General features: G+C 37.6%; 48 protein-coding genes and 1 tRNA gene (1 of these 49 only partly in view). 29 read left to right on the forward strand and 20 right to left on the reverse strand.

Annotated elements, in window-relative coordinates:
- The 3 genes from NSS70_RS05035 to NSS70_RS05045 form a co-directional block, all read left to right on the forward strand.
- Positions 1–63, forward strand: partial view of a YuzB family protein gene (locus tag NSS70_RS05035; RefSeq protein ID WP_094245256.1) — the 3' end only. 174 nt of this gene lie to the left of the window's left edge; 63 of the gene's 237 nt are visible here — the last part of the coding sequence; its start codon lies beyond the left edge, outside the window; it ends in the stop codon at positions 61–63.
- A 351-nt stretch (positions 64–414) separates the two neighbouring features.
- Positions 415–1,287 carry a diaminopimelate epimerase gene (gene dapF, locus NSS70_RS05040; protein WP_094245257.1) on the forward strand — a complete coding sequence of 291 codons (873 nt, stop codon included), beginning with the start codon at positions 415–417 and terminating at the stop codon, positions 1,285–1,287.
- Positions 1,288–1,350: 63 nt separating this feature from the next.
- Entirely contained in the window at positions 1,351–1,713 is a 363-nt protein-coding gene (locus NSS70_RS05045) for a HesB/IscA family protein (protein ID WP_063387075.1), read from the forward strand.
- Positions 1,714–2,478: 765 nt separating this feature from the next.
- Here NSS70_RS05045 and NSS70_RS05050 read toward each other — a convergent pair.
- Positions 2,479–3,471, reverse strand: coding sequence for an NAD(P)/FAD-dependent oxidoreductase (locus tag NSS70_RS05050; protein WP_063387074.1), 993 nt, complete (start codon positions 3,469–3,471; stop codon positions 2,479–2,481).
- 284 nt (positions 3,472–3,755) lie between these two features.
- Here NSS70_RS05050 and NSS70_RS05055 point away from each other — a divergent pair, with 284 nt between their 5' ends.
- Together NSS70_RS05055 and NSS70_RS05060 are read left to right on the forward strand one after the other, a co-directional pair.
- A complete protein-coding gene (locus tag NSS70_RS05055; RefSeq protein WP_186439306.1) occupies positions 3,756–4,979 on the forward strand; it encodes an NAD(P)/FAD-dependent oxidoreductase in 1,224 nt (407 codons plus the stop codon).
- Positions 4,980–5,808: 829 nt separating this feature from the next.
- Positions 5,809–6,126, forward strand: a complete 318-nt coding sequence (locus NSS70_RS05060) for a YuiB family protein (protein WP_063387105.1) — start codon at positions 5,809–5,811, stop codon at positions 6,124–6,126.
- A 178-nt stretch (positions 6,127–6,304) separates the two neighbouring features.
- On the opposite strand, the gene NSS70_RS05065 is transcribed toward NSS70_RS05060, so the two are convergent.
- Positions 6,305–7,507, reverse strand: a complete 1,203-nt coding sequence (locus NSS70_RS05065; RefSeq protein WP_340732215.1) for a transposase — start codon at positions 7,505–7,507, stop codon at positions 6,305–6,307.
- 317 nt (positions 7,508–7,824) lie between these two features.
- Here NSS70_RS05065 and NSS70_RS05070 point away from each other — a divergent pair, with 317 nt between their 5' ends.
- Together NSS70_RS05070 and NSS70_RS05075 are read left to right on the forward strand one after the other, a co-directional pair.
- Positions 7,825–8,442, forward strand: a complete 618-nt coding sequence (locus NSS70_RS05070; protein ID WP_063387072.1) for a 3D domain-containing protein — start codon at positions 7,825–7,827, stop codon at positions 8,440–8,442.
- Positions 8,443–8,532: 90 nt separating this feature from the next.
- Positions 8,533–10,026 carry a leucyl aminopeptidase gene (locus NSS70_RS05075; RefSeq protein ID WP_339194504.1) on the forward strand — a complete coding sequence of 498 codons (1,494 nt, stop codon included), beginning with the start codon at positions 8,533–8,535 and terminating at the stop codon, positions 10,024–10,026.
- Positions 10,027–10,453: 427 nt separating this feature from the next.
- Here the strand turns inward: NSS70_RS05075 and ald are convergent, their stop codons facing one another.
- Positions 10,454–11,596 (reverse strand): alanine dehydrogenase, encoded by a 1,143-nt coding sequence (gene ald, locus NSS70_RS05080; RefSeq protein WP_063387070.1) that lies wholly within the window; start codon positions 11,594–11,596, stop codon positions 10,454–10,456.
- Positions 11,597–11,875: 279 nt separating this feature from the next.
- Here ald and NSS70_RS05085 point away from each other — a divergent pair, with 279 nt between their 5' ends.
- The 3 genes from NSS70_RS05085 (at position 11,876) to NSS70_RS05095 (ending at position 13,016) form a co-directional block, all read left to right on the forward strand.
- Positions 11,876–12,406 carry an HD domain-containing protein gene (locus NSS70_RS05085; protein ID WP_063387069.1) on the forward strand — a complete coding sequence of 177 codons (531 nt, stop codon included), beginning with the start codon at positions 11,876–11,878 and terminating at the stop codon, positions 12,404–12,406.
- Positions 12,407–12,469: 63 nt separating this feature from the next.
- Positions 12,470–12,688, forward strand: a complete 219-nt coding sequence (locus tag NSS70_RS05090) for a spore germination protein (protein ID WP_063387068.1) — start codon at positions 12,470–12,472, stop codon at positions 12,686–12,688.
- Between the two features lie 79 nt (positions 12,689–12,767).
- Positions 12,768–13,016, forward strand: coding sequence for a YueH family protein (locus NSS70_RS05095; protein ID WP_327873263.1), 249 nt, complete (start codon positions 12,768–12,770; stop codon positions 13,014–13,016).
- A 49-nt stretch (positions 13,017–13,065) separates the two neighbouring features.
- On the opposite strand, the gene NSS70_RS05100 is transcribed toward NSS70_RS05095, so the two are convergent.
- A complete protein-coding gene (locus NSS70_RS05100; RefSeq protein ID WP_232515690.1) occupies positions 13,066–13,305 on the reverse strand; it encodes a helix-turn-helix domain-containing protein in 240 nt (79 codons plus the stop codon).
- A gap of 339 nt (positions 13,306–13,644) precedes the next feature.
- Between NSS70_RS05100 and NSS70_RS05105 the strand changes: the two genes are divergently transcribed.
- The 4 genes from NSS70_RS05105 (at position 13,645) to NSS70_RS05120 (ending at position 16,216) form a co-directional block, all read left to right on the forward strand.
- On the forward strand, positions 13,645–13,785 hold the full coding sequence (locus tag NSS70_RS05105; RefSeq protein WP_063387066.1) for a DegQ family regulator: 141 nt from the start codon (positions 13,645–13,647) through the stop codon (positions 13,783–13,785).
- Positions 13,786–13,902: 117 nt separating this feature from the next.
- Positions 13,903–14,835 (forward strand): polyprenyl synthetase family protein, encoded by a 933-nt coding sequence (locus NSS70_RS05110; protein ID WP_339194508.1) that lies wholly within the window; start codon positions 13,903–13,905, stop codon positions 14,833–14,835.
- 16 nt (positions 14,836–14,851) lie between these two features.
- The gene (gene comX / locus NSS70_RS05115; RefSeq protein WP_082830253.1) at positions 14,852–15,013 is read left to right on the forward strand and encodes a competence pheromone ComX; all 162 of its coding nucleotides are present in this window, start codon (positions 14,852–14,854) and stop codon (positions 15,011–15,013) included.
- A gap of 27 nt (positions 15,014–15,040) precedes the next feature.
- Positions 15,041–16,216: a hypothetical protein gene (locus NSS70_RS05120; RefSeq protein WP_340881038.1), complete on the forward strand. Its 1,176-nt coding sequence runs from the start codon at positions 15,041–15,043 to the stop codon at positions 16,214–16,216.
- On the opposite strand, the gene NSS70_RS05125 is transcribed toward NSS70_RS05120, so the two are convergent.
- Positions 16,174–17,535: an IS4 family transposase gene (locus NSS70_RS05125; protein WP_340789351.1), complete on the reverse strand. Its 1,362-nt coding sequence runs from the start codon at positions 17,533–17,535 to the stop codon at positions 16,174–16,176. The two genes, NSS70_RS05120 and NSS70_RS05125, sit on opposite strands and share 43 nt — an antisense overlap.
- Before the next feature lie 255 nt (positions 17,536–17,790).
- Here NSS70_RS05125 and NSS70_RS05130 point away from each other — a divergent pair, with 255 nt between their 5' ends.
- Together NSS70_RS05130 and NSS70_RS05135 are read left to right on the forward strand one after the other, a co-directional pair.
- Positions 17,791–18,870, forward strand: coding sequence for a sensor histidine kinase (locus NSS70_RS05130; protein WP_340881039.1), 1,080 nt, complete (start codon positions 17,791–17,793; stop codon positions 18,868–18,870).
- Between the two features lie 66 nt (positions 18,871–18,936).
- Positions 18,937–19,575 (forward strand): response regulator transcription factor, encoded by a 639-nt coding sequence (locus NSS70_RS05135; protein ID WP_066249242.1) that lies wholly within the window; start codon positions 18,937–18,939, stop codon positions 19,573–19,575.
- Between the two features lie 42 nt (positions 19,576–19,617).
- Here NSS70_RS05135 and mnhG read toward each other — a convergent pair whose 3' ends face one another.
- The 7 genes from mnhG to NSS70_RS05170 are packed head-to-tail and all read right to left on the reverse strand — an operon-like array spanning position 19,618 to position 25,381.
- A complete protein-coding gene (gene mnhG, locus NSS70_RS05140; protein WP_063387064.1) occupies positions 19,618–19,983 on the reverse strand; it encodes a monovalent cation/H(+) antiporter subunit G in 366 nt (121 codons plus the stop codon).
- Positions 19,964–20,251: a Na(+)/H(+) antiporter subunit F1 gene (locus NSS70_RS05145; RefSeq protein WP_066249245.1), complete on the reverse strand. Its 288-nt coding sequence runs from the start codon at positions 20,249–20,251 to the stop codon at positions 19,964–19,966. Before NSS70_RS05145 ends, mnhG begins: the two co-directional genes overlap by 20 nt.
- Complete coding sequence (locus NSS70_RS05150) at positions 20,251–20,727, reverse strand: Na+/H+ antiporter subunit E (RefSeq protein WP_339194515.1); 477 nt, start codon at positions 20,725–20,727, stop codon at positions 20,251–20,253. The genes NSS70_RS05145 and NSS70_RS05150 overlap by 1 nt, the downstream gene beginning before the upstream one ends.
- Positions 20,728–20,732: 5 nt before the next feature.
- A complete protein-coding gene (locus tag NSS70_RS05155) occupies positions 20,733–22,217 on the reverse strand; it encodes a Na+/H+ antiporter subunit D (RefSeq protein WP_339194516.1) in 1,485 nt (494 codons plus the stop codon).
- Positions 22,214–22,552, reverse strand: a complete 339-nt coding sequence (locus NSS70_RS05160; RefSeq protein WP_066249252.1) for a Na(+)/H(+) antiporter subunit C — start codon at positions 22,550–22,552, stop codon at positions 22,214–22,216. The genes NSS70_RS05155 and NSS70_RS05160 overlap by 4 nt, the downstream gene beginning before the upstream one ends.
- A complete protein-coding gene (locus NSS70_RS05165) occupies positions 22,552–22,989 on the reverse strand; it encodes a Na(+)/H(+) antiporter subunit B (RefSeq protein ID WP_130157063.1) in 438 nt (145 codons plus the stop codon). The genes NSS70_RS05160 and NSS70_RS05165 overlap by 1 nt, the downstream gene beginning before the upstream one ends.
- Positions 22,961–25,381, reverse strand: coding sequence for a Na+/H+ antiporter subunit A (locus NSS70_RS05170; protein ID WP_339194520.1), 2,421 nt, complete (start codon positions 25,379–25,381; stop codon positions 22,961–22,963). The genes NSS70_RS05165 and NSS70_RS05170 overlap by 29 nt, the downstream gene beginning before the upstream one ends.
- A gap of 170 nt (positions 25,382–25,551) precedes the next feature.
- Here NSS70_RS05170 and NSS70_RS05175 point away from each other — a divergent pair, with 170 nt between their 5' ends.
- Positions 25,552–25,752 (forward strand): hypothetical protein, encoded by a 201-nt coding sequence (locus tag NSS70_RS05175; protein WP_157727911.1) that lies wholly within the window; start codon positions 25,552–25,554, stop codon positions 25,750–25,752.
- A 134-nt stretch (positions 25,753–25,886) separates the two neighbouring features.
- On the opposite strand, the gene NSS70_RS05180 is transcribed toward NSS70_RS05175, so the two are convergent.
- Positions 25,887–26,288: a thiol-disulfide oxidoreductase DCC family protein gene (locus tag NSS70_RS05180; protein ID WP_094245272.1), complete on the reverse strand. Its 402-nt coding sequence runs from the start codon at positions 26,286–26,288 to the stop codon at positions 25,887–25,889.
- Positions 26,289–26,434: 146 nt separating this feature from the next.
- Here NSS70_RS05180 and kapD point away from each other — a divergent pair, with 146 nt between their 5' ends.
- A complete protein-coding gene (gene kapD / locus NSS70_RS05185) occupies positions 26,435–27,055 on the forward strand; it encodes a 3'-5' exonuclease KapD (protein WP_063387101.1) in 621 nt (206 codons plus the stop codon).
- 95 nt (positions 27,056–27,150) lie between these two features.
- On the opposite strand, the gene NSS70_RS05190 is transcribed toward kapD, so the two are convergent.
- Positions 27,151–27,534 carry a kinase-associated lipoprotein B gene (locus NSS70_RS05190; RefSeq protein ID WP_063387055.1) on the reverse strand — a complete coding sequence of 128 codons (384 nt, stop codon included), beginning with the start codon at positions 27,532–27,534 and terminating at the stop codon, positions 27,151–27,153.
- Positions 27,535–27,661: 127 nt separating this feature from the next.
- Between NSS70_RS05190 and NSS70_RS05195 the strand changes: the two genes are divergently transcribed.
- Positions 27,662–27,859 (forward strand): hypothetical protein, encoded by a 198-nt coding sequence (locus tag NSS70_RS05195; protein ID WP_063387054.1) that lies wholly within the window; start codon positions 27,662–27,664, stop codon positions 27,857–27,859.
- Between the two features lie 29 nt (positions 27,860–27,888).
- Here NSS70_RS05195 and NSS70_RS05200 read toward each other — a convergent pair whose 3' ends face one another.
- Positions 27,889–29,055 (reverse strand): MalY/PatB family protein, encoded by a 1,167-nt coding sequence (locus NSS70_RS05200; RefSeq protein WP_339194524.1) that lies wholly within the window; start codon positions 29,053–29,055, stop codon positions 27,889–27,891.
- A 75-nt stretch (positions 29,056–29,130) separates the two neighbouring features.
- Between NSS70_RS05200 and NSS70_RS05205 the strand changes: the two genes are divergently transcribed.
- Positions 29,131–29,394 (forward strand): DUF1871 family protein, encoded by a 264-nt coding sequence (locus tag NSS70_RS05205; RefSeq protein WP_339194527.1) that lies wholly within the window; start codon positions 29,131–29,133, stop codon positions 29,392–29,394.
- A gap of 14 nt (positions 29,395–29,408) precedes the next feature.
- Here the strand turns inward: NSS70_RS05205 and NSS70_RS05210 are convergent, their stop codons facing one another.
- Entirely contained in the window at positions 29,409–30,209 is an 801-nt protein-coding gene (locus NSS70_RS05210; RefSeq protein WP_063387100.1) for an alpha/beta fold hydrolase, read from the reverse strand.
- 159 nt (positions 30,210–30,368) lie between these two features.
- On the opposite strand from NSS70_RS05210, the gene NSS70_RS05215 reads away from it, so the two are divergent.
- The 3 genes from NSS70_RS05215 (at position 30,369) to yugI (ending at position 32,529) form a co-directional block, all read left to right on the forward strand.
- Entirely contained in the window at positions 30,369–30,869 is a 501-nt protein-coding gene (locus tag NSS70_RS05215) for an Lrp/AsnC family transcriptional regulator (protein ID WP_063387051.1), read from the forward strand.
- On the forward strand, positions 30,866–32,035 hold the full coding sequence (locus NSS70_RS05220; RefSeq protein ID WP_186439307.1) for an aminotransferase: 1,170 nt from the start codon (positions 30,866–30,868) through the stop codon (positions 32,033–32,035). The genes NSS70_RS05215 and NSS70_RS05220 overlap by 4 nt, the downstream gene beginning before the upstream one ends.
- 128 nt (positions 32,036–32,163) lie before the next feature.
- Positions 32,164–32,529 (forward strand): S1 domain-containing post-transcriptional regulator GSP13, encoded by a 366-nt coding sequence (gene yugI / locus NSS70_RS05225; RefSeq protein ID WP_063387050.1) that lies wholly within the window; start codon positions 32,164–32,166, stop codon positions 32,527–32,529.
- Between the two features lie 338 nt (positions 32,530–32,867).
- Here yugI and NSS70_RS05230 read toward each other — a convergent pair whose 3' ends face one another.
- Positions 32,868–33,101 carry a DUF378 domain-containing protein gene (locus tag NSS70_RS05230; RefSeq protein ID WP_063387049.1) on the reverse strand — a complete coding sequence of 78 codons (234 nt, stop codon included), beginning with the start codon at positions 33,099–33,101 and terminating at the stop codon, positions 32,868–32,870.
- Positions 33,102–33,280: 179 nt separating this feature from the next.
- On the opposite strand from NSS70_RS05230, the gene NSS70_RS05235 reads away from it, so the two are divergent.
- The 3 genes from NSS70_RS05235 to NSS70_RS05245 all read left to right on the forward strand — a co-directional run bounded on the left by NSS70_RS05235 (position 33,281) and on the right by NSS70_RS05245 (position 37,437).
- Complete coding sequence (locus NSS70_RS05235; protein ID WP_063387048.1) at positions 33,281–34,630, forward strand: glucose-6-phosphate isomerase; 1,350 nt, start codon at positions 33,281–33,283, stop codon at positions 34,628–34,630.
- 253 nt (positions 34,631–34,883) lie between these two features.
- Positions 34,884–36,782, forward strand: a complete 1,899-nt coding sequence (locus NSS70_RS05240; protein ID WP_445290596.1) for an IS1182 family transposase — start codon at positions 34,884–34,886, stop codon at positions 36,780–36,782.
- A gap of 253 nt (positions 36,783–37,035) precedes the next feature.
- Positions 37,036–37,437: a YugN-like family protein gene (locus tag NSS70_RS05245; RefSeq protein ID WP_063387047.1), complete on the forward strand. Its 402-nt coding sequence runs from the start codon at positions 37,036–37,038 to the stop codon at positions 37,435–37,437.
- Here the strand turns inward: NSS70_RS05245 and NSS70_RS05250 are convergent.
- Together NSS70_RS05250 and NSS70_RS05255 are read right to left on the reverse strand one after the other, a co-directional pair.
- Complete coding sequence (locus NSS70_RS05250) at positions 37,434–38,429, reverse strand: potassium channel family protein (protein WP_339194534.1); 996 nt, start codon at positions 38,427–38,429, stop codon at positions 37,434–37,436. The two genes, NSS70_RS05245 and NSS70_RS05250, sit on opposite strands and share 4 nt — an antisense overlap.
- On the reverse strand, positions 38,426–38,680 hold the full coding sequence (locus NSS70_RS05255; RefSeq protein ID WP_063387045.1) for a hypothetical protein: 255 nt from the start codon (positions 38,678–38,680) through the stop codon (positions 38,426–38,428). The genes NSS70_RS05250 and NSS70_RS05255 overlap by 4 nt, the downstream gene beginning before the upstream one ends.
- A 263-nt stretch (positions 38,681–38,943) precedes the next feature.
- On the opposite strand from NSS70_RS05255, the gene NSS70_RS05260 reads away from it, so the two are divergent.
- Positions 38,944–39,627 carry a zinc metallopeptidase gene (locus NSS70_RS05260; protein WP_063387044.1) on the forward strand — a complete coding sequence of 228 codons (684 nt, stop codon included), beginning with the start codon at positions 38,944–38,946 and terminating at the stop codon, positions 39,625–39,627.
- An 80-nt stretch (positions 39,628–39,707) separates the two neighbouring features.
- Positions 39,708–40,109, forward strand: coding sequence for a secondary thiamine-phosphate synthase enzyme YjbQ (locus NSS70_RS05265; protein WP_063387043.1), 402 nt, complete (start codon positions 39,708–39,710; stop codon positions 40,107–40,109).
- A gap of 7 nt (positions 40,110–40,116) precedes the next feature.
- Here NSS70_RS05265 and NSS70_RS05270 read toward each other — a convergent pair whose 3' ends face one another.
- On the reverse strand, positions 40,117–40,920 hold the full coding sequence (locus NSS70_RS05270; protein ID WP_063387042.1) for a protein-glutamine gamma-glutamyltransferase: 804 nt from the start codon (positions 40,918–40,920) through the stop codon (positions 40,117–40,119).
- A gap of 204 nt (positions 40,921–41,124) precedes the next feature.
- On the opposite strand from NSS70_RS05270, the gene NSS70_RS05275 reads away from it, so the two are divergent.
- Positions 41,125–41,197: transfer RNA gene (locus NSS70_RS05275), tRNA-Ala, on the forward strand.
- Positions 41,198–41,294 lie beyond the last annotated feature (97 nt).

Genomic DNA, 41,294 nt, shown 5'->3' on the forward strand with positions numbered 1-41,294 from the left:
GAAACGGCAGAAGAGCTAGTGAAAAATATTTATCAATTTTTAGAAGAAAATCCAATGTTTTAATAGAAAATAAAAGTGAATGATAAAATTAAAAGGGAGACAAGCTTTTGATTCTCCTTATTTTGATCCTGTCTCTAAATATTTCATTCGAGGTATGACAGCATATTATAAAATGTAAGTATGAATCTCAATATTGTTTCTCAGTACGACGCTTGCCTTTGCGGATGAGTCTTTTTTTTACGTATGAGCAAGGTGTTTGAAGCGGCAGGCTGATGATATAAAAAATAAAAGCCCCTCTTATATTTCCCGAGGAGCTTTTATTTATATATGAAAACGGGGGATATTTTTATTGTCAACAAATTTTGAACGTTTTATACTTATAAAAACAAATTTTTTGTTGTTTTGGAGGAAAAGATGGAAACTTTTCAATTTACAAAAATGCATGGATTAGGAAACAGTTATATTTATGTAAATGGATTCGAAGAAACGCTTCCGGAGCATCTCCTGCCAGATATTGCGCGAAAAGTTGCGAACGTTCATACCGGCATCGGTTCAGATGGGCTAATATTAATTCTTCCATCTGAACGTGCGAATGTGAAAATGAGAATTTTCAACAGTGACGGTTCAGAAGGAAAAAACTGCGGAAACGGTTTGCGCTGTGTCGCAAAATATGTTTATGAGCATAACATAGTAAAAGAGAAAAAGTTTTTGATCGAAACACTTTCTGGCTTGGTTGAAGCCGAAGTCCATGAAGAAAATGGACGAGTATCATGCGTCACAATTGATATGGGTCACCCTAAGCTGTTAAAAAAGGAAATACCGATGGCCGGAAACGGAGATGAAACAGCTATTGGTGAAATCATGGAATTTAACGGCTCGAAATATGAAGTCACAGCGGTTTCGATGGGAAATCCACACATCATCTTTTTTGTGGACGATATTGAGAAAGCTCCATTAACAACATTGGGGCCGGTTGTCGAAAAAGATGCAAGATTTCCAGAAGGGGTAAATGTAGAATTTGTCGAAATCGTCAATGACCATGAGCTTCATTTTCGAGTATGGGAAAGAGGTTCAGGTGTCACACAAGCTTGCGGCACCGGAGCATGTGCGGCAGTGGTCGCATCCGTATTAAACGAGCAAACAACAAGAGGCAAAGAAACAGTTGTCCATCTTGCCGGCGGCGATTTATTTATTAAATGGACTGACGAGGGGAAAATTTTGATGAAAGGACCTGCTGAAACGGTTTGCACGGGGACCTATTATTATGAAGCCGGTTCAGAAATTTGAGAGTTTTTTTCTGAAAAGGTATACTAAAAGTGACTCAAAAATTAATGAAAAGGAGGATGGGTCATGTCTGAAATTGTTATGCTTACCGAAGCGGCAGCTTTTCAAATAAAAGATATGATGAGAGAAAATGAGGAAGAAGGCGCCTATTTGCGTATTGGTGTGAAAGGCGGCGGCTGCACTGGACTTTCATATGGCATCGGGTTTGAACAAGAAAAACAAGAAGATGATCACGAATTTGAACAATTCGGCATTCGAATTTTAGTGGATAAAGACAGCGCCCCTATATTAAAGGGAACAAAGATTGATTATAAACAATCGATGCTTGGTGGAGGATTCACAATAGACAACCCTAATGCGATTGCGTCTTGCGGTTGCGGCGCCTCCTTTAGAACTGCAACACACGCTGGAACACCGGAAGAGTGCTAAAAAAGATTCTTTCCTGAAGCCAAGCATAATGATCGCTTTATTCCTTAACTTTTTCTATACTCACAATAAAATATATCCTAATAAAGTGGAATCAAAAAAAAAGTCTGCTTTATTAGGATATTTTTATGGGAAAAACGGCTAAATGCAACTTATTAAAAGTGATAGAGAATTAAATGAGGATATTTACAGATCACAGATTTTCATCATGGAAGACTGTGCGAAAGACTATATGAATTACCGATGAAAGTTGAAAAAAGATAGGGCTGTCCGATGAGTTTCTAAAATGAAGGATTTTGGAGCTACTGTAAAGGACAAAAATAAAGGAATCAAGTTTGTAAATGTCCTTCATAGAGGCAATGAAGTCCAACAAGAAGCAATTGTATGTGCTGAATGTCCGTCATAAAACTTTTGAAGACTAATTCAGAAAGAGAGCATAAGAAAAGTCCTTCATAAAACTTCTGAAGGATGTAAACAAAGGAAAAATAGTCTGTCCGATTGATGCAGTCTGGTTTCTTTAGAAAAGTACTTGACAAAAAGGCTGTCTCAAAAGGTCATAAAAAATGACCTTTTACGAGACAGCCTTTATTCTTTCCAATAAAATTTACTTTTGCTTATTATTCCTGCTGTAAGGGGGCTGTTCAGAAAGGCAGATCCCCATTGAAAAACAAAAAATCATAAGTCCTGATATATCAACGTTTCTAAAACATTAAAGAGGGTGTCAAAAAGCCGAAAAAACGACTTATTAGACACCCACATCTTTTTTCATCAATTAAACATACTTGTGCTGTGCATTGGCTGAACTTTTGCGCTTGGGTCAATATAAGCTTTGGCATTGTTTACAGCTGTTGGACCTTCGCCAAACCCAGTCGCAATTAATTTTATTTTTCCTTCATAAGTACAGATGTCTCCGGCAGCATAAATTCCCGGAATATTTGTTTCCATTTTTGAGTTAACAACAATCGAATTTTTCTCAATTTCCAGCCCCCAGTTTTTGATAGGGCCTAAAGAGGAAACGAAGCCAAAATTGACAATTACTTCATCTACATCAATAATCTCTTTCCGATCTCCTTTTGCTTCTTCGACTACGACTTGTTCAATTCGATCCTTGCCGATAAGCTCAACAGGAACAAAAGGTGTTAATATATTTGCTTTAGAATTTTTTAATTGATTTACGCTATGCTCGTGCGCGCGAAATTTATCTCTTCGATGGACAACCGTTACTTTTTCTGCAATAGGCTCAAGCATTAACGCCCAGTCAACAGCTGAGTCGCCGCCTCCAAACAGGACGACCTTTTTGCCTGCAAAATAGTTTAAATCTTCTACAAAATAGTGCAGGTTTTTCCCTTCAAATTGCTCAGCATTTTCCAGCTGAAGTTTACGTGGTTGAAATGCGCCGTTTCCGGCAGTGATGATAATCGTTTTTGAATAATGAATTTCTGAATTTGTCGTTAACTTAAATGTCCCGTCACTTTGTTTTTCAACTTCCTGAACTTCCTGTTCAAGGCAGACGGTTGGATTGAATAAGGCAATTTGTTCTTTTAAATTATTGACTAATTCTTGAGCTCTAATTTTTGGAAACCCCGCTACATCATATATGTATTTTTCAGGATAAAGCGCTGTCAATTGCCCTCCTAATTGTGGAAGGCTTTCAATAATTTTAACGGAAGCCTGCCTCATTCCTCCGTAAAAAGCTGTGAACATCCCGACAGGTCCCCCGCCAATAATCGTTATATCGTAGACTTTGCTGTCCTCTTTCACAGACGATTCCCCCTCTTGTTAATCTTTATTAATCATATCATAAAAAAAAGATTGTAAAAATACAAAAATTCTGTCATTTAAAGATTTATAAAGTTGATCATTTAGCTTAAAAATAAACTTGAAAAGTTGGACACAAACGGATATCATGACTATAGGTAAAAAGATGTTAAATTTTATTGACAATTTTGCCCTTATAATTTTTTGTCCAATAACGTGAATATTTTCACAAATTATGTGAAAAGTGAGTCTAGAATTGACCGCTTTAAAAATTACGGAAAAGGTTGGTGTGTCTTGTGAGAAATCCTAAAGTTGTTATTTTAGGTGCCGGTTATGGAGGATTAATGACCGTAACACGTCTACAAAAAATGGTGAGTGTGAACGAGGCTGATATTACACTTGTCAATAAGCATGATTATCATTATGAAACAACATGGCTGCATGAAGCATCTGCAGGCACCCTTCATCATGACCGATGCCGCTATCCAATTAAAGATGTAATTGATACAAACAAAGTAAACTTTGTGCAAGATTCTGTAAAATTAATTAAAACAGATGAGAAAAAAGTCATTCTTGAAAATGGCGAGCTTAACTATGATTACTTAGTAGTCGCTCTTGGGGCTCATCCGGAAACGTTTGGAATCCAAGGGTTAAAAGAATACGCTTTCACAATTTCCAACATTAATTCTGCTAGACAAATTAGAGAGCATATTGAATATCAATTTGCTACATACAATACAGAAGAAGAAAAAGATGATACACGTCTAACCATTGTAGTCGGAGGTGCAGGATTCACTGGAATTGAGTTTTTAGGCGAACTTGCCAACCGTGTTCCTGAGCTTTGCCGAGAGTATGATATTGACCCTAAAAAAGTCCGTATTATTTGTGTGGAAGCAGCACCGACAGCACTTCCAGGTTTCGATCCTGAACTTGTGGAGTACGCAGTCAATCAACTGCAGCGCAAAGGTGTTGAGTTTAGAATCGGCACAGCGATAAAAGAATGTACTGAACAAGGAATTATTGTTGGGAAAGACGATCAAACGGAAGAAATAAAAGCAGGCACTGTTATTTGGGCGGCTGGTGTGCGCGGAAACAGTGTAATTGAAGAATCTGGTTTTGAGGCAATGCGGGGCCGCGTAAAAGTAGAGAAAGACTTGCGCGCACCAGGACATGATGATGTGTTTATTATTGGAGACTGTTCATTAATTATTAATGAGGAAATCAATCGTCCATATCCGCCGACAGCGCAAATTGCAATGCAGCAGGGAGAAGTTTGTGCGAGAAATTTAGCTGCATTAATTCGCGGTAAAAAAGAACTCGAACCATTTAAGCCAGATATTAAAGGAACTGTTGCTTCTCTAGGAGAAGATGATGCAGTAGGTATTGCGTTAGGCAAAAAAATGGTCGGTACAAAAGCATCCTTCATGAAGAAAATGATTGATAACCGCGCGCTATATATGGTTGGCGGAGCAGGTCTCGTGTTGAAAAAAGGAAAATTCAAATTTTTTTAAGCTGAAGAAAAGAGCAAAGGCTTAAGGGCTTTTGCTCTTTTAAAATAATGTTTTATAAACATGAACAGCTTTTGTAATTTCTTTTAAAGCAGGAAAGTAAAATGTTTTGGAGAAGGAGCCGCTCTGTATTTATTGAATTTTCGTAGTAATAAGCTTTTAAACAAATTAAATTAAAGAGCTCGCTATGCTGATTGCGATTAGAGGGTTCGATTCAGCATAAAATCGCCATGCTGATCTGCAATTATATAGTAGCCTGATGTATTTGGTCTGTCGGACAGCTATACCCGATATTTCCTTCAAAGTTCTTCGTTTTATTCTCAAGTTCTTGTGCTTCTTTTGTTTGTTTACACCGTCTTTTTTGTGCTTGAAGGAATGAAAGTTCTCTCTTAAATGTTGAAGCCAAATCCCTCCTTTTATGGTACAAGCACAAAAGCATCTCACATGAGTAAAAAACAGACAAAGCACTGTACATTAGGACAATCTTTCTTATAGGTAATTTTTGTCACTTTAAAACATTTGGGGAAACTTCCAGTTTTTTTGTATAAATTTTGAACTGCTCAAAGGTTGGAGAGCCTACTGAGAAGCTTTTTGTGTGCATGTCAAACTTGCTTTGCTGATTTATGCCATTAAATGAAATCTTGTACTTGATATATTGGAATAAATAGGTTAATAATTAAGGTAACAATTTATCGATTTGCTGCTTTAAAGATTTGGCACATGTAAGAAGATCTGGCAAATTAACAAAGGCTGGTCAAGTTTTTTCCTTATTTAAACCACATAAAAACTTTTAATAATAATACGACAGTTTTCTGAGGGTGAGGACACGATGATGAACATACCGGTGCTGTTGATTTCCATGCTGCTGTTCTTAGTTTTATTTTTTGGAATCGGTTTTTTATTAAATATGCTTTTAAGAATGTCATGGATAATGGCGATACTTTATCCGTTAGTATGTATTTTTTTAATTGATGAAGTGAATTTTTTTGATTATTTCAAATCACCTAGCCGCTCATTTTCTCTGTTGGGTGAAAAAATCGCCTCTCTTGCCGTAGCAGACATTCTCATTTTAGGAAGCGGGATGGTAGGTGCGATTCTATCAGGGATTGTCATTCGAATGCTTCGAGCAAGAGGATATCAAATGTTTTAAGCTTTTCCGTATAATCGGAAGGCTTTTTTTTATGTGAGCATTTTGCAAAATTAGATTTTTTGGATAAAAGTATAAAAAATAAAGCACTCGACAAATAGCTACCAGCATGTTATTTTACAAAATATTACAATAATCTTGTTTTCGGGCATACCTACAGAATTTTTCACATTGAATTTTTTTAAGCGGCTTTCTTCCCTTTATTTTCCTTTGCCATCGCTAGCGCTGAAACAAGTAATACAATAGCGTTCAGGTAAATATGGGTCTTTACTTTTTCAATTCCCCATACATGTAGGGAGTTCGCCGTAAGGTAGCTTTTCATTCTTGAATTACAGCGTTCTACACTTGTCCTCTCGTTGTAAAGCTCTTTCCAACGTTTTGTATCACGGTGCGGATTGGAATATCGGCGCACATCCTTTTTGATGTCGACTTTTACCACCATTCCATAGTTGGAAGATGAACAGGCTGCCATTCCTAATGGGCAATCCACTTTGCCGGTTGCGTGAGGACATCTGAACTTGAGCTGGTCCTTATCAGCTCCCCAATAAGTCATTTCATAACCCATGGAACAACGCGGAGTTCCATTGGAAGAAATCCCTTCAGGAGGCTCTTTTTCGTTGCGCAAATTGAGCGGGATAATGGCTTGCGCTCCAATGTTTTTGGCTGATTCATAGTTTTTTAGTTGGTCATATCCGCCATCCATGATCAGAAATTCAATTTTGGATTTGGTACGCTCTGCCACTTGCTCTATTAATTCTGGTGCGACTTCTCCATCGTTCACATGGGCAGGGGTTACTTTTATGGCTATTGGCAGTTCGCTTGCGGTATCGACTGAAAGATGCATCTTATAGCCAAACCAGGTAATTTTATTGCCGAAGGAATCATATTTTGCGCCCCAATTGGCATTACCCGTTTGTTCACTACGCTTTTTGGGCTGTTTCTTTTCATAGGCATCAATGGCGGCACTGTCGATGGCCTGGTGGCTGCCGTCAATTATTCCTTCCTCCTGAGCTAACTGTACCAAGTCAAGGAAGATCTTTTCAGCCAGCTTTTTTTTGGTAAGTGCCGCAAAAACCCGGCTGAGAGTGGAGATAGACGGTGCGGGGCGATCAATCGATAAACCGCATTGATAACGGAAACGAAGGTCTTTATCCAATCGATGATGAAGGGCGGTAAAGGTGTCGATGCCTTCGAGTGGGGCAGCGATGAGAGCCCTTAGAATCCCTTCTCTGGAATGACCGTCAGCCCCTTGGGGTGAAGAACTTCTCAACTGTTTAGCATAAGGGCGTAAATCAAGCGAGCTAAAAAAGATAGGTAATTTCTCTTTTGACTCTAATTTTTGCAGTTCTTCAAAGGAAAATAGGCTTTCTTGTAGAATATACAAAGTGACTTCCTCCTTTTGAATTTTTGTGGTTTCGTCACTTCAAAAATTCTACATTTTAGGGGTGAAGTCCTTTTTTATGTCTTTGAAATCCTTATGGCTCTTGGGTCAAAAAATATGCAAAATGCTCATGTAAAAAAAAAACGCTTTTTTGTTAAAACAATGTTATTTGAGTGCCTACATTTTATTTTTAATTTATCGGAAAATTTATACATGTCGGAATGTATTGAAAAATACACTCCTTTCAAAAGCTCCTCCAACGTATATTTTGTTTGCGATTTGGAAACAAATAGACGGTGAGAGGAGTGAAATTAGAAAAAATGAAGAGTATAAAAATGTGGACTAGAAGAATTATGATGAGTCTGTTGTTTATTGGGGCGTTTTTAACAACTTTTGAAACCATTTCAGGTGTGAAAGCAGATGAACTGACAAAATGGGTGATCAAACAATATAATCAAAGAGAAAATTCTCAACAAGCCGTTGCAAAAAATATTAATCATGCAAATCAAGGACAGACGATGGAAAAATCCATTGATTTATCAAAGTATCCAAAAAAAACAGTTGTGGCTACCGGATATACAGCCGGATATGAGTCGACAGGAAAACATCCTGGCCACCCTGAATATGGAATTACTTATTCAGGTGTTAAAGTAAAAAGGGATCATTTTTCCACTATAGCAGCAGATTTAAACGTTTTTCCGATCGGAACGATACTTTATGTACCCGGATATGGCTACGGAGTTGTTGCAGATAAAGGTGCTGCGATTAAAGGCAATCGGCTTGATTTGTATTATGAAACAGTAGAAGATGTTTACAATCAGTGGGGAAAGAAAAAAGTGGATGTTTATTTAGTTAAAAAAGGAAACGGAACGTTAACAGAAGAGGAATTAAAAAAATTAAACGAAAATAAAACGATGGAAGTTTTTAGACAACGGTAGCTTATCCCACAGGGATGGGCTTTATTTTTTGGTTTGAAAATAAAGCAAAGTTCTATTCGACCTCGTATAATAATTGAAGGAGGTGGAAAAATGTTTAAAGTACTAGACGGTTTAGAAGGGGAAAGTTTAATTGTTGGCCTTTTTAAGCAAAACGGAAATTTATCAAAAGCTTTGCAGGAGCTGGATAAAAAATTGAACAATCAACTCACCAAGCTTATAAAATCAGGTGAAATTTCTTCTGCGAAAAACAGTGTCGCAAAACTATATACATTTGATGCCGAAAACGTAAAACGAATTTATTTTGTCGGGCTTGGGAAAGAAAAAGAATTCACGTTCCAAAAGGCAATGGAAGCTTTTGGGCATGCGTTTCAAGCTGTTCAACAAGATCAGAAGAAAATCGTAAGCGTACAGCTTTCTACCTTTATTGGAGGAGATGTGGAAGAGATAGATGCAGCTCATGCACTAGCGGAAGCGTTTGCCCTTTCTACATACAAAATAAAAAACTATAAACAACGATCAAACAGCAGCGAATCAAGCATTGAAGCTGTTCATGTTTTGACAGATGCAGATAAAGCGAAAATAAACGCAGCCTTAACTGCCGGTTATGTTTATGGAAGAGGAACAAATTCGGCAAGAACTCTTGTGAACATGCCTTCAAATTTATTAACTGCGACAGAACTCGCGAATTATTCCATCGAACTGGCCAAAAAATATTCTTTTGAGATCGAAATCCTTGAAAAAAAGGATATGGAGGAAATGGGTATGGGGGGGATATTGGCGGTAAATAAAGGCTCCAGTGAACCCCCTAAAATGATTGTGTTGAAATACCAAGGAAAAAAGATTTGGGACGATGCGATTGGTTTAGTCGGCAAGGGAATTACTTACGATACTGGGGGCTACTCGTTAAAACCTAGAGATGGGTTAGTAAACATGAAGACTGATATGGCAGGAGCAGCAGCCGTTTTAGGAGCGATGGAAATTATCGGTGAAATAAAACCGAAACAAAATGTTGTAGCCGTTATTCCGGCTACTGACAACATGATTGGCAGCGGAGCGATGAAACCGGATGATGTCATCGTGTCATTAAGCGGGAAAACAATTGAAATTTTAAATACAGATGCTGAAGGGCGTTTAGCCCTTGCAGATGGCATCACTTATGCAAAGCAGCATGGAGCGAAATACATTATCGATGTTGCCACTTTAACCGGTGGAGTTATTGTTGCTCTCGGAAAGCACACAACAGGTGCGATGACGAACAATGAAAAACTGTATGATCAGCTTTGGAAAGCATCTGTTGAATGTAATGAAAGAATATGGAGATTGCCAATTTTTGAAGATGACCGCGAGCGGGTAAAAAACAGTAAAATGGCGGATTTGAATAATTCCCCTGGCCGGGAAGGACATGCGATAATGGGCGGTGCTTTTTTAGCAGAATTTGCTGAAGATACGCCATGGGTTCATTTAGACATTGCCGGGACATCCACTACTTCTAAGAAAGGCCCTCTAGGACCTGAAGGAGCAACTGGTGTGATGACTCGAACATTGGCGGCCTTTGTGGAAAAATTCGTGCCGATTAAATCATGATGGAGTCATCCATCATTAGGTTGAACTATTGCAGATTTGGCTTTATGTCAGAAATGTTATTGCTGTTTCAGTTTTTCGGCAGGAGCCGCAATTCAATATAGGAGAGAGACGGAATCTATTTTGTAAAAAAGATGACCCATTCAGTATGCTTGAAAATCGTGGATTGATTTCTTTCTGACATGTATGTTGTCGGAAGCAACACCAAATTAGGATAATGTGTCGGCACATTCTGACTTAACAAATTGCTGCACATTTATCCTGATTTGGTCTTTATTGTGAACGATTAGCCCAGTACTTAACACGTTTATAAGTGCGCATTTTTTATTGCTTTTCAAAAGAGAGCGAAGGCTTTTTTTGCATTTTTGATAATAGATTCGGCAAGAACTGTTTTCCTTCTTTTAAGGTAAGTCGAAAATATATATGTGTATTATGTGGCAGAATTCATATTTGCGAACTCTTTTTCAAAAACTTTTTCTACAGGAACATAATTGTACCCAAGGTCGCGGGCGACTGCCTCATACGTTATTTCTTTGTTGGCAACGTTGACACCTAATTTGATCGCTTCGTTTTTGGCGATTACTTCTACTAACCCTTTGTTGGCTATTTGCAATGCATATGGAATGGTCGAATTAGTAAGGGCGAACGTAGATGTTCTCGGAACTGCTCCCGGCATATTCGCAACTGCGTAATGAAGGACCCCGTGCTTTACATATGTCGGATTGTCATGAGTGGTGACATGATCGCTCGTTTCAAAAATCCCGCCTTGGTCAATGGCAACATCAACGATGACTGATCCAGGTTTCATCGATTTTACCATTTCTTCAGTCACAAGCTTTGGCGCTTTTGCACCGGGGATTAAGACAGCACCGATGACTAGATCCGCTTCTTTTACTGCTTCGAAAATATTATAGGAGTTAGACATGAGCGTTTGAATGTCGTTGCCAAAAAGATCATCTAATTCCCGAAGACGCTTAGGACTTACGTCAAGGATCGTTACATGAGCTCCTAAACCGATAGCCATTTTTGCAGCATTTGTACCGACTACCCCGCCGCCGATGATGACGACCTTGCCGCGTTCAACGCCTGGAACACCGGATAATAGAATACCTTTTCCGCCGTACGGTTTTTGTAAAAATTGCGTTCCAACCAGTGTTGCCATACGACCGGCCACTTCGCTCATCGGTGTTAACAGGGGTAACGAATGACCGTCAGAAACTGTTTCGTAAGCGACCGCAATCACACCGGATTCCTTCAACTCTTTTGTCAGCTCAGGATTAGCTGCAAGGTGCAGGTAAGTAAACAGAATAAGACCATCACGGAAATATTTATATTCTTCTTGAAGCGGCTCCTTGACCTTCAACACCATATCTGCTTCCCAAACCTTGCTTGTATCATGAAGAATTTCGGCGCCTGCTTGAATATATTCTTCATCATGAATTCCGCTTCCAAGACCTGCACTTTCTTCTACGAGTACACGGTGACCTGCCTTGACTAATGAAACAACTCCAGCTGGTGTAATGGCTACACGATTTTCGTTATTTTTAATTTCCCGCGGTACACCAATTATCATTGCAATCCCTCCTGTATAGTATAATTTCGTTTTAATATTCCATATGTACCAACAATGAGTCGGAATTTTCATGTACCTGTCCATTTTATTGTTTCTTTTCCTGCTGGCAATCATTCATTGAATTTTTTTGTTTTTATATCATATGCAAATCGGTGTATGTTTGTCTGCAGCTTTCAGCGAAACCGCCAGTATATTTGCATAAATTTATAAAATCCACTTCCGTTGCGAAAATTTCGAACATATGGTATCTTATACAGAAATATTTAGGAGGGATGAGCTGTGAAAAGGGTCACTTTAATGGAAGTCTTCACTCATCCAATTACACAAAAATATTTAAAACGATCTGGCATCGCTCACGCGATTAAAACGGCTGATCACGCTTTTCGTCTTGCGATAGCATTCAATGTAAATCCCGATCTTGCGACAAAGGCGGCGCTGTTGCATGATATTGGCCATTATGAATGGTACACGGACGGTAAATGGGATTATGAAAAATATCGAAAAAATGATATTCATGCAATAAAAGGAGCGAACAGGGCGCATAAACTGCTGATAAGGCTTGGGGAAAAGCCTGAAGCAGCCAAGCAAATTGCTTTAGCTATTCTCCTTCATACGGATTCGTATTTGCCTGATGGTAATTTAAAGCAAAATCCTCTTCAGCGTATAGTTCGGCTTGCTGATGAATTGGATGAAGAACCAGGCGGAATGCATCATTACCGTCAAATTGACGAAAAGCTGGCTTTAAAGAAAATTAGGACTCTAGATAAAAAAGTTGAAAAGTACTATTCTCAGTTAAAATCCATTGTATAAGCGAACAATTTAGGCGTTTGATCATACAATACTATAAACAAACAATGGAAGTGGTGGTTTCGTTTGCCTTCTTTTGTAGGTCCAATTGAGATTAATGAAGTCGACTCAGGAATCATAAAAGTGGGTGACAGCTTTTCTATTTCTCCTAAGGCGAGTTTAAAATCTGCGCTTGGTTCAGGAGCTTTAAATGTTGGAGACTATGTAAAAACATTTGACGTTCGTAGCAAAACGAATGAACATTCGAAAAGTTTCTTTGATCAACCGATAATAGGGAATAGGTAAAATATTTTGCAAAACCTGAGATTGATTTTTCTTTCAACTCAGGTATTTTTTTATATAGAGGGAAAAAAGGAGTGAAACAATGAAAGTACGAAAGGCAAATATAATACATAACGATGAAGAGATCAGAAACGTCTATATTTATGAAAACAAAAAAGAGGAGTATATATTAGTTGCTGTACCGCAGCTTGAATGGTCCAAGATCATTAAATATGAAGAAATCAATGACAAAACAAGAGAACATTTACAAAATTCTATTGCAAAAAGATCGAATGAGAACATTGCCATTTCACTTTCTTCGAAAATTACTCAATGGATACAGGAAATGTAAATTTTCAAGAGGATTTGAGAAACATGTAACCTCTGCTGTCAGACGGAGGTTACATTAGATTGCTTTCTTTTCTCTCTACTAATTCTATGACATCATGTATGTCGACTTGTAATACGGAGCAAATTTTTGCAAGCTTATCTAGAGGAAGGCGCTTCGTTTTGTTGTGGCACATTTCCCATACAAGCGTATGGCGAATATCAGCTTGACGGGCAAGTTCTCGTTTGGTCATTCTTTTTTGTTTCAATAAATTGTCCAATTTAATATGTATAACATATTCTTTTTTTTCCACTATGTTCACCCTTATTTGTCATATCTTCTCGGGATTTAGAAAATATTCTATCAATGTTCTTTCGTTCATTCAACCCTCTTTTATCAAAATTTTCCTTCTTTTTTATATGAATTTAACAAATGGGGGAAAGAAGGAGTCCTTCTGTTATAAAAATCATGATCATGCAATCTTTATAACAAGTTTGCCATACATCGCAAAAAGACACATACAATCACATTGCGTGTTTTTCGGTATCACGCATAAAACTTCAAATTAGTTTTTCGGTGAAAAATGATCGAAAATTCTATAAAATAAATATGAAAGATCGAAAAAAGGATCTTTTCAAGGGAGTGTGATACTTTGAATCATCAAGAAATCGAAAAAATCAACAAGATCTTCTTAATGCTTGAAAGGGAGTTAGACGAAACGAAAAAGGCGCTTGATAATATCAATAAGAGCATTGACAAATACGATAAATATCAATATACGAAAATTGTATAATGAGGCGACGACCAAATTTGGTCGCCTTTTTTATGATAATATATATAATTTATAGTATAATAATTGTAAAACATCCATAGATTTCAAGCTGAATATAAATCAGATCAAAAGGAGGGGATGGCATTAAAAAGTGAGTTATTATTAAACAAAGTTCAAGTGGCAATGTTTATGAAGGATGCGGTCGAAAGGTCTGTAGACTGGCTTTATTTGCGGAATCTTTTGCATCGTTTTATCGAATCTAAACAAACATTTCCTTTTGCAGAGCTTTGTTATTTGCATGCGAACGTATTCAACAGCGAAAATGATGAAGAAGAATTGTACAAGCTTATGGCAGCTGTTGAATTACTCGTCCTAGCTTTTGATATGTTTGATGATTTGGAGGATCTGGACAACTTTACAGAACCGTGGATGGATATTGATAGAGGGGAAGCGATTAACAGCTCATCCTTTCTTTATACGTTAAGTTTATCGCATATCCATTCGCTGTCATCACCTTATCGTTCTGAGATCCTTGGTCTGTTTCTTGATTATGCTTTGCAGGCTATGAAAGGCCAGCATATTGATTTGGCAAATGCCGTGAAGACAGAAAAAGAATGTTTGCAAATGATGAGATGGAAATCAGGTTCCCTTACAGCTCTTGCAGCTGAAGCGGGTGTCATGTTTGCATGCGGGAAAAGATACGAGGAAGTTAAGGAATACGGGCACCAAGTAGGGATTGCCGGCCAGATTGAGAATGATTATAAAGGATTGTTTACTCCGCATAAACAGGACAGGAAGTTTTTGAAGCCGTCACTGGCATTACTTTATTTGCAAAGGAAATTTAATCAAACAAGCGTGGATATTTTACAATATGTGCACAGCGGAAAAGACTTCGACGAATACTTTGGAAGCATTGTAGCTTTTAAAGAAAAGCTGTTGGAAGCGGGAGTCACCCAATATTTAAATGTGATGAAACACATCGCGCTTAAGAAGGCTGAAACTTATATAAAAAAACTTCCGCTGCCTGCTGAGAAATTGGATGAACTATTAACAAATTTAATCAAAAAATAAAAAAGGAGAGATCAATATGCAAGAAATCGTAAATTTCTTAATCGAAAACCCTGATGTTTTGGAGAAAGTCGTGAATGGACAAGCTAGTTTGATTGGAGTTGAATTGGAAGAATTATTGGGTATAATTGATGGGTTTGTAGATACGCTTTCTGCAAATTACAGCTATTGGTTATCATAATTTTAAAACGTTAAGCGGTGGGTAGTGTTGATTGAAAAGTTTAAAATAATGGATAGATTTTATAAATTATTAGTCATCATTAGCGTTTTCATTGTTTCTCATTCATTATATCTATTTTTTAAAGCTCCATATATTGGAGCTAATCTTAAATTAAATGAGAAAGGTCAAGTTGAAATCGTTGATTTAGATCCTGCTGCTTGGGCGAGCAAAGCGGGGATGAAAAAGGGGGATATATTATTAGAACTTAATGGAGAAAGAATTCAAGGTATAAATATTCAACTTCAACAAGACAGTATTTTAAAGATTAAATCTCAAGATGGAATTAAAGTATTAAAAGTAGAAAATTTAATTTTTTCTGAACATTCCTTGTACATGCTCATTATTCCATTAATTATTTATTTTCTTTGTTTGTTTTGCAGCTATTTTATATATAAATCAAATGAAAAAATAAATAGTATTTCTCCATATTTTTTAAACATTTTTTTATTGTTTATTTCTTTAGCTTATTTAAGCGGCAGTGCTTCGGCACGTGGTGATCATGTTTCACAATACTTAGTGCTCTTATTTTTTATTAGTGTTCCAGTCATTTATTTACATTTTTTATATTATTATTTTCTTGAATTTGGAAACGTATTGTTCAACAAAAAACTGATATATGCAGGGTATTTTATCGTTTTCCTCAATATAGTTGCGAGAATCATTGAAGATTTTTATAATCATTTAAGTTTATTCACAAAATTCTTTAGTTTATTTTCTTTTTTAGTTGTCTTTTTTATAAGCTTTGTTACCAAAATTGTTGGTTTAAGAAAAGTTAAATTTTCTGAAATTGAATACCCTGTCAAAGTACTAATCGTTACAAACGTTATTGCTTTTTCACCGTTTATTGTTCTATATGTCATCCCTTATTTGTTTTTGGAACAAGCAATTTTTTCGCCTGCCCTTTTAGCGTCATTTTTGTTATTAGTACCTTTTTCCCTTGTGTATCAGTTTCTATCATCAAAGATATATGATATTGAGTTTATTCTAGGCAGAGTCAAATATTATGCTCTCCTTTCCATTTTGCCGACTATCTTTTTAGTGGCTTTTATCATACTGCTAAAAGAACATAATCCCAAAATTTACCCTATTCAACTTTCAATTATTATATATATATTAATGACTCAACTTTCGCACACAGAAATATTTAAGCATTGCTTGATATAATTAGGTATAGTGGCCAACCATTTATTCATTTGATTTTTAAAGATGTCCATGTTCAAAGAAACCTCGGCTTCCGCCAAAGTTTGGAAAAGGTCAATAAGTGATTGAAGGGCAGTAATAAAATCTATGTCTTTTACATCTTCGCAAAGGATGTAAAAAAGGTTGCCAATCGTCTTAGGATCCTCCTCTTTTCGCATTTGCCAAGCAATGAGAATATATCGTGTAAAAACAATGGTTGTATGGCTAATTAACATGTCGTAGGAACGTCCCTGGAATTCTTTCTCTAAATTTAAAAGGGATTTATTGCATTTGAAGAAGACTTCAATGTCCCAACGCATGCCGTAAATACGAATGATCTCTTCATTTTCTAATGTTGTATCTGTGCTGAGAATGGCAAGCCATTCGCTCCGTTTATTACGGTTTCGTACAAATAGAATTTTTACTGGAATTCCATTGTCTAAAGTAGCATAAACGGATCCGAGAATGTCTTTTTTACCCATGTGAGGTTTTGCCAATTTGTAAAGTTGATTCAGTGTGAAACGTTCACCATTGTAAACGTATCGCTGCTTTAATTGCTTCACCAAGCCAATGACAAATAACCCTTTGTTCGTAATCTTCTCAATTAAAGGCGCTTGTGTAAACCAGGAATCCATGAGAACATAGTCAGCTACAATCCCTTTTTCAAGCGCGTGATCAAGTAAAGCTGAAGCCACGTCCGGTTTTGATTTCAGAGCTTCCTGGCGACGCTTATAGCCAGATGTTCGTTTATCAATATTGGTATTGATTTCTTGCAGGCGATTTTCCTTTTTCGGTGAACTTAGAAGAGCAAAATCAACGGGAATAAAAGTAAAACTATCGGTCCAGCCAAGGGTAAGCATTTGAAACCCTTTCAAGTACTGATGGGTAGAGTGATCAAAAACCTTAGCCAACAGTTCAACCGACTTACTACGGTTTCTTGAAAAGACAGAATCATCAATCACAAAAGCTGTGACACGATCTTTTGAAGTTAATGGTTGAAGCAGACGGATCATTTCACTGCTTAATGAAAGCAGAAACTTTCTCCAATGATAGGTTGGTGTATTTAAAAAGCGATAGACTGTATCCTTTCCGGGCAGATCCTGAGATCGTTTACTCATAAAAGCACGAAACCAGTTCTTATATTGGAAGACTAAAAGAAAAATCAGTTTGAAAACAGTAAGACAAGAATACCCGGAAAGTTTCGTAATATTCGCTTTTCTTAAATGATATCCAATATTTAATTCGGAAAATCCTTGTTTAATTTCTTTTGGTAATTGCGCAAAGTAGTCTTTATTCGTTATCATAGTGGTGACACCTTTCTTTTGGATTTGGTTTCGTCACCAATATTTTACCAAAAGAATAGGTGTCTTTCTTTATGTTTTAAAAAATGTCAAATGATAATTTTGTACTTCCCAAAACCATTTACATCAAGCATTTAAACAAGATTTTGGACTGCGAAAGCTGAGTTAATGATATTTGTTTTTTATTTTAAAGAAATTGTTGACTTCCGCTTCCGGTTTAAGCGGTTTTCGGAAAAATATAATTATCAGGACAGCATTTTGAAGTATACGTCAAGGATCCGGAAAGCAGGCAGTTTAAAACAGATGATGGCTGAGTTAAAATCGACCATTTTAGAGGTTTTGAAGGTCAGCCGTGCATACTGCCTTGTTGTTCATGAGGGTGGACGGATCGAAATGGTTGATGATGATGGGGATGGCGGTCTTTTAGAAATTGCCCCATACGAAAAAGATATTTTAAATGCTGTAACAGAAATAGGGAAAATTGTAGAATTTGATAAAGGGTTTGTGTTAACTGTCGGTGAAACGAATAGAAGGAAATATGTTATTATTTGCCTTTCTGTCATTAAAACGCCTAAACTGACTCGTGATGAAATTTCTTGGCTGAATTCCCTTGCTTTTTATACGAATGTAACTGTAGAAAACTTTTTGAAAATAGAAGAATTGATGGAAAGGCTTGAAAAAGCGGAAGAGGGAAACAGCAATCCTGCATGGCTCAAAAAACTGCTGTTTACAATTGAAGAAAAGCAGCGCTCCAATTTGGCGAAAGATTTGCATGATTCTGTGCTGCAAGATTTGATTTCGTTAAAAAGGCAATGCGAATTGGTTCTGGAGGAATCTGGACAATATCCTGCTGCTACGATCGAAAAAATTCAGAGCATGAATCAAAACATTCTTGATATCATTCATATGACGAGGGAAACGTGTCAAGAGCTGCGTCCGCAAATTTTATATGACTTGGGACTCGTCAAGGCGGTATCAAAGCTGGTAGCGCAATACGAAGAACAGTGTAATTTTCAAATCCGCTTTAATACGGGGAATTTTAACAAGCAGCTTGATATAAACATGCAGCTTAATTTGTACCGGATCATTCAGGAGCTTTTATCAAATGCGCGCAAGCATTCGAACGCGAAGCAAATATTAATTATGCTCGTCAATATAAGAGAAAAAATTGTATTGCACTATGAAGATGATGGCGTAGGCATCGATGAAGAACTGTTGTATGCGAAAACAGAAAGCATGGGATTGTCCGGAATTAGAGAGAGGGTAAAAGCTTTGGATGGTGAAATGAAGATTGAGACTTCTCCGGGAAATGGATTTCGGGTCTTAATTGAAATTTAATCACATTCTTGACTTGGCTTTTGCCAAGTCATTTTACTGTAGATTTTGTCTAAAGAGGTGGAAAACATGATTCGTATTTTAGTGATTGACGATCATCCTGCTGTGAGAGAAGGGACAAAAGCGATATTGGAAACGGATTCTGAAGTTGAAGTGGATTGTCTGGAGCCTCCTTATACGGCTGAACTTATGAAGAAAATCGATTTTTTGCAATATGATGCAGTTCTTATGGATATGAATTTAGGTGACGTCAACGGGATTGAACTGGCAAAGCAAATAACATCCCAAGAACACCAATGCAAAGTCCTTCTTTATACTGGATATGATGTCAATGATTATATGGAAGAAGCGATTTCCTTAGGCATTCATGGAGTAATCAGCAAGACGGAGTCAAAAGAGAAAATATTATCTCACATTCGCCATGCGTTGCTTGGTGAGATTATTCTATCATTTGATTACGTAAAAAAATTGATTGAACGACAGACATTAAAGTCGCCATCTATGAAAGAAGCAAATGAGCCTTTAACAGATAGGGAAAAAATGATTTTAATGGAAGTCGAAAGAGGGTTAACAAATCAAGAAATAGCAGATAAGCTGCATTTAAGCAAAAGATCGATTGAATATAGTCTGACTTCCATTTTTAATAAGCTGCACGTCAGCTCTCGGACAGAAGCCGTATTAATTGCGAAGTCAGAAGGCATTCTTTAAATAAGGAGTCCCGTCCAATTTGATTGCTAAAAAAGATAAGGCTCATGAATGAACCTTATCCTTTGCTTTCTTTTTTTCTTTTAACTCATCAATTTTGCTGTTTTCCCATAGTTTCACTTTTGTATGGTAAGCTGCGCGGCTGATTAAATGTCCTGCTACAGGCGATGTTAAAAATATAAACAGGATTCCCAGCAAAACTCTTCCATTCATATGGTCTTCAAGCACCCAAAAATATAAGAACACCCCTAGTAAAATAGAGAGCACACCTAATGTCGCGCTTTTGGAAGCCGCATGGTTTCTCGTATATACATCTGGTAGCCTCAACACACCAATGGCGGAAATTAGGCTGAAAAAGGCTCCTTGGAGAATGAGATATCCGATCACAAACTTACTGATTGTTTCGATCATTTTCGATAATTTCTCCTTTCTCCAAGAATTTAGCAATCGATACCGTGCCGATAAAAGCTAAAATTCCAATTAATAAAATAATGTCCAAAAAAGCGCTTGTATCTAAAACAATCGACATGATCGCTGTGATCCCGACTAAGTTAATGCCGATCGCATCTAATGATATGGCGCGGTCTGGAACGGATGGGCCTTTGATGAGCCGAATCATCAATAAGAGAGAGGAAGCAGCGATAAGAGCCAAAGAAATCCAAATAATAAATTCAAACATTAACGGCTCACCTCCTTAATAGCTTTCTCAAAACTGCTTTTTATATCTTTTCTTGCTTGTTCGACATTCGCTATATCCACAGAATGGATATAAAGCGTTTTATTATCATCGGAAATATCAATAACAAATGTTCCTGGTGTTAAAGTAATGAGATTGGATAGAATCGTAATTTCCCAATCTTTTTCCAATTCTGTTTCAAAGGCAAAAATTCCAGGCTCCATTTTCAATTTTGGCGACAAAACGATTTTTAAAACAGCAATATTTGCAAGGACAAGCTCCTTCAAAAAGATGAATATGAGCTTTATGACAGCGGCAATATTGTACAGATAAAATCGTCTTGGAAAAAAACGGCGCAGCGCGAAAAGAATGATAATACCTAAAAGATATCCGATAAAAAATGTGATGAATGAGTAGTCATCCTGCAAAAGCATCCATGTAATGGCAATTATAAAATTTAACAGTATTTGAAAGGCCATGTGATCTACTCCTTTAATACGGCTTCAATATAAAGATCAGGAGAAAGAAGAACCTGTTCTGCCTGTTTGATGTATGAAGAGATAAATTCTGTGCCAAGCCCGTAAAATAATGAGAGAGCAAGTAAGAAAGCAGCTGGAACGTAAAGACTTTTTACTTGACTGGTTTCCCGAACTTGCGGAATTTTTTCCTCTCCCCAAAAACCGTTAATAAATATTTTCATCACAGAATATAGGACTAAAAGGCTTGAAAGCAAGACTACGAAAGCTAATACAAATTCACCTTGCTCAAATCCCCCTTGGACTATTTTCAGTTTCCCGATAAAACCGCTTAATGGTGGAATGCCGGCTAAAGCTAATGCGGCGATAAAAAACATCCACCCAAGTGTTGGGTATTTTTTTATTAGTCCACTGAATTTTTCAAGGTTTGTTGTTCCAGTGATCGAAAAGACGATTCCGACCAAAAGGAACAGCAACCCTTTAATAATCATATCATGGATCATGTAATAAACAGATCCCTCTAAACCTGATTCGGTCATTGTGGACACTCCAAATAAAATGACACCAACGCCTGTCAAAATGTTGTATATCACGATCTGTTTAATATCCGAGAAGCTAATGGCGCCAATAACGCCAAATATGATCGTAAGCACCGCCAGCCATGCGATAAACGTATGAGTAAATGCAATGTCCTGCAAAAATATAAGCGTAAACACTCTTGTGATCGAATAGACGCCAACTTTTGTCAAAAGAGCACCAAACAGGGCCGTAACAGCTGCTGGCGGAGCCTGATAGGAGCCGGGCATCCAGAAAAAAAGCGGGAAAATGGCTCCTTTCAATCCGAATACAATTAAATACATGATGGAGATGGCCGCGATGATGCCGGATGAGCCTAATTCTGCGACTCGCAGGCTCAAGTCAGCCATGTTTAATGTACCTGTTACAGCATATAGAAATGCAACGGATATGACAAATAAAGCGGATGAAATAACATTTACTAAAATGTATTTAATAGTTTCTCTTAATTGCGGCTTTGAATTTCCGTGAACAATTAAAAAATAAGAAGACATGAGCATAACTTCATAGAACACAAACAGATTGAAAAGATCTCCTGTCAGAAAAGCACCGGACACTCCGGTCAATAAAAACATGACGCCGGAATAGTAGAAAAATTTGCTTCGATTATAATCTACTATTTTGTAGGAAAATAGCAAACAGGCAAAAACAATAATGTTTGCCGTTAAAACAAGCAGAATCGCGTACATATCGGCTACAAGAACAATCCCAAACGGCGCTTTCCAATCCCCGACTTCAAGGGAAATGATTCCGTTTGTATGAACATAGTGAACAAGGAAAACGGAAATGCCGATATTTATAACGGAAGAAACAGCGCTTAAATATTTTTGCACTTTTTCTTGTTTATTGAAAAAAATAAGCAATACTGCAGTTACCATAGGAATAATAATCGGTAAAATAATGATATTGTTATTCATTTCTGATCATTTCCCCTCAATTGATCCATATCGTCTGTTCCAAGTTCTTGATAAGATCTGTAGGCTAACACTAAAAAGAAGGCTGTTACTCCAAAGCTAATGACAATTGCAGTTAATATAAGTGCTTGCGGCAAAGGGTCTACATAAGAAGCTGCGTGTTCATCTAACAGCGGAACAGTTCCTTTTTTCAGTCCCCCCATCGTTAAAATGAGGAGATGAGCTCCGTGACTCAAAAGACCTGTTCCAATAATGATCCGCAATAAACTTTTTGAAAGCATTAAATATGTAGCTGTCATAAACAAAATTCCTGCAACAATGGAAGTTACAATCTCCATTATTCCGTCTCTCCAATCGTTTGAATAATCGTCATTGTCACGCCAACAACAACAAAATATACACCGAGATCAAAAATGACAGCAGTCGCAAGATGCGTATCGCCTAAAACCGGGATGTGAACGTGGCCATGTGTATGAGAAAGGAATGGAACTCCGAAAAGAAAGGAGCCGATCCCCGATAAAATCGCAATCAATAATCCGAACGCCGCCACTTTAACATAATTAATGGGCAAAATCGCTTTCACGGTTTTGACATCAAAAGCGATCAATAATAAAACGATTGCTCCTGATGTGATGAGCCCGCCGATAAACCCGCCTCCAGGGGCATTATGGCCAGCGAAAAATAAATGGAACGAAAAAATGATCACGATAAAAAGCACGATTTTTGTAATTGTTTGCAAAATAAGATCATTCGTTTTTAAACCCGTTTTCTTCAACGTCTTTCCCTCCTGTGCGAAGGCGAATCATACTGTAGACAGCAAGCGCTGCGATTGCCAAAACAGTTATTTCAAACAGCGTGTCAAAGCCGCGGAAATCGACTAGTATAACGTTGACGACATTGTATCCGCCGCCCAAGCTATAGCTCGTTTCCAGAAAGTATTCCGCGATCGTTTTTCCAGTGCGTTCGCTGCTTGCGGAAATGGCCAGCAGCGTTACAATCCCCCCGACGCCTGCTGAAATTATAAAATTCACCAGGCGGAATCCTCGAGTTTTATCTTTTTTCTGCAGCTCAGGTAAGAAATAAAAAGCAAGCAAAAACAAGGCAGTTGATACCGTTTCAATAACTAGCTGCGTTAAAGCTAAATCCGGCGCTCTAAATAAAACGAAAAACAGTGCGAGTGAATACCCGACGGAGCTAAGTGCAATAATGGCTGTCAATCTGGATCTTGCCAAAACAGCTGTGATTGAACCGGCTATCATAACAATCGACAGGATCAATTCATAAATTCCGACAGGTGCAGCATCATCAGCAGCAAAAGAGATTGATTGCTTGATGATCATTGTCGCTCCAACTGCCATGATCATAAATGCAAAAATATAGACAAGATAGTCGCGAATAAATCCAGTCATATAAAAGCTTGTCAGCCGGTTGGAAGTTTTGCCTGCCGTTTTTAAAGAATGATCATATAATTGATTGAGCGTCATCCTTTTCGGCTGCAGATCGTAAACTCTTTTCCATTTTGACGCTGTCAAGTATAGGAATATTCCAAGTATCACTACGCCAACTGTCATCCAAAATTCCGCAGTAAAGCCGTGCCAATGTGAAATATGAATGTGAAAATGTTCTCCATCCTTCAACAAGCTAGGCATGACAGATTTCATTGCCGGTTCGATTAAGCTGTAAGCAAGCAAGTTTGGAAAAAATCCAAAAATAACAACAAGGGATGCCAGCACAATAGGCGGAATCAGCATTCCGATCGGCGCCTCGTGGGGTTTTTTAGGCAGATTTTCCAGCTGCAATTTTCCAGCAAATGTTTTAAAAACAAACATCATGCTGTAAATAAATGTAAAAACACTGCCGATCCATGCGAGCACTGGAAGTAAAAACCCCCATGTTTCTGTTTGAAATACATCCATGTTCAATACTCGAATCATACCGGTAAAAAACATTTCCTTGCTTAAAAATCCATTAAATGGTGGAAGACCTGCCATAGAAAACGCGCCGATTAAACCGATCGTAAAGGTAATGGGCATAAGGGACATGAGTCCGCCAAGCTTTCTAATATCTCGAGTACCTGTCTCATGATCAACAATGCCTGCAACCATAAATAGGCTGCCTTTAAATGTCGCATGGTTAATCAAATGGAAAATCGCTGCTAAAATCGCAACTGAATAAAATTCAAAATGATCAAACAAGAGGGCGGCGGAGCCGACACCTAAAAGGGACATAATCATGCCGAGCTGGCTGACAGTTGAAAAGGCTAACATCGCTTTTAAATCTGTTTGTTTCACCGCATGGAAGGATCCCCAGAATAAGGTGAAAATTCCGAAAAGTGAAACGATCCAAAACCATTCGGCACTTCCTGCAAATACAGGTGTGAATCGAGCAACTAAATAAATGCCTGCTTTCACCATCGTTGCTGAGTGGAGATACGCACTGACTGGCGTTGGCGCTTCCATCGCATCAGGCAGCCAAATGTAAAAAGGAAATTGGGCAGATTTAGTAAATGCTCCCAATAAGAGCAGAATAAGGGCTGGGATAAATAATCCATTGTCGGCGATACTGCTGCTTTGGACAATTGTTTCACGAATGCTGAATGTTCCAGTCATGATGTAGAGCAAGATAAATCCGCCAAGCATGGAAAGTCCGCCAAAAACAGTAATAAGCATCGATTTTAGCGCCCCGTAACGTGATCTTTCCCGATAATGCCAATAGCCAATTAATAGAAAAGAAGAAAAGCTGGTAATTTCCCAAAAAGTATATAAAACAATAGTATTATCAGTTAAGACTACTCCAAGCATTGACCCCATAAACATCAACAAATAAACGTAAAACGCATTCAGCTGTTCTTTTTCCTTCGACAAATAGTAGATCGAATAAAGAACAACGAGAGAGCCGATACCGGTAATGAGCAAAGCAAACAGAAGGCTGAGTCCGTCCACATAAACAGCAAAATCAATTCCTAATGATGGAATCCATTTAACAGTTTGTACGATACCTTCTTTATACTTAACTCCCGGCAAAAATTGAAGAAAAAATATGAATAAACATATAGGAAGGGGAAGCACAAACCATCCAGTATGTATTTTCCGAAATGTCTTATATAGGAATGGTACCATGAAAGCAAATAGAAATGGAAATAATATAGCCCAATGCAGAAATGTCATGTAAACCCTCCTTATCCAATGTTTTGGACTAGCTGTATTTTATTGTTCTCAATATTTTTTGCATATATAGCTTTTTAAATTTCAAGTTCATAAGACCACAAATATCGTATCAAAAAAATCATAAAATGTATATTTTTTTGTGAAATTTCCCACCTTGAAAATGAGGTGGTATGATGACAAAAAAGGTAATGACAGCCATTTTAATTTTTATCTTATTATTCAGCATTTCATGGTATTTGCATGAACAAACGAAACAGACGTATGTACATCCATCATATGAGTGGACGCCAATCAATACTTTTTCCAAAAATATGAAGGGAGAAACGTTTGCACCAAGAGAATACATTCGTGTCATCAATTACTTAGAATGAAATGCCAAAAATATTTAAGAAAATACAAGTAAAATCGAGTTTTTTAAAGGAAATTGGCGATTTCCCAGTTTTTTTCTTTATTTACAGGAAGAACAATTTATGAGATGAACAGGAAGTTTTAAAATTTTCTCGGATTATTGTAAAAAACGTTTTTTTATGTTTTCACTAGGAAGGATGCATTTGTTTTTTTGACCGAACCATTTATATCGGTTTTTAGCAATGATCTGATAAAAAAAATCGCGAATTGGTTTCGGGATGATGATGAATCCGTAAAATATTTTCAAAAGCCCGCTTAAGTGTTTGGCGATATGTAAAGCAGCAGTGGATTTTGTATAATAGCGATTCCCATCCGATAATACGAGCGAATCAAAAGATTCAGTCGAAAGGCCGAATTGCTGTAATAATTCCTTTCCCTTGCTTGATTGCAGCGGTGCGAATATAAAAATTTCATCTGGATCGTGCGAAATGATGAAATTTACGGTCGAATCGCAAAAATTGCACATGCCGTCGAAAAGAATGATTTTTTTTGGCTTCATCGATATTCACTCCTTTCTTCTATTTTATAATAAAAAATTCATAAAAAATTTTTTATTTTCCGAAATGGAAGATATTTATTCTTGTTAAATGATATAATGAAGTAACGGTGTTTTCGGAGCAGTGATTCATAAGGGGGGAGGATAACGTGGAGGCCAAGAAGCAGTTATTTATTGATTTTGAATTTACAATGGCTGAGAACAAAATGAATCCGGAAGGCTTTTTTCCGGAAATTATCGAAGCGGGTGTCGTAAAGGTAGAAAGGGGAAAAATTAAAGAGACGTTTTCCACATTTGTAAAACCTAGATTTTTTCCAAAATTAACAGAACGATGTAAGCGTTTTTTGGAAATTACCCAAGAACAAGTTGATAACGGTCTATCGTTTTCCGAATTGGTTCATCTTCTTCGCAAGCTTTCTTTTGGGGAAGAAACAATGATCGTGACATGGGGCAACATGGACATGAAAGTTCTTCGCCATAATTGCAAAGAGCATGGACTGCCATTTCCAATAGCAGGTACGGAGATCGATTTATCAATGGAATATAAAAAATTTTTTGGCGACCGCAATCAAACAGGATTGTGGAAAGCTGTGGAGGAATACGGCAAAAAAGGAATCGGCAAGCATCATCGTGCACTTGACGATGCGTTAACAACTTTTAATATTTTTAAGCTGATTGAAAAAGATAAGCAATATCTTTTGAAACCAAAGCCGCTGACAATTGGTGAACGAATAGATTTAACAAAATTATGGCAAAAGCAAGCGACATGAAAAGGCCAGCTGCAATTTGTAGTGGCCTTTTCATAATGCTTTAAAATATTCTCTCGGATTAAACCTCGAATTGCTAAAGGAATGGAACCATCTTTTCATAATGCTTTAAAATATTCTCTCTCTAATCGATTCAAGTTTTCAAGAGAACGCAATGCCCAATCGCTTCCATCTTCCTCAAGCTCCTTCTTTAAAGCAGCGGAAGCTTCTTTCAGAGAAGTTTCGTAATCAGGAATTTCCCCGTTATAATGGTGAACCATTTTTTTTGGAATATTTGCTTGTTCATTGAAGGAAAGTGCTTTGCGTTCATGAAAGAACGGAACATCAGCTTGTTTCGGCTGGTGCAAATCCCCTTGCATCGGATGTTTTAAAACCGCTTTTACTCTTACTAAATAATGATTCTCCCGAATTTCGGTAACTTCCCCGATATATTTACCGGTTTTATAAATGCCTGTAACGATATCCCCGACTTTTATGTCCAAAGTTTTCCCCTCCAGCAATTGTAATGTTTTCACCTATTGTACACTTTTATTTTCAGAGCAGATGGCATGATAAAGCAAAATTTTGCTATAGTAAAAGATAGAATGGATTTGAAAGGTCGTGATGATCATGGAATGGCTTCTAAATTTTATTCTATATTTTCCGGAAAATAAAATTGAATATTTATATGGTTTTTTGCAAATGGTTCCGTTTATCATTTTAGCTGTAGTTGCGATCATTTTTTTTAAAAAAATATCCCGCAAGGAAGAAGAAAAAGCGAATGAGCTGCTGAAAAAGCTTTCAGAAAATGAGAAAAAAAGAAGCTGAAACCGGGAGGCGATGCCTCCCAACGAATGTTAAGAAAGAGCCGTTTTTAGTCTCTTTAATCCATCTAGGACCATCTGCCGCGGACAGCCGATATTCATCCGCACAAAACCTTCTCCAGCCTTGCCGTATTTACTGCCCAGTTCCAATGCTAATTTTCCTTTTTCAAGCAGCTGTTTTTTTAATTGTTGTTCAGTCATATTTAATGAACGGCAATCAAGCCAAATTAAATACGTAGAATCAGGATGGATTACGTTTATACTTTTTAAATGCTCCCCAAAATATTGTTCGACAAGTTTTACGTTTTCTTCAAGGTAAAGGAGAAGTGAATCCAGCCATTCATGTCCGTTATTGTAGGCTGCTTCCATTGCCGTAATGCCAAAAATATTTAAAGAAAAATGCCCCTGCTTTCTTTTCACTTGTTTAAATTTACCTAATATTTTCCTATCAGGAATGATCACTGCCGAAGCTTGAAGGCCGGCAAGATTAAATGTTTTGCTTGGCGCAATAGCTGTAATGGAATTTTGAGCAAATGATTCACTGATGGAAGCAAAAGGAGTGTGCTTATTGCCGAACAGCAAAATATCTGAATGAATTTCATCTGAAAAAACAAACACGCCGTTTTCTAAGCACAATTCGCCGATTTTTGCAAGCTCCTCTTTTGTCCATACTCTTCCGCTCGGGTTTTGCGGGTTGCAAAGAATCAGCATTTTGACGGATGGATCTGCCAGCTTTTCCGCCAAATCTTCAAAATCGATAGAATAACGCCCGTCTTTTAAAACTAATTCATTCTCCACAACAATGCGTTTATTATACTTCACCATGTCAAAAAAAGGCTTGTATACCGGGGGCTGAATCACAATCCGATCCCCCTCTTCCGTTAATGCTTGGATGGCTATGCTCATTGCTTCCACTACGCCTGAACAAAAATCAAGTGAATCGGCTGAAATTTCCCATCCATGTCTTGTTTTTAGCCAATTTTGAACCGATTTTTTTGTTTTGGAGGCGACGCCAGTATAGCCGTACACACCGTGTTCGACTCGTTCTTTCAAAGCCGCTATGACCGCATCGGGAGATTTGAAATCCATATCAGCTACCCACATTGGCAAAACATCTTCATGTCCGAACAATTCTTTTGTGAAATCCCATTTGTAAGATTGTGTTCCTTTTCTTTTTATTACTTGATCAAAATCACTCATCTTCTCACCTCAATACCAATGTATATGTGCTAAAATACAATTGCAAACATTTTGTACCAATTTGGGGGAAGCGATATGAAACAAAAAGAGACAAATTTATTTATGATTGAACTGTTAAGTGAATGGGATCCGCTCCAACTGGGCAATGATGCTTACGAACTGGAAATAGTTGATTGCATTCAAGCCGTTCATACAATTGATCACCCTTTACAGTTGGCTAGGAAGATTCAGTCAATTTACGAATTCTCTTTTGAAGAGGTTATACCTTTAAAGGAATGTGAAAAAATCGCCAAAAAACTATTGGCGATTAAAAAAAATGCGTCATGCCAATTATTGTAAAAACACTTACCTATTTAGCCGAAACAAAAATCAAAAATGTGATTACTAACATGATATGGCCGCTCTTCAGGCACTAAATGGCCTGTTTGTTTGAAGGAGACAAAACGAGAGATGGGCAAATCTTTCTGAAGCTGGTATCCGACTTCGATTGGAACGATTTTATCTTCTTCCCCCCATACTAATAAGCATGGAATTTCAATCGTTTTTAAGTCTTGTGAGGAAAGATCTCCTTCACGTTCACGAATCATTCGGGTCAATGCTCTGAAAATTTTATCGTCATAAAACGGTTCGCTATATCCGTATATCATGTCTTCGTTAATGAGCGATTGGTCGTGCACGACACTGCATAAGCTTTTCCATACGCCTTGCCTGATAAATTGTCTTTTAACGTAAAGGTAAAAATACGGGAGATATGAACAAAATATGAGAGAGGAAGGCATCTTTTGCATATAACCAGAGCTGCAAATGAGCACAATTTTTTTAAACAAATCAGGTTTTTGCTTAGCTGCATATAAAGAAATTTGTCCGCCCATGGAATGGCCGACAATTACAGCCTGTTTGATTTGCAAACGTTCTAAAAGCTCTATAACCGCTTTTGCCATGTTGTGATAGGAATAGAAAAACTTCGTTGCTTTTTCGGATTTCCCAAATGGGGGAAGATCAATGGCTATAATGGAAAAGTGCTTTTTTAATAAAGGGATTAATTTTCTGTAGCTGAAGGTGGAGGATAAAAATCCATGAATCAGCACGATCGTATCTGTTTGTTGTGGATGATGATAATATTCGTAATATATATTTGTTCCTAATATTTTCATCTTGTGATGGATTTCCTTTAGCAATGCTTATTTCTCCTTTCAGTAATTTTGTACCGTTAGTTTATCCATCAATTTAAAAAATTTTCTGGCATAGTGATGTAAAAATTCTGGAACGTGATATAATTATCTGAAGATTCCATTTTAGGGGGATTTACAAAAATGAAATTGACTGAAAAGGAAACAGAAATTTTAGAAATTTTGGAGGAAGACAGCCGATTAACACCTGAAACAATTGCGAAAATGATTGGACTTTCTGAGGAAGAGACAAAGAAATTGATTTCAGGTTTAGAAGAGAAAAAAATCATCGTGAATTATGCGACAACCATTGATTGGAAAAAGGTAGACGGACATGAAGGCGTAACAGCCATGATCGATGTAAAGGTGGCTCCAAAAAGAGGCGTAGGGTTTGATGAAATTGCCGAACGCATTTATCGATTTAACGAGGTTAAATCGGTTTATTTAATGTCAGGCGCTTATGATCTTTCTGTCGTGATTGAAGGAAAAACAATGAATGATATAGCCCGTTTTGTATCGGAGAAGCTGTCAACGCTTGAATCCGTTTTATCTACAACAACACATTTTATTTTGAAAAAATATAAACATGACGGAATCATTTTTGATCACGAAGATAAAGATAAAAGAATCGTGGTGTCACCATGAAAATGAAGACGTTAAATTCATATTTGTCAGAAACTGTCATAAATATGAAGCCATCAGGCATCCGCAAGTTTTTTGACCTGGCTGCCAATATGGAAGGCGTTATTTCACTTGGCGTAGGAGAGCCTGATTTTGTCACTCCATGGAATGTACGCGAAGCCTGCATTCTTTCCTTGGAACAAGGATTTACGTCTTATACAGCAAACGCTGGATTGTATGAGCTTCGCGAAAAAATCAGCGAGTATTTGTTCAAACGTTTTGATTTACAGTACGATCCGGCTGAAGAAATTATTGTAACAGTTGGTGCGAGTCAAGCGATCGATATAGCTTTCCGGTCTATTATTAATAGCGGGGATGAAGTATTAATAATAGAACCTTGCTTTGTTTCATATGCGCCTCTGGTCACTCTCGCGGGAGGGAAGCCTGTCAGCGTATCTACCTTTGGAGAAGAAGAATTTAAAGTCAATCCGGAAATTTTGGAAAAATATATTACAAGTAAGACAAAAGCCATTATGATTTGTACGCCAAACAACCCGACAGGAACGGTTTTATCGAAGAAAGAGCTGGAAGCAGTTGCACAAATTGCTAAGCGATATGACTTGCTGGTAGTGGCTGATGAGATTTATGCTGAGCTCTGTTATGAAGATGAATATGTAAGCATGCCGAGTATTGAAGGTATGAAGGAACGGACAATTCTTATTTCCGGCTTTTCTAAAGGCTTTGCCATGACAGGGTGGCGGCTTGGGTATATAGCTGCTGACCGAGTTTTTGCGCGTGCAATGTTGAAGGTTCATCAATATTCGATCATGTGCGCGCCGACAATGGCCCAATACGCTGCATTAGAAGCATTGGAAAATGATGAAGATGTTTTATATATGCGGAAAAGCTATCAAAGAAGAAGAAACTACATTGTTCAGTCGTTAAATGAAGCCGGTTTATTTTGCCATATGCCGGGCGGTGCCTTTTATGCTTTTCCAAGCATTAAAAGCACCGGATTGTCTTCCGAGGAATTTGCGGAGAGATTGCTTTTAGAAGAAAAAGTAGCAGTAGTCCCCGGCAATGTTTTTGGCCAAAGCGGCGAAGGATATATTCGTTGTTCATACGCATCATCTATGGAGCAGCTTCAAGAAGCGATGAAAAGGATCAAACGATTTGTACAATCTTTATAATGCTTTTATTGCCTGGCCTAATATGAGGCCAGGTTTTTTTATTTATTTTTGCTCAAATGAGTACATTGTGTTATAATTGATCACCGCATATTCGTTTTAAGCAGAAATTATGAATTAGGAGTGTTTAAATGGCTAATCAATATCCTATCGGGGCTGTTTTAGTTGGTAAAGTGACAGGAATCCAGCCGTACGGTGCATTTGTAGCATTGGATGAAGAAACGCAAGGTCTAGTGCATATTTCGGAAATTGCCCACGGATATGTAAAAGATGTCCGGGATTACTTAAAGATCGGCGATGAAGTAAATGTAAAAATTCTTTCTGTTGATCATGAATCGGGAAAGATCAGCTTATCCATTAAGGCAGTGGAAGAAAAATCAAAACCAATTGCTAAACAAAAAACAGAAAACGAAGCGTCAAGAGGCTTTAACACATTGCGTGAAAAGCTGCAGGAATGGATTGAACAATCAAAACACGAAAATATTATAAAAAAATAAAGACATACGCATCGCTGTCATGGCGGAATTTTACGGAAACGTTATTGTAGAACACGAATTTGCTTTTTAATACTTATTCGTGTTACAAAGACTGCTATCGAACTTTGCCCGGACATTCTTTTAAAGATTTATCGAATGTCATTTCGGTTATAGAAGTTCGAAAAGCGGCAATCCTTCAAGCTGCGCTAATGAAAAAAACCGGCAATTATGCCGGTTTATTTGAACCCTACTTTTCGGTTCTGTCGATTTTAGAAAAAAATTATAGAAGGTTTTTTTACAGAAAATTATGTCGATTTTTTAAGCTCCGAATTTTGATCTCATTGAAATGCTTGTTGTCTTTATCTTGTTTCCGTCTTAGGCTCATTACGGGCAAATTCTGCATCAGGTTTAAATAAGAGAGCAAGATTAATGAGACCGGCAATACCGACTATACCATAAATGATTCTAGATAAAGCAGCATTTTGGCCGCCAAAAATAGCTGCCACAAGATCAAATTGAAAAAATCCGATAAGACCCCAGTTCAGGGCTCCGATTATTGTAAAAAGCAGTGCAATTCGCTGTAAAGTGCTCATGTTGCTACCTCCTTTAAGTTGAATTTTTCCTTATTAACTTGTATCAAAATGAAAAATTTATACATCTGATAGCAGGAATAATGAGCCTGTTCTGTTTATTGTTTTCTTGATTTCGACAAATATTTTCGATAAAGTGGAAGACATGGCAGATAAATTTTTAGAGATGGAGGAATTGGTTTATGGCACATGTACGTTTTGATTACTCTAAAGCTTTATCTTTTTTTAGTGAGCAAGAATTTACATATTATCAAGATTTTGTAAAGGTTGCCCATCATTCCTTGCATGAAAAATCAGGTCAAGGAAGTGATTTTTTAGGCTGGATCGATTTGCCGCAAGATTATGACAAGGAGGAATTTGCACGGATTCAACAATGTGCCGAAAAAATCCGTTCGGATTCTGATGTATTGCTTGTCATCGGAATCGGAGGTTCTTATTTAGGTGCTCGAGCTGCAATTGAAATGTTGAACCATTCATTTTTTAATGCTCTTTCAAAAAGCCAAAGAAAAGCGCCGCAAATTATTTTTGTCGGAAACAATATAAGTTCTACATATATCCAAGATGTTATTGATTTTATAAAAGAAAAAGATTTTTCCATTAATGTCATTTCTAAATCTGGAACAACGACAGAACCAGCGATAGCGTTCCGAATTTTCCGCAAATTATTAGAGGATAAATATGGAAGAGAAGAAGCGAAAAAACGTATTTATGCTACGACAGATAAAGCGCGCGGAGCCCTCAAAACACTCGCAAATGAAGAAGGATATGAATCATTTATTATCCCGGATGATGTCGGCGGACGATATTCTGTTCTAACTGCTGTCGGGCTTCTTCCGATTGCGGTAAGCGGAGTGGATATTGAAGAGATTATGAAGGGCGCTCAAGATGCAAGAAGAGATTTTTCTTCTTCCGAGCTAATGGAGAATCCAGCTTACCAGTATGCCGTTGCGCGCAATATTCTTTATAATAAAGGGAAAACAATTGAAATGCTCATCAATTATGAGCCGGCTCTTCAATATTTTGCGGAATGGTGGAAGCAGCTTTTCGGGGAAAGTGAAGGAAAAGATTTGAAAGGTATTTTCCCTGCTTCAGCCAACTTTTCGACAGATCTGCATTCGTTAGGACAATATGTGCAAGAAGGGCGCCGGGACATATTTGAAACGATCTTACATGTAGAGAAGGTACGGCATGACATAACGATTGAAGAAGATGAAAGCAACCTGGACGGATTAAATTATTTAGCCGGAAAATCTGTTGATTTTGTCAATAAAAAAGCATTTGAAGGGACTCTCTTAGCTCATACTGACGGGGGCGTACCGAACCTCATTGTTTCCATTCCTGAATTAAACGCTTATACATTCGGATATCTCGTTTATTTCTTTGAAAAAGCTTGTGCAATGAGCGGTTATTTACTTGGCGTTAACCCGTTTGACCAGCCAGGCGTAGAAGCATACAAAATCAACATGTTCGCTCTTTTAGGCAAACCAGGCTTTGAAGAGAAAAAAGCTGAGCTTGAAAAACGCTTGAAATAAAAGGGAATCATGTAAAAAAGAACGGCAATTGCTGAATTTTCCTTTGCCAAGCAGACAGAATTTGATTAAACAGCGGGGCTGTCCAAAAAGTCAGGGTAACTGACTTTTTGGAGCCCCTCATTTTTTCACTTTTTAAAAAAAATGCACAAAAAAATCGTCCTTTCTAGTAAAATGAAGTTACCACACAACATTACAGAAAGGACGATTTTTTATGAGCAATCAAATGATTACTCGTGAAAATTATAACACACAAATGACACTTCCTCTAGATGGAAAAGAAGAAAAAACTCCTGCCAAAAGAAATTTAGCCCCTACTTTCAAACCATATGACAACCGTCAAGTTCAAATGATTTATGATATTGAATCTCTTATACCCGAACATCACGTGGCACGTGTCGTGGACGAAATGGTGGAGGCGATACCAGATAAACAATTGTTTTCTCATTATAAAGGCGGCGGCAGAAGTTCCTATCATCCCAAAATGATGCTGAAAATCATTCTGTATGCTTATTCTCAAAAGGTTTATTCCTGCCGAGGAATCGAAAAACTCGTTAAAGAAAATATTCCTGCCATGTGGCTTTCAGCGATGCAACAACCAGATTTTCGCACCATTAATGAGTTCCGAGGGGAACGGATGAAAGCTTTCATGGATGAGCTCTTTGAAGTCATGATTCTCAAATTGATAAAAGAACATTACATCACGATGGAAAACTACTTTTTGGATGGCACTAAGATCGAAGCCAATGCCAATAAGTATTCTTTTGTGTGGAAAAAATCCACTTTGAAATTAGAAGAGAAATTAAAAGAAAAAATCCAAGAAACACTAAAGCACATTCATGAATTAACCCAATTAGAAGCCGGAACAGGGCAAAAGGAAAGCGATCAACATACAGAGATCACCGAACAAAACATGGAGGAAATCGCAAAAGAAATAGAAGAAAAAGTTGAAACGCTAACGGAAGAAATCGAAAAGGAGACCGATACATCCATTCGGAAAGAGAAGCGAAAAAAACGCAGTCAATTAAAGAAATCGGTGAAACAAATTCGTGAAGATTTCCTGCCCCGAATGGCAAGATACAAGGAACAAAAGGAAATGTTCGGTGACCGTAACAGCTACTCGAAAACAGACAAAGACGCAACCTTCATGCGCATGAAAGAAGACCATATGAAAAACGGTCAGCTCAAGCCCGGATACAACGTGCAAATGGGGACAGAGAATCAGTTTATCTTGTTTTATACCATTCATCAACGACCGACCGATACACGTTGCTTTATCCCACATATGGAGAAGCTAGCCTCCAGTTCATTACCGATGCCCAAAACGGTCATTGCGGATGCAGGCTATGGTAGTGAAGAAAACTATGTATATGCAGTTGGTGATGAGAAAGAGCCCCGTTTTGAGTTTCTAATTCCTTATGGGAGCTATGTAAAAGAACAAACACGTACATACAAAAAAGACATTAAAAATGCCAAAAACTGGACCTATTGTGAAGAGGAAGATTGTTTTATTTGCCCGAATGGAAGGAGAGTAACGTTTAAAAAATACCAAAACAAAAAGAATCCATCTGGCTATGAACAAAGCTTCAAAATATACGAATGTGAAGATTGTACCGATTGCCCATTGAAAGCGAAATGCACAAAAGCGAAGGGAAATCGTCAAGTTCACTGGAATCCCATCTTCGAAGAAATGAAAGCAAAGGCCAAAACAGCCCTTGAATGTGAAGAGAAAGCCGCCATCTACGCTCGACGCAAAGTCGAGGCAGAAAGTGTGTTCGGTCACATCAAGGGCAATCGGTCGTTCCGCAGATTTTCTTTGCGGGGCCTCGACAAGGTACATGTTGAGTTTGGGATTGTGGCATTAGCCCACAACATACTGAAAGTAGCCGGCATCCGCCAGCTACTTTCAGATAAAAATCGAAAAAATATAAAAGCAAGTGGAGAGAAACGAATTGTTTTTCTCCACTTGCTTCATTTTAGGGACTTATCGGACAGCCCCGTTTTATTTTTGTCTATCTGCTGCCCGCTTCCGACAATTGGAATGCAATGTTGCTCTTTTATTCCTTTATTTAGAAAAATAAATACACAATTTGCTCTTCATCGCAATATTTTTGACTGTCACGTTATATCCCTTCCATTAACAGAAGCCCTTTAACTTTTATCTGTCCGCTGTAAGAGCGTGGAGAATATTATTGGGAAGAGGGATCCGCATAGTTAGAGCAAAATTCGAAATAATAAACCAATTTTTTAACTTAAAATAATGACTTTCCATCAAACGAAAAATTCGCTCGAATATTTGCCGAATGCAAAAATCGCCATTTTCCATAAAGCTTGAAGAGCATCTTTCATGACTACTTTTTCACCATTGGGTAAACATAATAAAAAATGAGCAGGAAGGTGTTTAAGTAATGATTGAAATTTCTTCATCTTTGGAAGGAAAACAATATCCTTTATACGATTTAGAACTGGAATTAAAACAGTTAGGATACACAATTGGAGGGAATTGGGATTATGATCACGGTTATTTTGATTATCTGATGGATGATGACGACGGATACCACTTTTTAAGAATACCGTTTCGTGCTGTCGACGGGCAATTGGATGCACATAATGCAACGGTAAGACTCGGCCGGCCTTTTATTTTAACCCACAAATATAAAGAGGGACTTGACGATCATGCGGCAATTGGAAACTTCCAAGCCTCCTTTAATCAGTTTTCCGAACCGGCGGAAAAAGATGCCGATGTTTTAGAGCCTTATGTTCAATTAGGAGAGACACTAATTCAAGAGCTTGAAAGAAGATTAAATTAGTTTTTTAAAGCTATTAAACAATCGTGTTGAACGACTGTAAAATTGTGGGGAGGGTTTAGAAAAATCTCTTCCCCTCTTTTGATGCCAAAAAGAATGATGCCATTGGAAAACAGGTCATTATGTAATTGCTGAAAATTTTTCCCGATGTCCTGGTCTGTTGGAGATTCAATTGTTAAGCGGGCGCCGTATGCTTTCCCGAGCTCTAATATAACATTCGAAAATCCATTCTGAAATAAGAAGCTATTTAAAAAGACTTGACCAACCACCTGGAAAGATTGAATAATCTCATCAGCTCCCGCCCGTTTGGCATTCAATGTTTGTGTTTTTGTCATCATTTCGCAAATGGTGTACACGGACGGATTTGACGCTTTTACCGTAATTAATACTAAAATCGTGAGCATGTCGGCTTCCAATTCGTTTCTATGTTGATCAGCTGTTATGAAGACAGCTTTTGCCTCTTTAATGTTTGCTTTATTTAAAATTTGATCATCGGCAGGATTTCCTTTAATAAAGTGTATGTTTTCATCAATATAAGGTGCCTCAGATAATGTTTGGTCGATAAGAACAATAGGGCAGTAAAATTTTATAATACGCAGTGTTTCAATAATCTCCTTTGTTTTTTCATTCCAGCCAATTAATAAAAAATGGTTTTTCCCTTTGAAAGGAATTTCCCCGTCAATATAGGCATTTTGCCTTTTTACAGCAGCAGCTGATAAATTCGTAAAATAGGATGTAAAAAATGCTACTCCGGTCAAAATTAGTATCATTCCGAATGTACGTCCCAAAAAAGTTTTTGGAACGAAATCGCCATAACCGGTTGTAGACATTGTTACAAGAGCCCACCATATGCCTTCAAAAGGTGTAGGAAACTCCTTCGGTTCTATGTAAGAAATCATCGTGCCAAACAAAATTAAAATCATTAACACAATAACAGACATTCGGATAAAAACCGGCCACCTTAAATATTGAATCCAAAGCTTTGTCGATTTCATGATTTACTTCCTTTCGTTTCGGCAAGAAAAGAGAAAATTTCTGTAATAATTGTATTGATTTTTTTGGAAACGGCCTCTTTTCCGTATGCATCGACCGCGCGTTTAATCGCCTTGATGGTTTGATCTTCAAATTCTATAATGCTTACATCTTCTTCTGATTCATTGTACAGCTCGATAAATACATCTAACGCATCGTTCATGTTATCAATTGCGGTACTCAGTTGTTTTTTCTCTTCATTATTAAGTTTCATCTCAACACCCCTGTATTAGTATGTGCAAATTCTTTTTTGAAAATGAAACTTTTCGTATACAAATGCGTATGAATATGTTGGACAGCTGAATTCATAATTATGGGGTGATTTTACAGTAAAGCTGAATGAAATGGTTCATGTCATCGTAGAATAGTAAAGACATGTGTCAGTTCTTTTACGTTGATACAAAATTCTGTACAAATTCCTTCAAAAATTGTTATATTATTGTTAACTATAAAAAATAGAACGGGAGGTTTTTCAAAATGCTTTTTCATCCGATGGACATTCTGGTGTTCATTGCCTTCGGAATATCTATTTGGGCGCAATTCCGTGTGAAAGGGAATTTTGCTAAGTATTCCGATGTGATCGCTTCGAGTCATTTAACAGGGGCAGAAGTTGCGCGGAGAATTTTGGATCAAAACGGACTTTATGACGTTCCAGTCGAGCCTGTTCACGGGCAGCTGACAGACCACTACGATCCAATTCATCGGGTTGTGCGGTTATCAGAGCCGGTTTATTACGGAAATTCGATTGCGGCCGTCTCCGTCGCGGCGCATGAGTGCGGACACGCAATTCAACATAAAGAACGGTATGGTGCTCTTGTGTTAAGACATAAAATGTTTCCAGTTGTCAATCTTACATCGGGAATTGCTCCGATTTTGCTTATTGCCGGGTTTTTATTACAAAGCTTAAACTTGTTAGGGCTTGGGATTATCTTTTTCTCCGCTGCAGTTGCATTTCAGTTGATCACATTGCCTGTTGAGTTTAATGCGAGCTCTAGAGCAAAAGCTATTTTAGTAAGCGACGGCTTTATCCGAAACGAAGAAGAGCACGGAGTCAATAAAGTATTAAATGCAGCGGCTTTAACGTATGTTGCGGCAGCTTTAATATCTCTATTTGAACTTCTGAAATTCGTGATGATTTTCTTCCAATCTCAAGAAGAATAAAAGTTGGACAAGGGGCTTATTCGTATAATAGGCCCCTTGTCATTTTAGAAAAAGCGCAAGGCTAAGAGGCGGTGTTTATCATGTTAAAAAAATTTATATTACAGACGAGCCGGCGTGATGAAATGATTGACATTACAATGTCAATTCAACAGTTTGTACATGAATCAGCCGTTTCAGAAGGGATAGTTGTGGTATACTGTCCGCACACGACAGCAGGCATTACGATCAATGAAAATGCTGATCCTGACGTAAAGCGGGATATGATTCGCCGTTTCGATGAGCTGTACCCATGGGAGAATCCGCTTGACCGGCATTTTGAAGGGAATACTGCTGCTCATATGAAAGCAAGTACTGTCGGAGCATCCCAGCACGTTATCATCTTGGAAGGAAATTTGCTGCTTGGGACATGGCAAGGCATTTATTTTTGCGAGTTTGACGGACCTAGAAAACGGACATATTATGCAAAAATTTTAAAAGGATAGGTTTTAGTTAAAATGTATAAAAAGTTTGCCCGATTCTAGCCGAAATTCGTTTATTTTTATTTTCACGAATATAGTTTTGATAAGTTGATAGGTACTTGTAATTCGGTCTTGTAACTTGATCTTTTAAATAAGCCGATTCAACCGCTTGTCTTTTTCGATATCGATTTAACGTTTCGATGACGCCTTTTGCATCACGAATTCCGATTCCGTGACCGTAATACAGATTATTGCCGAGATGAATCGCATTTACCCCCCGCCACTGTGGTGTTTCCGGGTTAAAATCCGGGTTGTTGAAATAAACGCAGTCTCCTGGGACAAAATCAGTCGTAACGGTCGTTCGGACTCCGAGGTCTTTGTCGTAATGCCAGTCATATAAAACAAGATCTGCAAATAAATAATTAAAAGCTTTTTCTCCTATTGAATCAAGAGCAGCTTTATAGAACACAATGACTATAGCTGTTGCACATTCAAATGCATATTTATTTCCATTTATAAAAATGTCCTCTATTCCTTTTGCCGGAGTCACATCTTTTTTTAACAAAAACGCCCCTTTACTGCTCAGCTGCCAGAAGCGATCATGACAGTATGAATTTTCAAATGTCGCAAATTGCGCTTTGCTTTTTAAAAGGTCGAGCGAAGCTTCGATCGTTTTTCTCCTGAATAAAATTTCAAACTTTAATTCATTTAAGGATTCATAGCGATAAACTTTGTGGCTGTTTGCCATCCAATCAATAATTTCCCGATCTTTTGCATCTGAAAAAAATTCTTTTAATTCATTAGCTGTAATAGGCCTATTTTGAATTGCAATCATTTATCGTTCCCCCCTCTGTAACCATCGTATGATTTTGATAAGTAATTGGTCCATGTAAATTCTGATATATCTTTGAAAAGAGCGTTACCGCATCAACTTTTTTACAGGAGAAAAACCTCTTATGAAATTTCGTCATTTGTATAAATTTATACTTGTATTGGAAAAATCATCACGCTATAATATTGTCTGTGACAAATGAAAAACGGGGCATTAGCTCAGTTGGGAGAGCGTCGTGCTGGCAGCGCGAAGGTCAGGGGTTCGAGCCCCCTATGCTCCATTTAAAAAACCCTTGTTTACCAAGGGTTTTATTATTTCTTCATAAAAAATGAGTTTTTTGTGATAATATTCGTCTTCAATGAAAAGATGAAGGAAAA

It is taken from the genome of Aeribacillus sp. FSL K6-2848, assembly GCF_038004325.1.
Lineage (GTDB): Bacteria > Bacillota > Bacilli > Bacillales > Aeribacillaceae > Aeribacillus > Aeribacillus composti.

Bases quoted from the DNA above. Each gene is read 5' to 3' on its own strand.
- NSS70_RS05125 (WP_340789351.1), bottom strand. From the start codon at position 17,535: ATGATAACGAATAAAGACTACTTTGCGCAATTACCAAAAGAAATTAAA.
- NSS70_RS05255 (WP_063387045.1), bottom strand. From the start codon at position 38,680: ATGAAACTTAATAATGAAGAGAAAAAACAACTGAGTACCGCAATTGAT.
- yugI (WP_063387050.1), top strand. From the start codon at position 32,164: ATGGCTAATCAATATCCTATCGGGGCTGTTTTAGTTGGTAAAGTGACA.
- mnhG (WP_063387064.1), bottom strand. From the start codon at position 19,983: ATGATCGAAACAATCAGTAAGTTTGTGATCGGATATCTCATTCTCCAA.
- dapF (WP_094245257.1), top strand. From the start codon at position 415: ATGGAAACTTTTCAATTTACAAAAATGCATGGATTAGGAAACAGTTAT.
- NSS70_RS05260 (WP_063387044.1), top strand. From the start codon at position 38,944: ATGCTTTTTCATCCGATGGACATTCTGGTGTTCATTGCCTTCGGAATA.
- NSS70_RS05150 (WP_339194515.1), bottom strand. From the start codon at position 20,727: ATGGCCTTTCAAATACTGTTAAATTTTATAATTGCCATTACATGGATG.
- NSS70_RS05095 (WP_327873263.1), top strand. From the start codon at position 12,768: ATGAAAGTACGAAAGGCAAATATAATACATAACGATGAAGAGATCAGA.
- NSS70_RS05135 (WP_066249242.1), top strand. From the start codon at position 18,937: ATGATTCGTATTTTAGTGATTGACGATCATCCTGCTGTGAGAGAAGGG.
- NSS70_RS05270 (WP_063387042.1), bottom strand. From the start codon at position 40,920: ATGATTGCAATTCAAAATAGGCCTATTACAGCTAATGAATTAAAAGAA.
- NSS70_RS05160 (WP_066249252.1), bottom strand. From the start codon at position 22,552: ATGGAGATTGTAACTTCCATTGTTGCAGGAATTTTGTTTATGACAGCT.
- NSS70_RS05220 (WP_186439307.1), top strand. From the start codon at position 30,866: ATGAAAATGAAGACGTTAAATTCATATTTGTCAGAAACTGTCATAAAT.
- NSS70_RS05210 (WP_063387100.1), bottom strand. From the start codon at position 30,209: ATGAAAATATTAGGAACAAATATATATTACGAATATTATCATCATCCA.
- comX (WP_082830253.1), top strand. From the start codon at position 14,852: ATGCAAGAAATCGTAAATTTCTTAATCGAAAACCCTGATGTTTTGGAG.
- NSS70_RS05235 (WP_063387048.1), top strand. From the start codon at position 33,281: ATGGCACATGTACGTTTTGATTACTCTAAAGCTTTATCTTTTTTTAGT.
- NSS70_RS05250 (WP_339194534.1), bottom strand. From the start codon at position 38,429: ATGAAATCGACAAAGCTTTGGATTCAATATTTAAGGTGGCCGGTTTTT.
- NSS70_RS05045 (WP_063387075.1), top strand. From the start codon at position 1,351: ATGTCTGAAATTGTTATGCTTACCGAAGCGGCAGCTTTTCAAATAAAA.
- NSS70_RS05075 (WP_339194504.1), top strand. From the start codon at position 8,533: ATGTTTAAAGTACTAGACGGTTTAGAAGGGGAAAGTTTAATTGTTGGC.
- NSS70_RS05200 (WP_339194524.1), bottom strand. From the start codon at position 29,055: ATGAGTGATTTTGATCAAGTAATAAAAAGAAAAGGAACACAATCTTAC.
- NSS70_RS05110 (WP_339194508.1), top strand. From the start codon at position 13,903: ATGGCATTAAAAAGTGAGTTATTATTAAACAAAGTTCAAGTGGCAATG.
- NSS70_RS05155 (WP_339194516.1), bottom strand. From the start codon at position 22,217: ATGAATAACAATATCATTATTTTACCGATTATTATTCCTATGGTAACT.
- NSS70_RS05175 (WP_157727911.1), top strand. From the start codon at position 25,552: ATGATGACAAAAAAGGTAATGACAGCCATTTTAATTTTTATCTTATTA.
- NSS70_RS05145 (WP_066249245.1), bottom strand. From the start codon at position 20,251: ATGTTTGAATTTATTATTTGGATTTCTTTGGCTCTTATCGCTGCTTCC.
- NSS70_RS05240 (WP_445290596.1), top strand. From the start codon at position 34,884: ATGACACTTCCTCTAGATGGAAAAGAAGAAAAAACTCCTGCCAAAAGA.
- ald (WP_063387070.1), bottom strand. From the start codon at position 11,596: ATGATAATTGGTGTACCGCGGGAAATTAAAAATAACGAAAATCGTGTA.
- NSS70_RS05245 (WP_063387047.1), top strand. From the start codon at position 37,036: ATGATTGAAATTTCTTCATCTTTGGAAGGAAAACAATATCCTTTATAC.
- NSS70_RS05265 (WP_063387043.1), top strand. From the start codon at position 39,708: ATGTTAAAAAAATTTATATTACAGACGAGCCGGCGTGATGAAATGATT.
- NSS70_RS05170 (WP_339194520.1), bottom strand. From the start codon at position 25,381: ATGACATTTCTGCATTGGGCTATATTATTTCCATTTCTATTTGCTTTC.
- NSS70_RS05215 (WP_063387051.1), top strand. From the start codon at position 30,369: ATGAAATTGACTGAAAAGGAAACAGAAATTTTAGAAATTTTGGAGGAA.
- NSS70_RS05205 (WP_339194527.1), top strand. From the start codon at position 29,131: ATGAAACAAAAAGAGACAAATTTATTTATGATTGAACTGTTAAGTGAA.
- NSS70_RS05070 (WP_063387072.1), top strand. From the start codon at position 7,825: ATGAAGAGTATAAAAATGTGGACTAGAAGAATTATGATGAGTCTGTTG.
- NSS70_RS05195 (WP_063387054.1), top strand. From the start codon at position 27,662: ATGGAATGGCTTCTAAATTTTATTCTATATTTTCCGGAAAATAAAATT.
- NSS70_RS05060 (WP_063387105.1), top strand. From the start codon at position 5,809: ATGAACATACCGGTGCTGTTGATTTCCATGCTGCTGTTCTTAGTTTTA.
- NSS70_RS05230 (WP_063387049.1), bottom strand. From the start codon at position 33,101: ATGAGCACTTTACAGCGAATTGCACTGCTTTTTACAATAATCGGAGCC.
- NSS70_RS05180 (WP_094245272.1), bottom strand. From the start codon at position 26,288: ATGAAGCCAAAAAAAATCATTCTTTTCGACGGCATGTGCAATTTTTGC.